General features: G+C 70.7%; 54 protein-coding genes (1 of these 54 cut by a window edge). 14 read left to right on the forward strand and 40 right to left on the reverse strand.

What is annotated here, in order from left to right; genetic code table 11:
- The first annotated feature begins 272 nt into the window (after positions 1 to 272).
- The 3 genes from ACZ67Q_RS09590 to ACZ67Q_RS09600 are packed head-to-tail and all read left to right on the forward strand — an operon-like array spanning position 273 to position 3813.
- A complete protein-coding gene (locus ACZ67Q_RS09590; RefSeq protein WP_361634454.1) occupies positions 273 to 800 on the forward strand; it encodes a PadR family transcriptional regulator in 528 nt (175 codons plus the stop codon).
- On the forward strand, positions 797 to 1486 hold the full coding sequence (locus tag ACZ67Q_RS09595) for an ABC transporter ATP-binding protein (protein WP_471178661.1): 690 nt from the start codon (positions 797 to 799) through the stop codon (positions 1484 to 1486). Before ACZ67Q_RS09590 ends, ACZ67Q_RS09595 begins: the two co-directional genes overlap by 4 nt.
- Positions 1483 to 3813 carry an ABC transporter permease gene (locus ACZ67Q_RS09600; protein WP_471178664.1) on the forward strand — a complete coding sequence of 777 codons (2331 nt, stop codon included), beginning with the start codon at positions 1483 to 1485 and terminating at the stop codon, positions 3811 to 3813. Before ACZ67Q_RS09595 ends, ACZ67Q_RS09600 begins: the two co-directional genes overlap by 4 nt.
- Positions 3814 to 4372: 559 nt before the next feature.
- Here ACZ67Q_RS09600 and ACZ67Q_RS09605 read toward each other — a convergent pair.
- The gene (locus ACZ67Q_RS09605) at positions 4373 to 5290 is read right to left on the reverse strand and encodes a LysR substrate-binding domain-containing protein (protein ID WP_471178667.1); all 918 of its coding nucleotides are present in this window, start codon (positions 5288 to 5290) and stop codon (positions 4373 to 4375) included.
- Between the two features lie 187 nt (positions 5291 to 5477).
- On the opposite strand from ACZ67Q_RS09605, the gene ACZ67Q_RS09610 reads away from it, so the two are divergent.
- Both ACZ67Q_RS09610 and ACZ67Q_RS09615 read left to right on the forward strand, forming a co-directional pair.
- On the forward strand, positions 5478 to 6032 hold the full coding sequence (locus tag ACZ67Q_RS09610; protein WP_471178670.1) for a peroxiredoxin: 555 nt from the start codon (positions 5478 to 5480) through the stop codon (positions 6030 to 6032).
- A 3-nt stretch (positions 6033 to 6035) separates the two neighbouring features.
- Positions 6036 to 6569, forward strand: a complete 534-nt coding sequence (locus tag ACZ67Q_RS09615; protein ID WP_469810294.1) for an alkyl hydroperoxide reductase — start codon at positions 6036 to 6038, stop codon at positions 6567 to 6569.
- A 135-nt stretch (positions 6570 to 6704) separates the two neighbouring features.
- On the opposite strand, the gene ACZ67Q_RS09620 is transcribed toward ACZ67Q_RS09615, so the two are convergent.
- From ACZ67Q_RS09620 to ACZ67Q_RS09645, 6 genes are all read right to left on the reverse strand, one after another.
- Entirely contained in the window at positions 6705 to 8048 is a 1344-nt protein-coding gene (locus ACZ67Q_RS09620; RefSeq protein ID WP_471178673.1) for an AI-2E family transporter, read from the reverse strand.
- Positions 8049 to 8189: 141 nt separating this feature from the next.
- Positions 8190 to 8885: an aggregation-promoting factor C-terminal-like domain-containing protein gene (locus ACZ67Q_RS09625; protein ID WP_471178676.1), complete on the reverse strand. Its 696-nt coding sequence runs from the start codon at positions 8883 to 8885 to the stop codon at positions 8190 to 8192.
- 401 nt (positions 8886 to 9286) lie between these two features.
- Entirely contained in the window at positions 9287 to 10612 is a 1326-nt protein-coding gene (locus ACZ67Q_RS09630; protein ID WP_471178679.1) for a PhoH family protein, read from the reverse strand.
- A gap of 342 nt (positions 10613 to 10954) precedes the next feature.
- On the reverse strand, positions 10955 to 11728 hold the full coding sequence (locus ACZ67Q_RS09635) for an isoprenyl transferase (RefSeq protein ID WP_361634430.1): 774 nt from the start codon (positions 11726 to 11728) through the stop codon (positions 10955 to 10957).
- Positions 11729 to 11856: 128 nt separating this feature from the next.
- On the reverse strand, positions 11857 to 12468 hold the full coding sequence (locus ACZ67Q_RS09640; protein ID WP_471178683.1) for a hypothetical protein: 612 nt from the start codon (positions 12466 to 12468) through the stop codon (positions 11857 to 11859).
- Between the two features lie 419 nt (positions 12469 to 12887).
- On the reverse strand, positions 12888 to 13679 hold the full coding sequence (locus tag ACZ67Q_RS09645; protein ID WP_471178686.1) for a class I SAM-dependent methyltransferase: 792 nt from the start codon (positions 13677 to 13679) through the stop codon (positions 12888 to 12890).
- 51 nt (positions 13680 to 13730) lie between these two features.
- Between ACZ67Q_RS09645 and ACZ67Q_RS09650 the strand changes: the two genes are divergently transcribed.
- On the forward strand, positions 13731 to 14258 hold the full coding sequence (locus tag ACZ67Q_RS09650; protein ID WP_471178688.1) for a DinB family protein: 528 nt from the start codon (positions 13731 to 13733) through the stop codon (positions 14256 to 14258).
- Between the two features lie 339 nt (positions 14259 to 14597).
- On the opposite strand, the gene ACZ67Q_RS09655 is transcribed toward ACZ67Q_RS09650, so the two are convergent.
- Both ACZ67Q_RS09655 and ACZ67Q_RS09660 read right to left on the reverse strand, forming a co-directional pair.
- Positions 14598 to 15473, reverse strand: coding sequence for an LLM class flavin-dependent oxidoreductase (locus ACZ67Q_RS09655; RefSeq protein WP_471178691.1), 876 nt, complete (start codon positions 15471 to 15473; stop codon positions 14598 to 14600).
- A 71-nt stretch (positions 15474 to 15544) separates the two neighbouring features.
- A complete protein-coding gene (locus ACZ67Q_RS09660; protein WP_471178694.1) occupies positions 15545 to 16312 on the reverse strand; it encodes a prepilin peptidase in 768 nt (255 codons plus the stop codon).
- A 74-nt stretch (positions 16313 to 16386) separates the two neighbouring features.
- Between ACZ67Q_RS09660 and ACZ67Q_RS09665 the strand changes: the two genes are divergently transcribed.
- Positions 16387 to 16746 (forward strand): DUF192 domain-containing protein, encoded by a 360-nt coding sequence (locus ACZ67Q_RS09665; protein WP_471178696.1) that lies wholly within the window; start codon positions 16387 to 16389, stop codon positions 16744 to 16746.
- A gap of 6 nt (positions 16747 to 16752) precedes the next feature.
- Here the strand turns inward: ACZ67Q_RS09665 and ACZ67Q_RS09670 are convergent, their stop codons facing one another.
- The 23 genes from ACZ67Q_RS09670 to ACZ67Q_RS09780 form a co-directional block, all read right to left on the reverse strand.
- Positions 16753 to 17289 (reverse strand): hypothetical protein, encoded by a 537-nt coding sequence (locus tag ACZ67Q_RS09670; protein WP_471178699.1) that lies wholly within the window; start codon positions 17287 to 17289, stop codon positions 16753 to 16755.
- On the reverse strand, positions 17286 to 18008 hold the full coding sequence (locus ACZ67Q_RS09675) for an Imm52 family immunity protein (protein WP_471178702.1): 723 nt from the start codon (positions 18006 to 18008) through the stop codon (positions 17286 to 17288). Before ACZ67Q_RS09675 ends, ACZ67Q_RS09670 begins: the two co-directional genes overlap by 4 nt.
- Positions 18009 to 18067: 59 nt before the next feature.
- Positions 18068 to 20437: a Tox-REase-5 domain-containing protein gene (locus ACZ67Q_RS09680; protein WP_471178704.1), complete on the reverse strand. Its 2370-nt coding sequence runs from the start codon at positions 20435 to 20437 to the stop codon at positions 18068 to 18070.
- A gap of 312 nt (positions 20438 to 20749) precedes the next feature.
- On the reverse strand, positions 20750 to 21517 hold the full coding sequence (locus tag ACZ67Q_RS09685; RefSeq protein WP_471178707.1) for a hypothetical protein: 768 nt from the start codon (positions 21515 to 21517) through the stop codon (positions 20750 to 20752).
- On the reverse strand, positions 21510 to 23960 hold the full coding sequence (locus tag ACZ67Q_RS09690; RefSeq protein ID WP_471178710.1) for a hypothetical protein: 2451 nt from the start codon (positions 23958 to 23960) through the stop codon (positions 21510 to 21512). Before ACZ67Q_RS09690 ends, ACZ67Q_RS09685 begins: the two co-directional genes overlap by 8 nt.
- 155 nt (positions 23961 to 24115) lie before the next feature.
- Entirely contained in the window at positions 24116 to 24760 is a 645-nt protein-coding gene (locus tag ACZ67Q_RS09695; RefSeq protein ID WP_471178713.1) for an OmpA family protein, read from the reverse strand.
- Positions 24760 to 25356, reverse strand: coding sequence for a hypothetical protein (locus ACZ67Q_RS09700; RefSeq protein ID WP_471178716.1), 597 nt, complete (start codon positions 25354 to 25356; stop codon positions 24760 to 24762). Before ACZ67Q_RS09700 ends, ACZ67Q_RS09695 begins: the two co-directional genes overlap by 1 nt.
- A 30-nt stretch (positions 25357 to 25386) precedes the next feature.
- Positions 25387 to 26055 carry a pilus assembly protein TadG-related protein gene (locus ACZ67Q_RS09705; RefSeq protein WP_471178719.1) on the reverse strand — a complete coding sequence of 223 codons (669 nt, stop codon included), beginning with the start codon at positions 26053 to 26055 and terminating at the stop codon, positions 25387 to 25389.
- Positions 26055 to 26291, reverse strand: coding sequence for a hypothetical protein (locus ACZ67Q_RS09710; protein ID WP_469930053.1), 237 nt, complete (start codon positions 26289 to 26291; stop codon positions 26055 to 26057). The genes ACZ67Q_RS09705 and ACZ67Q_RS09710 overlap by 1 nt, the downstream gene beginning before the upstream one ends.
- A gap of 248 nt (positions 26292 to 26539) precedes the next feature.
- The gene (locus ACZ67Q_RS09715) at positions 26540 to 27430 is read right to left on the reverse strand and encodes a response regulator (RefSeq protein ID WP_471178722.1); all 891 of its coding nucleotides are present in this window, start codon (positions 27428 to 27430) and stop codon (positions 26540 to 26542) included.
- A gap of 34 nt (positions 27431 to 27464) precedes the next feature.
- Positions 27465 to 28826 carry a sensor histidine kinase gene (locus tag ACZ67Q_RS09720; protein ID WP_471178725.1) on the reverse strand — a complete coding sequence of 454 codons (1362 nt, stop codon included), beginning with the start codon at positions 28824 to 28826 and terminating at the stop codon, positions 27465 to 27467.
- Position 28827: 1 nt separating this feature from the next.
- Complete coding sequence (locus tag ACZ67Q_RS09725; RefSeq protein WP_471178728.1) at positions 28828 to 29715, reverse strand: DUF5936 domain-containing protein; 888 nt, start codon at positions 29713 to 29715, stop codon at positions 28828 to 28830.
- Between the two features lie 29 nt (positions 29716 to 29744).
- Positions 29745 to 30683, reverse strand: a complete 939-nt coding sequence (locus ACZ67Q_RS09730; protein ID WP_471178731.1) for a type II secretion system F family protein — start codon at positions 30681 to 30683, stop codon at positions 29745 to 29747.
- A 56-nt stretch (positions 30684 to 30739) separates the two neighbouring features.
- Positions 30740 to 32083 (reverse strand): CpaF family protein, encoded by a 1344-nt coding sequence (locus ACZ67Q_RS09735; protein ID WP_471178734.1) that lies wholly within the window; start codon positions 32081 to 32083, stop codon positions 30740 to 30742.
- Between the two features lie 58 nt (positions 32084 to 32141).
- On the reverse strand, positions 32142 to 32549 hold the full coding sequence (locus tag ACZ67Q_RS09740; protein WP_471178737.1) for a TadE/TadG family type IV pilus assembly protein: 408 nt from the start codon (positions 32547 to 32549) through the stop codon (positions 32142 to 32144).
- A gap of 2 nt (positions 32550 to 32551) precedes the next feature.
- Complete coding sequence (locus ACZ67Q_RS09745) at positions 32552 to 32875, reverse strand: pilus assembly protein (protein ID WP_471178740.1); 324 nt, start codon at positions 32873 to 32875, stop codon at positions 32552 to 32554.
- Positions 32876 to 33107: 232 nt separating this feature from the next.
- Positions 33108 to 34391, reverse strand: coding sequence for an AAA family ATPase (locus ACZ67Q_RS09750; RefSeq protein WP_471178743.1), 1284 nt, complete (start codon positions 34389 to 34391; stop codon positions 33108 to 33110).
- Between the two features lie 6 nt (positions 34392 to 34397).
- Positions 34398 to 35102 carry a Flp pilus assembly protein CpaB gene (gene cpaB, locus ACZ67Q_RS09755; protein ID WP_471178746.1) on the reverse strand — a complete coding sequence of 235 codons (705 nt, stop codon included), beginning with the start codon at positions 35100 to 35102 and terminating at the stop codon, positions 34398 to 34400.
- A 353-nt stretch (positions 35103 to 35455) separates the two neighbouring features.
- Positions 35456 to 35869, reverse strand: a complete 414-nt coding sequence (locus ACZ67Q_RS09760; RefSeq protein WP_471178749.1) for a DUF3592 domain-containing protein — start codon at positions 35867 to 35869, stop codon at positions 35456 to 35458.
- Between the two features lie 11 nt (positions 35870 to 35880).
- Positions 35881 to 36456, reverse strand: a complete 576-nt coding sequence (locus tag ACZ67Q_RS09765; RefSeq protein ID WP_471178752.1) for a hypothetical protein — start codon at positions 36454 to 36456, stop codon at positions 35881 to 35883.
- 39 nt (positions 36457 to 36495) lie between these two features.
- Complete coding sequence (locus tag ACZ67Q_RS09770; protein ID WP_471178755.1) at positions 36496 to 38055, reverse strand: hypothetical protein; 1560 nt, start codon at positions 38053 to 38055, stop codon at positions 36496 to 36498.
- Complete coding sequence (locus ACZ67Q_RS09775) at positions 38055 to 38462, reverse strand: hypothetical protein (RefSeq protein WP_471178758.1); 408 nt, start codon at positions 38460 to 38462, stop codon at positions 38055 to 38057. Before ACZ67Q_RS09775 ends, ACZ67Q_RS09770 begins: the two co-directional genes overlap by 1 nt.
- 206 nt (positions 38463 to 38668) lie before the next feature.
- The gene (locus ACZ67Q_RS09780) at positions 38669 to 39517 is read right to left on the reverse strand and encodes a hypothetical protein (protein WP_471178760.1); all 849 of its coding nucleotides are present in this window, start codon (positions 39515 to 39517) and stop codon (positions 38669 to 38671) included.
- Positions 39518 to 39672: 155 nt separating this feature from the next.
- On the opposite strand from ACZ67Q_RS09780, the gene ACZ67Q_RS09785 reads away from it, so the two are divergent.
- Positions 39673 to 41367 carry a chitinase gene (locus ACZ67Q_RS09785; protein WP_471178763.1) on the forward strand — a complete coding sequence of 565 codons (1695 nt, stop codon included), beginning with the start codon at positions 39673 to 39675 and terminating at the stop codon, positions 41365 to 41367.
- Positions 41368 to 41425: 58 nt separating this feature from the next.
- Here the strand turns inward: ACZ67Q_RS09785 and ACZ67Q_RS09790 are convergent, their stop codons facing one another.
- Positions 41426 to 42097 (reverse strand): DUF4097 family beta strand repeat-containing protein, encoded by a 672-nt coding sequence (locus ACZ67Q_RS09790; RefSeq protein ID WP_471178765.1) that lies wholly within the window; start codon positions 42095 to 42097, stop codon positions 41426 to 41428.
- Positions 42098 to 42319: 222 nt separating this feature from the next.
- Between ACZ67Q_RS09790 and ACZ67Q_RS09795 the strand changes: the two genes are divergently transcribed.
- The 3 genes from ACZ67Q_RS09795 (at position 42320) to ACZ67Q_RS09805 (ending at position 45013) form a co-directional block, all read left to right on the forward strand.
- A complete protein-coding gene (locus ACZ67Q_RS09795) occupies positions 42320 to 43039 on the forward strand; it encodes a GbsR/MarR family transcriptional regulator (protein ID WP_471178768.1) in 720 nt (239 codons plus the stop codon).
- 90 nt (positions 43040 to 43129) lie between these two features.
- Positions 43130 to 43636, forward strand: a complete 507-nt coding sequence (locus ACZ67Q_RS09800; protein WP_471178770.1) for a SigE family RNA polymerase sigma factor — start codon at positions 43130 to 43132, stop codon at positions 43634 to 43636.
- 114 nt (positions 43637 to 43750) lie between these two features.
- Positions 43751 to 45013 carry a hypothetical protein gene (locus tag ACZ67Q_RS09805; protein WP_471178773.1) on the forward strand — a complete coding sequence of 421 codons (1263 nt, stop codon included), beginning with the start codon at positions 43751 to 43753 and terminating at the stop codon, positions 45011 to 45013.
- A 118-nt stretch (positions 45014 to 45131) separates the two neighbouring features.
- Here ACZ67Q_RS09805 and ACZ67Q_RS09810 read toward each other — a convergent pair whose 3' ends face one another.
- From ACZ67Q_RS09810 to ACZ67Q_RS09830, 5 genes are all read right to left on the reverse strand, one after another.
- Positions 45132 to 45779 (reverse strand): hypothetical protein, encoded by a 648-nt coding sequence (locus ACZ67Q_RS09810; protein ID WP_471178776.1) that lies wholly within the window; start codon positions 45777 to 45779, stop codon positions 45132 to 45134.
- 54 nt (positions 45780 to 45833) lie between these two features.
- A complete protein-coding gene (locus ACZ67Q_RS09815) occupies positions 45834 to 47354 on the reverse strand; it encodes a GntP family permease (RefSeq protein WP_471178779.1) in 1521 nt (506 codons plus the stop codon).
- Positions 47355 to 47602: 248 nt separating this feature from the next.
- Positions 47603 to 48013: a RidA family protein gene (locus ACZ67Q_RS09820; RefSeq protein ID WP_471178782.1), complete on the reverse strand. Its 411-nt coding sequence runs from the start codon at positions 48011 to 48013 to the stop codon at positions 47603 to 47605.
- A 16-nt stretch (positions 48014 to 48029) separates the two neighbouring features.
- A complete protein-coding gene (locus ACZ67Q_RS09825; protein ID WP_361634330.1) occupies positions 48030 to 48791 on the reverse strand; it encodes an IclR family transcriptional regulator in 762 nt (253 codons plus the stop codon).
- Positions 48788 to 49846, reverse strand: coding sequence for a sugar kinase (locus tag ACZ67Q_RS09830; protein ID WP_471178785.1), 1059 nt, complete (start codon positions 49844 to 49846; stop codon positions 48788 to 48790). Before ACZ67Q_RS09830 ends, ACZ67Q_RS09825 begins: the two co-directional genes overlap by 4 nt.
- 131 nt (positions 49847 to 49977) lie before the next feature.
- Between ACZ67Q_RS09830 and ACZ67Q_RS09835 the strand changes: the two genes are divergently transcribed.
- Together ACZ67Q_RS09835 and ACZ67Q_RS09840 are read left to right on the forward strand one after the other, a co-directional pair.
- Positions 49978 to 51243, forward strand: coding sequence for an amino acid deaminase (locus ACZ67Q_RS09835; protein ID WP_471178788.1), 1266 nt, complete (start codon positions 49978 to 49980; stop codon positions 51241 to 51243).
- Between the two features lie 10 nt (positions 51244 to 51253).
- The gene (locus ACZ67Q_RS09840) at positions 51254 to 52864 is read left to right on the forward strand and encodes an N-acyl-D-amino-acid deacylase family protein (protein WP_471178791.1); all 1611 of its coding nucleotides are present in this window, start codon (positions 51254 to 51256) and stop codon (positions 52862 to 52864) included.
- A gap of 22 nt (positions 52865 to 52886) precedes the next feature.
- Here the strand turns inward: ACZ67Q_RS09840 and ACZ67Q_RS09845 are convergent, their stop codons facing one another.
- Together ACZ67Q_RS09845 and ACZ67Q_RS09850 are read right to left on the reverse strand one after the other, a co-directional pair.
- Positions 52887 to 53732, reverse strand: a complete 846-nt coding sequence (locus tag ACZ67Q_RS09845; RefSeq protein WP_471178793.1) for a S1 family peptidase — start codon at positions 53730 to 53732, stop codon at positions 52887 to 52889.
- 268 nt (positions 53733 to 54000) lie between these two features.
- Entirely contained in the window at positions 54001 to 55035 is a 1035-nt protein-coding gene (locus ACZ67Q_RS09850) for a hypothetical protein (protein WP_471178796.1), read from the reverse strand.
- Positions 55036 to 55161: 126 nt separating this feature from the next.
- On the opposite strand from ACZ67Q_RS09850, the gene ACZ67Q_RS09855 reads away from it, so the two are divergent.
- On the forward strand, positions 55162 to 55859 hold the 5' portion of the coding sequence (locus ACZ67Q_RS09855) for a pyridoxal phosphate-dependent aminotransferase (RefSeq protein ID WP_471178798.1). The gene runs 514 nt beyond the window's last position; 698 of the gene's 1212 nt are visible here — the first part of the coding sequence; the start codon lies at positions 55162 to 55164; the stop codon falls past the right edge of the window.

Genomic DNA, 55859 nt, shown 5'->3' on the forward strand with positions numbered 1-55859 from the left:
GGGTGTCCGTCCTCGGTCCGGCCGCCCGTCCCCGACGAACGGCGCCGTTGCCCGGTGCCGGACGCTGCGGGCGGACACCCCCCACCCCGGCCCCTCACCGCCGTACGCGGGTGCACCGACATCGTGGCGCGCGCGGTGCGGTGCCGCCCGCACCGTTTCAGCCGTCACCGAACCGTGACAATCGCCTCCGACCTGCGTCGGCGTACTCGCTGCCATCGGGTCCGCACTCCGTGTATACACGGGGCGTATACACGGTGTGTAGAGTCGAGGGCATGTCCATCGGTCACACCCTTCTGGGGCTCCTGGAGTCCGGTCCGCGGCACGGATACGACCTCAAGCGGGCCTTCGACGAGAAGTTCGGTCACGACCGGCCGCTGCACTACGGCCAGGTCTACTCGACGATGTCCCGCCTGCTGAAGAACGGTCTCGTCGAGGTCGACGGCATCGAGGCCGGCGGCGGCCCCGAGCGCAAGCGGTACGCCATCACCGAGGCCGGTATCACCGACGTCGAGCGGTGGCTCGCGACGCCGGAGAAGCCCGAGCCGTATCTCCAGTCGACGCTGTACACCAAGGTCGTCCTCGCGCTGCTCACCCACCGCGACGCCGCCGACATCCTCGACACGCAACGCTCCGAGCACCTGCGCAGCATGCGCATCCTCACGGAGCGCAAGCGCAAGGGTGATCTGGCGGATCAGCTGATCTGCGACCACGCCCTGTTCCACCTGGAGGCCGACCTGCGCTGGCTCGAGCTGACCGCCGCCCGTCTGGACAAGCTGCGTCAGGCGGTGGTGGCCCAGTGAACGCCCCCGCCGGTTCCCTGCTCGCCGCCGACCAGCTGCGCAAGGTCTACGGCCCCACCGTCGCTCTGGACGGCGCCTCGTTCTCCATCCATCCCGGTGAGGTCGTCGCCGTCATGGGCCCCTCCGGCTCCGGTAAGTCGACGTTGCTGCACTGCCTCGCCGGTATCGTCCCGCCCGACGCCGGCACGATCACCTACGCCGGGCGCGAGCTGTCGGCGATGAGTGACGCCCAGCGCAGCGCGCTGCGCCGCAGTGAGTTCGGGTTCGTCTTCCAGTTCGGCCAGCTCGTGCCCGAGCTGACGTGCGTCGAGAACGTCGCCCTGCCGCTGCGGCTCAACGGCACCTCCCGCAAGGAGGCCGAGCAGGCCGCCCTCGGGTGGATGGAGCGGCTCGAGGTCGACGATCTGAGGAAGAAGCGGCCCGGCGAGGTGTCCGGTGGGCAGGGGCAGCGCGTCGCCGTCGCCCGTGCGCTGGTCACCAACCCCCGTGTCGTCTTCGCCGACGAACCCACCGGCGCCCTGGACTCCCTCAACGGCGAGCGCGTCATGGAGCTGCTGACCGACGCGGCCCGTTCGGCCAACGCCGCCGTCGTCCTCGTCACGCACGAGGCCCGGGTGGCCGCCTACTCCGACCGCGAGGTCGTCGTCCGCGACGGCAAGTCCCGCGACATGGAGCGCGCGGTATGAGCCTGCGGCAGTGGGCCAGGGATCTGGCCATGGGGGTGCGGTTCGCCTACAGCGGCGGGCGCGAGGGATGGATCCGGGCCGTGCTGACGGCCGTGGGCGTCGGACTGGGCGTGGCCCTGCTCCTGCTCACCACCGCCATCCCGAGCGCCCTGGCCGTACGTCACGAGCGCAGCGAGGCGCGTGCCAGCCTCTACACCGGTGAGGGCGTCAAGAAGTCGGACCGCTCCCTCGTGGTGGCGGACGCCGGGACGTCGTTCCGGGACAAGGACGTGCTGGGGCGCGCGGTGCAGCCGGAGGGCCCGCACGCGCCGCTGCCGCCCGGCGTGGACGCCTTCCCGGGCAAGGGCGAGATGGTGGTCTCCCCCGCGCTGAAGAGGCTGCTCGAGTCCGACGACGGCCGGCTGCTGCGGGAGCGGCTGCCGGAGCGGATCACCGGGACCATAGGCGAGAGCGGGCTGCTCGGACCGGCCGAACTGCTCTTCTACCGCGGCGCGGAGGGGCTCTCGTCCCAGGTCGACGGCGGCCGGGTGACGCGACTCGAACACTTCGGCAACCCCAACGCCACCGCCGAGCGGATGGACCCGGTCCTGCTGCTGCTCGTCCTCGTCATCTTCCTCATCCTGCTGATGCCGGTGGCCGTGTTCATCGCCGCGGCCGTGCGCTTCGGCGGCGAGCAGCGCGACCGGCGGCTGGCCGCGCTGCGGCTGGTCGGCTCCGACAGCGGCATGACCCGGCGCATCGCGGCCGGTGAGGCGCTCGGCGGCGCCCTGCTCGGACTGGTCCTCGGCAGCGGCTTCTTCGTACTCGGCAGGCAGTTGGCCGGGACCTTCGACGTGCTGGACATCAGCGTCTTCCCCAGCTCCCTCAACCCCACCCCGCTGCTCGCCGTGCTGGTGGCCGTCGCGGTGCCCGCGGCCGCGATCCTGGTCACGCTGTTCGCGCTGCGCGGGGTCGTCATCGAACCGCTGGGCGTGATCCGCACGGCGAAGCCCGCGCGGCGCAGGCTGTGGTGGCGGCTGCTGCTGCCGCTGGCCGGCCTCGCGATGCTCTACCCGATGGTCGGTCAGGGCCGTTCGAACGGGGACTTCAACCAGTACCTGGTCTCGGGCGGCGTGCTGCTGCTTCTGGTCGGCGTGACCGCACTGCTGCCGTGGGTGGTGGAGACGGTCGTCGCCCGCCTCGGCTCCGGTGGCATCGCCTGGCAACTGGCCGTCCGCCGCCTGCAGCTGAGCAGCGGCACCGCGGCCCGGATGGTCAACGGGATCGCCGTGGCAGTGGCCGGGGCGATCGCTCTGCAGATGCTGTTCGCGGGCGTCGAGGGTGACTACACCCGCTCCTCCGGCAAGGACGTGACGCGGGCTCAGATGCAGGTGACGCTGCCGGCCGGCGACGCGCTCGGGGATACGGCGCAGAAGTTCCGGCGGACCCGAGGAGTGAGCCAGGTGACCGCGCTGTCCCAGGTCTCCGTCGGCGACGGACGCAAGGAGCCCGGGCTGGGCAGCGAGCTGATGGTCGGCGACTGCGCGGCCCTGCGGGAGCTGGCCGCGCTGCCGTCCTGCCGCGACGGCGACGTCTTCGCCCTGCGGGGCGGCGAGTACGAGGACGGGCAGACGGCCAAGCTCGCCCACCCCGGCACCATGCTGTACATCGATCCGTCCTACCCCGACACACCCGGCCGGGAGGTCCCCTGGCACGTCCCGGCGAACCTGAAGCAGGCCGACTCGGTCAAGGACCCGAACGGCATCAAGCGCTCCGGCTTCCTGCTCACGCCGAGCGCCCTGCCCCGGCGGGCGGCACCGGCGCTGACCGGACAGCTCTTCCTCGGCCTCGACCATTCGGTGCCGGACGCCGTGGAGTACGCCCGCAACACCGCGGCCCGAGTCGACCCCAGGGCCGACGCGATGCTGTGGTCGGCGACCCTGCAGTCCCCGAAGTTCGCCGCCATCCGCACCGGCCTCTTCGTCGGCGCGACCTGTGTACTGGCCCTGATCGGGGCGAGCCTGCTGGTCTCCCAGCTGGAGCAGCTGCGCGAACGCCGCAAACTGCTGTCGTCCCTGGTCGCCTTCGGCACCCGGCGCCGCACCCTCGGCCTGTCGGTCCTGTGGCAGACGGCGATCCCGATCGCCCTCGGCCTCCTGCTGGCCGCGGCGGTGGGCATGACCCTGGGCGCGGTCCTGCTCCGCATGACGGCCACCCCGATCCACGTGGACTGGCCGAGCGTCCTGTCGATGACCGGCGTGGGCGCGGCCATCGTCCTCGCCGTGACCCTCCTCAGCCTCCCTCCCCTGCTGAAGCTGATGCGCCCGGAGGGCCTGCGCACGGAGTAGCCGCCAACGGCGGGAAGGGGACGGGGTGGGGGGTGTCCGCCCGCAGCGTCCGGCACCGGGCAACAGCACCGGTGTCGGAAACGGGCGGCCGGACCGAGGACGGACACCCCCGACCCCGGCCCCGCCCCACAACGCACCGCAGGCGCGACACCAGCCACTCACCGGTCCGCAACGGGCCGCCGCAGGCACAAAAAGGGGCGCGGGGAACGGCGCGACCAGCCACAACGAAACCCGCACAGGCCGCCGCAGGCAACCGCGACCGGCCACAACGAAACCCGCACACGACAACGCACCCAGCGCCGCAGGCACCCGCGGGGAACGGCGACCAGTCACAACGCACCCGCACAGGCCGCCGCAGGCAACCGCGACCGGCCACAACGAAACCCGCACACGACAACGCACCCAGCGCCGCAGGCACCCGCGGGGAACGGCGACCAGTCACAACGCACCCGCACAGGCCGCCGCAGGCAACGGCGACCAGCCACAACGCACCCGCACACGACAACGCACCCCGCGCCGCAGGCACAACGCACCCAGCGCCGCACGCACCCGCACACGCCTACCCCTCGCCGGAAACCACCCGCACCGGCAACGCCCCCAGAGCCTCCCGCAACGCCCCGGCCAACTCCCCGTACTCCGCGGAGCGAGCCGCTCCGACCCGCATCGCCAACGCGACGCGACGCGTGGGCGCCGGAGCCGCGAAGTACCCCGTGAGCAGCTGACTGCTCCGCGCCGTCTCCAGCTTCAACGCCGTCCGCGGCAGCAGCGTGCAGCCCAGCCCGCCGGCGACCAGCTGCACCAGCGTGGACAGCCCCGCCGCCGTGGTCGTCACCGGCGCGTCCTCGCGCCCCGCCTCGCGGCATATGTCGAGCGCCTGGTCCCGCAGACAGTGCCCCTCGTCCAGCAGCAGCAGGTTCAGCTCCTTCAGCGCCTCCCGGGGAATCCCCTCGCGCCCGCCGAGCCCGTGGTCCATGGGCGTGACCAGCACGAAGTCCTCGTCGAACAGGGGCAGTTCGACCACCCCGGGCACCCCGAGCGGCACGGCGAGCAGCAGCAGGTCCAGCCGCCCCGAGTTGAGCCCCTCCACCAGGGAAGCGGTCTGCTCCTCGTGGACGTGGAGGTCCAGCGCGGGGTACCGCTCGTGCACCAGCCGCAGCACCGTCGGCAGCAGATACGGTGCGACCGTCGGGATCACCCCGAGCCGCAGCACCCCGGTGAACGGTGCCCGCACCGCCTCGGCCTCCTCCAGCAGCGACCCGACCGCCTCGAGTACGGCCTTGGCGCGCACCGCGAGCCGTTCACCGGCCGGCGAGAGCAGTACCTTGCGCGTCGTACGCTCGAGGAGGGTGACACCAAGTGTCTCCTCCAACGCCGACACCGCACCGGAGAGCGCCGGCTGGCTCATCCCGATCGCCGCCGCGGCATCACGGAAGTGCAGATGCTCGGCGACCGCCGCGAACGCCCGCAGCTGCGCCAAGCTGGGCTGTTTCCGTTTGCCGCCGGTCCCGCCGGTCACACTCGCGACACCCACTGATAGCTCCCTCCGATCAACCCGACCGAGTGTAGCTATTTCCGTAATCAATGCACGGTGTGCCAACATCAACAGCGTCCAACCCATGGGAAACACCCTCAAAAGGGGTTTTTCTTCGCTGCAAGGAGAGCGTGTGCTCACTGTCGGTGACAAGTTCCCCGAGTTCGAACTGACCGCCTGCGTCTCGCTGGAGAAGGGCAAGGAGTTCGACACGATCAACCACAAGACCTACGAGGGCAAGTGGAAGGTCGTCTTTGCGTGGCCCAAGGACTTCACCTTCGTGTGCCCGACCGAGATCGCCGCGTTCGGCAAGCTGAACGACGAGTTCGCCGACCGCGACGCGCAGATCCTCGGCTTCTCCGGTGACTCCGAGTTCGTCCACCACGCCTGGCGCAAGGACCACCCGGACCTGACGGACCTGCCGTTCCCGATGATGGCCGACTCCAAGCACGAGCTGATGCGCGACCTCGGCATCGAGGGCGAGGACGGCTTCGCCCAGCGCGCCGTCTTCGTCGTCGACCCGAACAACGAGATCCAGTTCACCATGGTGACCGCGGGCTCCGTCGGCCGGAACCCGAAGGAGGTCCTGCGGGTACTGGACGCCCTGCAGACCGACGAGCTGTGCCCGTGCAACTGGAGCAAGGGCGACGAGACCCTGGACCCGGTCAAGCTGCTGGCTGGTGAGTGAGGCATGTCCCTCGACTCCCTGAAGTCCCGCGTCCCGGACTACGCCAAGGACCTGAAGCTCAACCTGGGCTCGGTCATCGGCAACTCGGACCTGCCCGCACAGCAGCTGTGGGGCACGGTGCTGGCGACCGCCATCGCCTCGCGCTCCCCGATCGTGCTGCGTGAGCTGGAGCCGGAGGCGAAGGCGAACCTGACGCCGGAGGCGTACCAGGCCGCGAAGGCGGCCGCCGCCGTCATGGCGATGAACAACGTCTTCTACCGCACCCGCCACCTGCTGTCGGACCACGAGTACGGCAACCTGCGCGCGGGCCTGCGGATGAACGTCATCGGCAACCCGGGTGTCGACAAGACCGACTTCGAGCTGTGGTCCTTCGCGGTCTCCGCGATCAACGGCTGCGGCATGTGCCTCGACTCGCACGAGCAGGTGCTGCGCAAGGCCGGTGTCGAGCGCGAGGTCGTCCAGGAGGCCTTCAAGATCGCCTCGGTCGTGCAGGCCGTCGGCGTGACGCTGGAGGCGGAGGCGGTCCTGGCCGAGTAGGGCCCGGGCTGCGCATGCCGAGAAGGCCCCGTCCACCGTGTGGTGGGCGGGGCCTTCGTCTGCGGGGGACCCATCGGGCGGGCGGCTCGGGCCGAGCACGGGGCTCAGGCCGAGCGCGCCACCGCGGGCTGCGGCTCAGGCCGACGGCGTCTCGCCCGCGGGTTCCGGCGTGGCGGCCGGCTCCGCAGCCGCCTTCGCCGCCGCCACGTCCGACGCCGTCGCTCCGCGCGGCCGCGGCGTGTGCCGGGTCGCCGCCTCGTGCGAGTACGCCCGCAGATAGCCCGCGACCGTGTTGGTCACCGCCACCAGCGGCACCGCCACCACCGCGCCGCCGATCCCGGCGATCATGCCGCCGGCCGCCACCGACAGCACCACCGCGAGCGGATGCACCCGCACGGCCCGCCCGAGGATGAACGGCTGCAGGATGTGCCCCTCGATCTGCTGCACGGCGAGCACGACGACCAGGACCATCACGGCCGTGAACACGCCCTGCGTGACGAGCGCCACCACGACCGCGAGCGCGCCCGAGACGACCGCGCCGACGAGCGGGATGAAGGCGAACAGGAAGATGAACACCGCGAGCGGCACGGCCATCGGCACGTTGAGGAAGTAGATGCCGAGGCCGATGAAGATCGCGTCGATGAGGGCGACGATCACCGTGCCGCGCACGTAGGCGGTGAGGGTGCGCCAGGCGCGCGGGCCGGCGCCGGCGACCCCCGGGCGCGCGGCGGCCGGGACCAGCTTCAGGGTCCACTCCCAGATGCGGCGGCCGTCGTAGAGCAGGAACAGCGTGGAGAAGACGGTCAGCAGGATGCCGGTGAGGGCCTCCACGACCACCTGCACACCCTCCAGTCCGGCCGAGGTGATCTGGTCGGTGTTGGCGCCGATCGCCTCACGCAGGTTCTTGGCGATCTGGTTGATCTGCTTGTCGGTGACGTGGAACGGGCTGTTGAGCAGCCATTTGCGCAGCTCGTCGATGCCGTCCTGGATCTGGCTGGAGAGGTTGTCGATGTTCTCCATGACCTGCCAGCTCACGAACCAGCCGATCAGCCCCATCACGACGAAGCCGAAGATCGCCGTCATCGCCGTGGCGAGGCCGCGCGGCACGCCCATGCGGGTCAGCCGCGCCACCGACGGCTGGAGCAGCGCGGTGATGAGCAGCGCGGTGACGAAGGCGAGGACGACGAGCTGGACGGCGCTGATGACCCGCATCAGCACCCAGAGCGTACCCGCCAGTATCAGCAGCCGCCAGCCGGCCTCGGCCGCGACGCGGACGCCCCAGGGGACGGCCTGCGCCGGGTCCGGGCGGGCCGGGACCGCGGGCGCGTAGTCGGGGGGCGGTGGTACGTGCTCGGGCGGTACGACGTCCTCGTGTTCGGCGTCTTCGCGCTCGAACTCGGCGCGGCGCTCGTCGAGCCGTTCACTTATCCCGGTCAGTCCGGCGCCGAGCCGACCGAGCCACCCTGGCACTCGCGACATGATCCGTCCTCTTCCCCCGTCTCTCCTCACCACTCCCCCCTGGAGCCGTCGCGTACGACCGTACAGGGCGAAAGCCCCTCCCCCTAGGACGGGGAGGGGCTGCGCGAGGTTGAGCGAGAGCGCCGGTGGGCCGGGGTGGGCCTAATACCAGTGGTTGGCCTGCCAGAACGACCACGCGTCGCACGGGCTGCCGTACCGGCTGTTCATGTAGTTCAGGCCCCACTTGATCTGGGTGGCCGGGTTGGTCTGCCAGTCGGCGCCGACGGACGACATCTTGGAGCCGGGAAGAGCCTGGAAGAGACCGTAGGCACCGGAGGAGGCGTTGACGGCACGGTAGTTCCAGCTGGACTCGTGGTCCACGATGTTGCTGAAGCACTGGAACTGGCCGCCGCCGACCATCTGACGCGCCATCGCCTGGATCTGCGCGACGGTGTAGGAGCTCTGGACGGCGAAGCTGGAGGCGTCCCGGGTGGCGCTGCGGCTGGCGGCCTTCTTGGCCTCCTCGCGCTCCTTGGCTTCCTTCGCCGCCTTCTCGGCGGCTTCCTTCTTCGCGATCGCGGTCTCGGCGGCTGCCTTGCGGGCCGCCTCTTCGGCGGTCTTCTTGGCGCTCGCGTCCGCGGCGATGGCCTGTGCGTCGGCCTGCTGCGCGAGGGACGCGGTCTGCACCTGGGCCTGCTGACCCGCGGGTATGTCCGCGAGAAGCGTGACGTCGGATGCCGTCGCCTCGGCGTCGTTGGGCTGCGCGGTGCTGCCCGAGGCAACGCCGACGACGCTTCCGACAGCGGTGACCGCGGTGGCAGAGGCCACTGCGAATCCCCGGACCGAAATCCGGCTCACACGGTTTCCTTCCAGCATCGCCCGCTTCGGTGACCCTGGCGGACGCAATCGTGCCCCTGAACACTGGCCTCCCCAACTGCGGGGTCACGGGAGGCGCGGGCCCGGTGGGCAACTCCCTGCTCGGGAGCGCCGCGTGGTGCTCGGGCGGCATACGACGGCTGCTATGGAGTTGGTGTTCCTGCTGTGGTGCCATACCGCTGGGGGTACAGGTGTGTCGTATGCGGGGCCTGACAGGAGTGAGACTCTGCCGTAACCCGGCGCCGCACCGCAATTCCGAGTTGCGTGTGAAAGCTCACATCCCGTTTGAGCCCGGGGATTTCATCGAACGCCCACATACGGCGGCGCCGCCCCGCTAGGCTCTTCACCTTTGCGGGACGGCGCCAACGTCCGGGAATTCCGGATCAGATGCTGCTGTCCTCCAGCATTTCGGTCACAAGCGCCGCGATCTGGGACCTCTCGGACCGGTTCAGCGTGACGTGCGCGAAGAGCGGATGCCCCTTCAGCTTTTCCACGACGGCGACGACACCGTCGTAGCGCCCGACCCGCAGATTGTCCCGCTGTGCGACGTCATGGGTCAGAACGACCCGGGAATTCGCCCCGATCCGGGACAACACGGTCAGCAGGACGTTCCGTTCGAGCGACTGGGCCTCGTCGACGATGACGAACGCGTCGTGCAGCGAGCGGCCGCGGATGTGGGTGAGCGGCAGGACCTCCAGCATCCCGCGCGCGGTGACCTCCTCGATGACCTCGCGCGAGGTGACCGCCGAGAGCGTGTCGAAGACCGCCTGCGCCCACGGGCTCATCTTCTCCGCCTCGGAGCCGGGCAGATAGCCCAGTTCCTGGCCGCCGACCGCGTACAGCGGGCGGAAGACCATCACCTTCTGGTGCTGGCGGCGTTCCAGGACCGCCTCCAGGCCGGCGCACAGCGCGAGCGCCGACTTGCCGGTACCGGCCCGGCCGCCCATGGACACGATCCCGACGTCCGGGTCGAGCAGCAGGTCCAGCGCGATGCGCTGCTCGGCGCTGCGGCCCTTGATGCCGAACGCCTCCCGGTCGCCGCGCACCAGGCGGACGTTGCCCTCCGGCGTGACGCGGCCGAGGGCCTTGCCGCGCTCGGAGTGGATGGTCAGCCCCGTGTGCACGGGCAGGTCGGTCGCCTGCGGGACGTACAGGTGCCCTTCCTCGAAGAGGATGTCCACCTGTTCGGCCGGAAGGGTGAGTTCGCTCATCCCGGTCCAGCCGGAGTTCTCCGTGATGGCCAGTTCGGCCCGGTACTCCTCGGCGAGCAGGCCCACCGAGGACGCCTTGATCCGCAGCGGGAGGTCCTTCGAGACGACGGTGACGTCGAACCCCTCGGCCTGGAGGTTGCGTGCGACCGCGAGGATGCGGGAGTCGTTGTCCCCCAGGCGGTAGCCACTGGGCAGCACGCTGGGGTCCGAGTGGTTGAGCTCGACCCGTACGGTCCCGCCGAGATCCCCGGTCGGAATGGGGGCATCGAGGCGGCCGTGCCGTACCCGGAGGTCGTCGAGCAGGCGCAGCGCCTGCCGGGCGAAATACCCGAGTTCGGGATGGTGCCGCTTGGCCTCCAGCTCCGTGACCACGACGATGGGGAGCACGACCTCGTGCTCGTCGAAGCGGCTCAAGGCGTTCGGGTCGGCCAGCAGGACGCTGGTGTCGAGAACGTAGGTGCGCCGGTCTGGCTTGGGGCGCTTTGTGCTGGTCACCACGGAAGGACGTACCCCCTCGGATGAGGTCGGGGAGCGACGAAGTGGAGCTGGGCCGGTGGCTCGCCCTCGCATGCGGCGGGCCGTGAACCGGCCCTCCGCGGCTGCTTCCGCGCGGTGGCCGCACGGTCGGGCTGGTGCAAAGGGCCTCCCGGGCGGACGGCCCCGTGCCGTCCGCTGAGATCCGACGCCCGTGGTTCGGGTGTCGACCTGCTTGCCTTATGCCCTCGAAAATGCGCCGCCATGCCACAAGGCAGGGCGGCGCAGCGGTGAACTCCGTGTTACTTCCGCGTGGAACGGGGTACACGGGGAGTTTCCCCGGGGGGTCGGCGGCGTGTTGCCGTGTCAGCCGCCGTAACGGCGGTGGCGGGCCGCGTAGTCGCGCAGGGCGCGCAGGAAGTCGACCTTGCGGAAGGCCGGCCAGAAGACCTCGCAGAAGTAGTACTCGGAGTGCGCGGTCTGCCACAGCATGAAACCGGACAGCCTCTGCTCTCCGCTGGTGCGGATGACGAGGTCGGGGTCGGGCTGGGCGCTGGTGTACAGATGACGGCCGATCATGTCGACGTCGACCTGCTCGGCGAGGTCGTCCATCGCCACGCCCCGCTCGTGGGCGTCGAACAGCATGGAGCGGACGGCGTCGGCGATCTCCTGGCGGCCGCCGTAGCCGATGGCGACGTTGACCACTATTCCCTCGACGTGCGCGGTGGTCTCCTCGGCCTCCTTCAGGGTGCGCTGCATGCCGGCCGGGAGGATGTCGGGCGTGCCGACGTGGTGCACGCGCCAGCGGCCGTCGGCGGCGAGGGTGCGCACGACGCCCTCGATGATGCCGAGCAGCGGGCGGAGCTCGTCCTCCGGGCGGGTGAGGTTGTCCGTCGACAGCAGCCAGAGGGTGACCACCTCGACGTCGGTCTCGCTGCACCAGCCGAGGAACTCCTCGATCTTGTCCGCCCCGGCCTGGTGGCCCTGCGCGGTGGTGGAGCCCGCGGCCTTCGCCCAGCGCCGGTTGCCGTCCATGATGACGCCGATGTGCTTGGGCACCTGAGCGTGGTCCAGGTGGCCTTCCACCCGCCGCGCGTACAGCTTGACGAGCAGGCCGCGCAGCTTGTCGCGCAGGTTCACGTGATTGTCAGCCCCTCCGGTGCGGATCGGACATGCGCGCCGGGCTCGGCCGGGCGCGGCACCTGTCCGTATGGCGGTCCCCGATGGCGAAGCCTACCCCCGTCGGCGTGGGGGACCGCCAACGGGTGTCAGGCGTACGGCGGCTGCGGAGGCACCGCGGGGGTGCGCGGCCGCCCGAACCACTGGCTCGCGGAACGCCGGCCGAGCAGCACGATGACGGCGATGGCGCCGCCGAACGGGACGACGGCGCCGGGCGTGCCGTTCGCCGTGGCGCCGAGGGCGATCACGATCTGCACGCCGGCCAGCACGATGGAAGTGATCCGCACGCCGTTGCCGGCCTTCGGATAGAGGAACGCCAGCACGAACAGCACGCAGGCGGGAAGGAACGGCGCGAAGACCCGCCCCGCCGCGTAGGCGCTGACGAGGGCACCGGCGAGGACGGCGAAGAGGACACCGAGGCCGCCCATGACGAAGTTCAGCACCTGTGCGCCCCGGACGGCATGGGGCATGGCGTACGGCACAGGCGGGCCGTAGGGATGGCCATACGGCATGCCCGGGCCGCCGTAGGGGCCGGGCGCGGGGGTGGGGCCGACGTACGGGCCGGGCGCCTGGGCGGGGCCGCCGTAGGGGCCGGGGGTGACGGGCGCACCGTAGGGGCCGGGCTGGGGCGGGTGGCCGTAGGAGCCCGGCGGGGCGGGGTGGCCGTACGGGCCGGGCGGTGTCGGATGATCGTTCGACATGGGCCGGACTCTAGCCAGCCGGCGACGAAGGGGAAAAGAAGAACGGGCCGGTCCGTGGGGGGGAGACGGACCGGCCCGAGGGGGGGGTTTCCACCATAACCCTTCGTAAGGGCAGGTGTGTGCATCGGCGTGCCACAACTACTCTCCGGATCCGCCCGGCAACAGCCCGCTGGCGGAAGAAGGCGTGGTGGGCGCGGTTTCGGGGCGATGGGGAACATCCCTGCGGCCGTCCCTCCGATGGGCGACCCGACGCGTCCGCGCCCTTGACGGCGCCGGTACCGCGCAGCCCCCTCCACTGCGCGGTACCGCCCGCGCAGCTTTGCTCACGCGAATCGCCTTGGTCTGAACCTATGTGAGGCAGCCGGGTGAATGCGAGCCGATCGCGATAACGATGTGGAAACCGTGTGAGGGAAGTGACGTCAGTGACTCGGTTTGCGTGCGTCGAAGAGGTGCCGGCTGCTGTGCGCGACGAAAGGCCCCTCGGCCTGGATCCGCGCGTGCAGGGCGCGCAACTGCGGCTCGTACGCCTCCACGGTGAAACCGGGGACCATCCAGACCACCTTGCGCAGGAAGTGCACGACGGCCCCGATGTCGTGGAACTCCATCCGCAGCCGCTCGGCGCGCAGGTCCACGATCTCCAGCCCCGCGGCTTCCGCGTCGGCGCGCTCGCGCTCCGGGTCCCGGCCGCGGCGCGTCCGCTCCGGCTGCGGACCGAGGAAGTACTCGACGAGTTCGAAGACGCTGCTCGGACCGACGTGCTGCGCGAAGTACGTGCCGCCGGGTTCCAGGACGCGCGCGATCTCCGCCCAGTGCGGCCGCACCGGATGCCGGCTGACGACGAGGTCGAAGGCCGCGTCGGCGAACGGCAGCGGCGCCTCGTCCGGTGAGGCGACCACCGCGACGCCGCGCGGGCGCAGCAGCGCGGTCGCCTTGGCGACGTTCGGCGGCCAGCCCTCGGTGGCGACGACGAGGGACGGGGCGGTGACCGCGCGTCCGAGGGCGAAGTCGAGCACTTCCCCTCCCCCGGTCTGCAGGTCGAGGACGGCGGTGGCCGAGCCGAGCCGCCCGGCCATCGACGTGGCGTACCCCCAGGACGGCCGTGCCTCGGTGGCCCGCCCCTCGAACCAGGAGAAGTCCCAGCCCTCGGTGGGTGCGGCGACCGCCTCGGCGACGAGGTCTTCGAAGGTACGGCCGGGCGGGTGAGCGTTCATGCGGACCATGATCGCAGGGCGTTGTCAGTGACCGCTGTTAATTTCGGCGGTATGGCGAACGACGAGACGAGTGACGCGAGCGCGGGAATGCCCTACGCGGGCGGCGAGAAGGAGACACTCCGGGCGAGCCTGGACCGGCACCGGGACGCGGTGCTGTGGAAACTGCGGGGGCTGGACGAGGAGCGGCTGCGCCGCCCCATGACACCCACCGGCACCAACCTGCTCGGGCTGGTCAAACACCTGGCCTCGGTGGAGTACGGCTGGTTCGTCGGCACGTTCGGCCGAGAGGTGGAACCGCTGTGGTTCGACCCGTACTCGGACGAGGACATGCACGCGTCCGACGACGAGACGGCGGAACAGATCGTCGCCTTCTACGGTCGTGCCCGCACCGCCGCCGACCGCACGATCACCGAACTCCCGCTGGACGCGGTGGGACACCCGGCGTGGCACAAGGACCGCGAGGTGTCCCTGCGCTGGGTGCTGGTCCACATGATCGAGGAGACGGCACGGCACGCGGGCCACATGGACATCGTGCGGGAGCTGATCGACGGGGCGACGGGCGACCATCCGACGGGGTGACGGGCCACCGGCCGGCGGGGTGACGGGCCACCGGCTGGTGGGGGGGACGGGCCACCGGATGGTGGCGGAACGGCCGTCGGCCGGCGGCGTGACGGGTGACCGGTCGGCGAGGTGACGGGTGACCGGTCGGCGGCGTGACGGATGACAAGCGGCCAGTGTGCCGGTGACCGGCCGGCGGCGTGCGTGCGACCGGTGGTGGGCGGCACGAGTGCGACCGATGGGCCGCGTGCGTGCGACCGGTGGTGGGCGGCACGAGTGCGACCGATGGGCGGCGTGCCTGCGACCGGTAGGCGGCGTGACTGCGACCGGTGGGCGGCGTGACGGTGGCCGCGGCCGCCGTCACGCCAGCAGGGGCCGCACCTGTTCGGCGGCGAACCGGACGAACCCCTCCGGGTCGGGCTCGTCCGCCGTCGGCTGCAGTACGACGGTGTCGGCGCCGGCCGCGGCGAACTCCTGGACGGCCTTGGCGACGGCCTCGGCGTCCCCGGCGACCCCGAGGCCGGGGACGTCCGTGAGGCCCTCGGCGGCGAGTTCGGCGCGCAGCCGGGCCTGGGCGTCGGGCCCGGTGGCGGCGAGGAGATAGACGACGATCCGGTGCGGGTCGCCGAGCCGCCCGGCCGCCTCGCGTCCCTCGTCGACGATGCGGCGCGCCCGCCGCACGGCGTCGGCCGAGTTGTTCATCGTCAGCAGCGTGCCGTCGGCGGCCTCGCCGGACAGCCGCAGGGAGCGCGGTCCGGTGACGCCGGCGAGCACCGGCACCGGGGCCGGCGGCGGCCAGTCGAGCGCGACGTCGTCGAGGCGGACGTAGCGGCCCTCGGTGCTGAGCCGCTCACCCGCCAGCAGGGCGCGCAGGGCGAGCAGATACTCACGCAGCAGCGTCAGGGGCGACGCGGCGCGCGCCCCGACCTGCCCCATCCAGTCCTGCACGCCGTGCCCGACGGTGAGGATCGAGCGGCCGGGGAACATGCGCTCCAGCGAGGCGGCCTCCATGGCCGTGACGGCGACGTTGCGCAGCGGGACGGGCAGCAGCCCGATCCCGACCCGCACCCGCTCGGTCCAGGCCAGCGCGGCGGCGGCCGTGGACACCCCGCCCTCCAGGAAGCAGTCCTCCCACAACCACAACTCCTCCAGCCCCGCCGCATCCGCTCCCCGGGCAACGGCACGCAGCCGCTCGGGCGGAAGCTGAGGACGGAAGACGACGCCGAGTGCAGTCATGGGGGGTTCTTATCCTGGGGTGGGCGGGGGAGCAACTGCTTTACGGGAGCGAGCCGTTGGGTCGGTGACGGTCAGGCCGCAGCCGCCGCCCCGAGCAGCAGACCGGCCATCGCGCCGACGATCATGAACGGGCCGAACGGTATGGCGCTCTTGCGGTTCGCCCGCCTCAGCAGGAGGAGCCCTAGCCCGTACACGGCGCCGAGAAGGAAGCCCGCGAAGGCGCCCAGGAACAGGACGTCCCACCCGTACCAGCCGAGTGCCACGCCGAGGGGCACGGCCAGCTTCACGTCCCCGAAGCCCATCCCGTTCGGGTTGATCAGGAACAGCACGAAGTACACGCAGCCCAGCATCAGGCCGCCCAGCAGCGCGCGCGGCCAGGACCCGGTGCTGCCGGGCAGCAGCGCCACCAACCCGAGCAGCACCGGCACCCCTGCGGCCAGGGGCAGGGTCAGCCGGTCGGGAAGGCGGTGCACCCGCGCGTCCACCAGCGCCAGAAGCACCAGCGGTGGGGTCAGCAGCAGCCACACGGCGAGTTCCGGCCGGGTGCCTCCGGCCCGGGCGAGCGCGGCGCAGCAGAGGCCGGTGACCACGGCGGCCGGCCAGCCCGGCCGCTCTGCCGGCACGCAGGTCGCGCAGGACGTGGTGCCCACCCAGCCACGAGGTCCGGGGGCGAAGACATGCCCCTCCTGGCAGTTGAGGCGCCAGGCCTGTTCCGGCTCGACGGAGAACCGGTAGGCGGCGCGCAGGACGAACAGTCCGGCGACGGCTCCCCACAGGAGGCAGGCGGTCGACAAGGCGTACACGCGGCAGACGCTACGGCACGCCGGACGGGGGGTCATGGGCCCGTGGGCCCAGCGCGGAAGCGACCGGGCCCAGAGTCGGCCGGCGGTGTGCCGCGTCCTAGAGTGCGGCCATGACGACACGACCGAAGTGGCGGAACGGTACCGGGATCCTCGTCACCCCCGAGGCACCGGAGGTCCCCCTGGAGATCGTCACCACCTATCGGAAACGCGCCCGGGGCCTGCTCGGCCGTGACGGTGTCGACGGGGCGTTCCTCATCACTCCGTGCGCGAGCGTGCACACCTTCCGGATGCGCTTCGCCATCGATGTTGCCTACCTGGACCGGGACTTGAGGGTCGTGGCCGTGCACACCATGAAGCCGGGCCGCCTGAGCCTGCCCCGGCTCCGCGCACGCTCCGTTCTGGAGGCGGAGGCGGGTGCGATGGAGCGGTGGGGGGTGCGGCCGGGGACGCGACTGACCGTGCGCGTCTGAGGCGGCTCAGCGCGGCTCGCCGGCCACCTCGACGATCTCCCGGTCGCTGATCGCGGCCATGAGCACCAGCGGTGCGTCGCCATCGCTGTGGCCCACGGAGATGCCCACCCACCGGTCCGCACCGCCGGGCCCCTCCCGAACGGGGCCCCACACGGTCAGATCGCCGTAGTCGTCCGCGTCGCACAGGGCCTGGTGCAGTGGCGGCAACGGCTCGCCGGCCTGGTAGCGGAACAGCGCGCCGTGCATGGCGACGCGGCGGGGCGGTCCCCACCGGCGGGTGAGTTCCTCCGCCACCTCCCCGGTCCTGCGATCGGCGCCCCGCACGACGGCGTTCCAGTCCTCTCCGTGTACGCCGGTGAGGTGCCCGCTCTGCCAGAGGGGCACGAGCACAAATCCCTCACCGGTTTCCTTGGTCCGTTCCCCGGTGAGCGGGTCCTCCTCCACCACGCTCGGGCCCTGCGCCGGCAGGGGCTCCGCGAGCAGCGCCAGGATGGCCGCCACGGCCCTGGTGACGTCGAACCTGTCCGCGAACTGACGAGTCACCACACACTCCGGTCCATCGGCCTGGGCAGCGGCTGCAGCGCTCCCGCCTCACGCAGCCGCACGTTCACCTGGACCACCTTGTCCGTCTCCGTGGCGGGCGGAGCGACGGCGAGCAGCAGGCCGCCGGTAGGCAGCTCCGTACGGGTGACGTTGGGGAGGTCGGCGGGCACCAGCACCGCACGGCCCGGGGAGAGGTAGCCCAACCGGCCGACGGACGGGTCGCCGACACCGAAGCCCGCCTCGTCCTCCAGGGCGTCGAGGATGTCGTCGTCGGTCACGTCACCGAAGTCGGGCTCCCAGCTCTGCGCCACCAGGGAGAGCAGTTCCGCCTCGGGAATCGCGGCACCGTCGGGCGCCTCGATCTCGAGGATCAGGTTCTGCAGCACAAACTCGGGCGCTCCTCCGGCCGCGCCCCGGACGTCGGCTCGCCAGCCGGATCCGCCCCCGATGACCAGCGAGAGCCCGTAGCCCGTGCTCCCTGACCAGCCGTCCTCGGCCTGGGCCGACCGCAGCGCCGCGAGGATCGACTCCTCGTCGGCACGCAGAGCGGTGGCCGGCCCGGACTCGTGGATCTGCTGCCAGGTCCACGCCTCGCCCGACTCTGACGCGAGTGCCGGCAGCAGGGACGCCAGTCGGTCCAGCGTCCGCTTCCAGCGATCGGCCAATGCCTCGGCCGACTCCTCGCGAGGACCCCAGAAACCTCGCACCACGCGGCTCATGCTGTGCCTCCGCCCCTTCTCGTACGCCACTTCCGGCAGCTCACTTCGTCTTCGCCACGCTAGTCGAACTGGGCCGGGTTCCTGGGACCCGGGCCCTTCGCGGGGGTGTGGACGACCTTGATGGGCAGGCCCTCCTTGCGGAACGCCGCACGGGCCGCCTTGGCCACCTCGGGGTCCGAGAAGTGCCACTCGACGGCGCGGCCACCGGACGCCTCCACCTGCCGTCGTGCTTCCTTGAGGAACGTCTCCTTCCCTGACTTGGTGAGAGACCCGTCCTTCGACAGGAAGCTCTTGTAGCCGTTCTTGGCCTCCAGGAACGTCTGCCGGGCGGAGTCCCAGCCGTCGAACTCCACGTCCGGGACACCCTCCTTGGGGTGCGGAACGACGTACTCCTTGCCCCGCTTCACCCCGGTGACCTGTTCCTGGTAGCGAAGCCAGGACTCGTTCTTCCAGTTGGGTGGAGGGTTGCGGTCCCGGCTGGCCCAGAAGCCGTCCGCCTTGTCGGCGTCGCCCAGCTTGGGGTCCTTCAGGTTCTTGGCCCAGTCCGGCGGGAGGTAGTTGCGCGGGTCGGAGGTGTCGTTGCGCCTGGCGTCGGGCCACTTCTTCATCTTCTTCGCGGCGTCGACGGCCCGCTGCGGCTCCTCGGCCCGCTTCTTGGCCAGGTACGCGTCGCGCTCCTGCTTCCGGGCCTCCTTGGCCTTGGCCTCCGCGTCCTTGTCGCAGCCCTCGTCGGCGAGGACGACGCGGCCCGGGGCACCGGCCGCGAGGACGAGCGTGCCGGAGCCGGTGATGCCGGGGCTGTCCGGTGCGCCGCCGGGCAAGGAACGCCTCAGTGCGATGACGCAGCCGGTCTTGCGCGCCTGTTCCTCCGCGGCGTCGGCCGCCTCGTCGGCCTCCTTCGCCGCCCGGCCGGCCTCGGCCGCGTCTCCCGCCTCGGCGGCCTTGCGCGCCCGCTTCGCCGCGTCCCCCGCCTTCTCGGCGGCCTCCGCCACCTTCGCGGCGACCTTGCCGAGCTTGCCGAGTTTGCCGACCTTCCCGACGACCTTCGCAACGTCGTAACCCGGGATGAAGAAGGACCCGACGTTCCAGACGACATCGGTGACCGCGCGGGTCTTCTGCCCGTTGTTCCAGCGCTCGCGGACCTCGTCGCCGACGAAGATGTCGTCGCCGACCTTGACGACGGTGTTGACCGACGCGCCGCCCCAGTCCCACAGCGCGCCCAGGTAGTCGCCCTTGTCCCACTTGTCGCCGGCGCCCTTGGAGTCCTCCACCCACTGGTGGCCGAGCTGCTTGCCGTATTCGGCCATGCCGGACCAGGTGTCGCCGTCGAAGAGCGAGACGATGCCGGTGACGTCTCCCCAGACTCCGTCGACGAAGAGGCCCTTGCCGACCTGGGAGACCTTGTCCCAGGCGCAGCCGAAGAAGCCGCCGCAGTCTTCGTCATCCTTGCCGCCGTTGTCCTCGTCGGTGGCGGTGGGCTGGACGTCGTAGGCCTCCTCCGGCTCGGGGTTCGTCTCGGGGTAGGTGGCTTGGGTACTGCCGTCGGGGCCACCGTCCGTGCCGCCGGTACCGCCCGATGCGCCTGCAGAACCAGTGCCGCCCGCACCACCGGACGCACCCGCGGACCCCGTGCCGCCCGCACCACCGGACGCACCCGCGGACCCCGTGCCGCCCGCACCACCGGACGCACCCGCGGACCCCGTGCCGCCCGCACCACCGGTCCCGGAGGTGCCCTCCGTGCCGCCGGGCTTGTCACCGTCCGGGTTGCCGCCGGCTTCGTTCTGCGTGCCGTCGGAACCTCCGCAGTCCCCGTCGCTCACGACGCGGCACACCTGCTGGCTCATCTTGGCCGCGATGTCCTGACCGACGCCGGAGGCGAGGAGCCCCAGAATAATCGCGGCGACGAGGACGATGAGGCCGACATACTCGAGGGTCGACTGACCCCGGTCGCGGCGCCGGCGGAACACCTGGGGCGGGGTGAACGGCGGTTTGCCCTCCCGGTCCCGCTCCGCGAGACGGAACCACGCCCGGCTCTCCTCCCGGGTGAGGAACCAGATCACCAGCACCGGCAGGAACAACTGCCCGAAGCCCCGCATCGAACCGTCGGCGATGTTGCCCACACCGCCGAGCAGGAACCATGCCTGGACTGCGATCAGCCCCCACCACAGGGACCTCCCACCCGTCCATGTCCGGCGCGAGAGAAGCCATCCGGTCACGCCCGGCGCGGCGCCGTAGACAGTGAGCCCGATGAGCGTTCCGTTCACCGCGTCCGCGGCGAGCGCCGAACCGAACAGACCGAGGCCGCCCATGACGGTGGCCGCGAACAGGACGTGGATCAGCAGCCGGGCCATCCGGAGAGCGCGCGGCAACGGCCGGCGTTCCCGGTCCTGCGCCCAGCCGGCGTTGCCATACGCAGATATGCCACTCAACGCGAAGTCTCCGTCCCCCGAGCCGTACAGGCAGTTGAGTAGCCGTCAGCTTAGGAGGGATCACCGGAGACGTCGTGGGCCCCAGGGCCCACGACGGGCCCAAATGCGAGGCCGTCAGTCTTCGTCCAGTCCGTTCGCGGCCAGTTCCCGCAGGTACTTGGGCAGGCTGCCGTCGGCGGCGAGACGGGCGAGCGCCTCACGGCTGTGAGGCGCTCGCGGGCGCGGCGGGAAAGGGCCGGATCAGCGCTTTCATTTCGAACCCGCTGATGTCACGTTCCCCCGGACGTCTTGGACCCGCGTGGCGGCGACACGTCAGCTGTCCATGCCTTCCGTCCCCAGTTCGAAGAGCATGCTCTGTGCCGCTTCAGCGTTGTCCCACGTGGCCGGTCCGTCCGGCTTCACAGCCAAGCGTTCCAGTGCCGCCCTCGACTCCGCACCGCCCATCGCGCCGAGCAGCTCGATGGCGGAGTCGGCCCCCACGTCCTCGGTCACGCAACGCTCAGCCAAGCTCACCGCCCAGTCCGCGAAGCGACCTGGAGCCGTGTCGAGCAGCAGCCAGTGGAACACCGAGTCGGCCACGTCGTCCCGCAGACGGGGGATCAAGGCGAGCATCGCCACGTCGACATGTCTGCCCACGTGCCTCTGGAGCGGGTAGGCCCGCGCCGGGTCCCGCCATTCGCTCGCCAACGCATCCACGTCGGCCCACGTCACGTGGCTCATACGCGGCACGCGCTGGGCAAGGGCCTCATGGAACTGCTCCCACACTTGCCACAGCAGGCCGGGGGACGGCGGCTGGGGGACGCGCGGCGCCGGCTCCCAGTCGTCCAGCAGCGTGCTCAGTACCCTTCGGGCCTGCGCCACGCGCTCATCCGTATGCGGCAGGCCGGAAATCCGCGTCCAGTCGAACTCGCCCCACGGCTGCGGGAGACACCGCAGGGTGGGCGGCAGGACAAAGTCGCCATCCGGATAGCGCCAGCGCTCGACCTGCGGATCCCATTCCTCCTCGTCCTCCGGCCCCATGCCCGACTCAGTCATCGCCGCCGCCCTGTCAACGTCTCGTTCCGCCTTGTCGTCAGTCAATGCCCAGATACGCCTTCGCGCTCTCTGGGTCCTTCATCTTCGCCCAGTCCATCGTCCCATTCGCGGTTCGCTCGTTGATGGCACGCTGCATCCTTTCGAGCTGGTCAGCGGACAGGTTCTGCCCCGCCACCTTCGCGTCCACGCCGTTCTTGGCCATCTCACCGGCCGCCGTCCGTGTGTCCTTCGCGGGCTTGCCGTTCCGGGCAGGCTTGAACTCACTGAAAATCGAAGTCCAGCGATCCATCGTCTCGATCTCGACGGTCGCCTTGCGCCCCGGCTCCTTGTCCGCCCACTTCTTGAGCCGCTCCACCTGATTGGCGAAGTCCGCCTTCCGTGTGGCAGAGCCGGCGTTCTTGACCTCCTTCACCTGAACCGTGCCGTTCCTGTCCTTGTAGACGACATCGGCGTCGGGGATTTCGTCGAGGTTCACCTTTTCCCCGTTGCCCAGGTCGGCCTCCTTGCGGTTCATGCTCTGACCGACACCGGCGTCCACCTGAGTCCCGGGGGCCGCCTCGTCAGCGGCACGCCGCACGGCGTTCACCTCGGCGCGTGCTTCAGCGAGCTTGTTGGCGTCGGACGCGTTGACGACCTTCCCTTCCAAGGCTGCCGCCGCATCGCCGTTGACGTTCTTGCGACCCGCGAGATCGGCGATCTCGTCCAGTGCGTCAGCCGCCTCCTGCGTGCCGATCTCGGTCTTCGCCGGGTCGGGGTCGTCCTTGGCCCGGGCCACGAGACCGTCGATCTGGTCATCGGGCACCGAGGAGCCTCGCTCTCGCAAGGCAGCCTTGGCCCTCTCGGCGCGAGCTTCGAGCGTCTGCCGCTCTGCCTCGTCCGCCTTCTTACGGGCATCCTGCGCCTGCTGCTTGGCGTCCTCGTCGCACTTCCCCTCGGCAAGCACCTCGTAGGGTTCCGACCGGCCGGCGGCGAGGACAGTGGTGCCCGTACCGGAGCCGCCGCCGAGCCCAGAGCCACCGCCCCCGTAGAGCGTCTCGCTGCTGGCCGCGGCGATGGTGCAACCCGACTCGCGAGCTCGCTTCTCGGCCTCGTCCGCGGCTTCGTCGGCCTCCTTCGCCGCCTTCTCGGCGCCCTTGACGTCACCGGCCTTGGCTGCCTTCTTCGCATCCTCCACCGCTTTTGCGACCCGCTCCGTGGCCTTGACCGCCTTGTTCAGCTTGTTGAGCTTGTTCAGCCTGTTGAGCCACTTCACCTCGCCCACGCCCGGGATGAACATCGACCCGATGTTCCACACGGTGTTGCCGAAGCCGTCGCCCCAGTTGCCCTTCTTGAACGAGTCGACATCCACGAAGGAGTCCACGAGGAAGTCGGCGCTGAATTCGGCCGGAGTGGCGACCCATTCCAGCGGCACTCCCAGATAGTTCCACCCGCCCTTGTCCCACCGGTCGCCGAGTTCGTCGGACTTGGCGGACCACCAGTCACCGGTGTACGTGGACAGGCCGTCCCACATCTGTTTGGCCGAGTCGACAGGGTGCCTGATCATGTGGGCGGTGTCCTTGGCATCACCCCACGCGGCCTTGAACGGCGAGGTGAACAGGTCACCGACCTGGTCGAGGGTGCTCTTGCCGCCTCCCCCGTCCCCTTCTGAACTCTTCGACGTCGTATCCGACGCGTTGCTTACGGTGCCGCCACCACTCTCGTCGGAATCACCTCCTGAACCGGAGGAACCGCCGTTCGCGCCGCCGCCCGAACCGGCATCAGCCCCGCCCGAGCCGGACGCAGCCCCGCCGGCGCCACCGCCCTGCGTGGTGCCTGCGCTGTCGCCCTTGCCGCCTTCTGCCTTGACGGGCCCGTCTCCGCCGCCCTGCGCGGCACACCCGCTGCCCGTCACGGAACACACCGCCGACCGGAAACCATCGGCCATCTGCCCGCCCACACCCGACAGCAAGAGCGCCACGACGATCGCGACCACCAGGGTCACCATGCCGACGTACTCGAGCGTGGACTGACCCTCGTCGCTGTGCCGCCACTTGAGCATCCGCGCCAGGCTGAACCCGGGCGTCTCCTCACGCTCCAGCTCGGGAAGCAGGAACCACTCCCGCACCGGGCGCAGCGACAGCAGCACGATCACAGCGATCGGCACCGTCACCTGTGCCAGACCTCGCGGGTCACCGCGTCCTATGGACGCCGTCGCCTGCAGTATCAGCAGTGCCTGGACACCTATCAGCGACCAGCGCACATACCGGCCCCCGGTCCAGGCGCGGCGTGCCAGTACCAGCCCGGCCACACCGGGCGCCGCCGCGTACACCAGCATCCCGGCGATCTGGCCGGTCACGTGCAGCACCATGAGCACGCCCAGCACGCCCAGCACGGTGAGACCGAACATGACGAAAAGCAGGACCCGGGCGGTCACGAGAGCACGTGGCATCCGCACTCGTGAGGAGAGGTAGGGCGCGTACGGCGCTCCGTAACCGGCAGAGAACGACATGCTGCCGATCGTATGGAGACCCACCGGCGCCCCGCCTGGGTCCCAGGGCCCAACTGCGGGCCCAACAAGGCAGGTCAGGACCCCGACGACGGAGCCCGCCCCCGCCTGTCATGGCGTGGTGCGGGCCCCGTATGCGCTGTGCTGCCCCGGCTGTGTCAGTTGCCGCTCTCCCCGCGCGGGAAGGAGATCTCCACGCGTCGGTTCTTCTTGCGGCCCTCTTCCGTCGAGTTGTCGGCGATCGGGTACTGCTCGGCGTAACCGCGGATCTCGTACGTGATCGACGAGTCGTTCAGCTCTTCGGTGAGCACCTTCTGGACGGCGTCCGCCCGCTGCTTGGACAGCACCATGCCGTGAGCGTGGGTTCCGAGGTTGTCCGTGAAGCCGAAGACGCGGACGTGCTTCGCGCCCTGCTTCTTGATCTCCGCGGCGATCTCCGCGATGCGGGACTTCGCCGCGGCGTTGAGCTGCGCGCTGTCCTTGTCGAACAGCACCTCCGCCTGGAGCGCGAACTTCACGTCCGCGTTGGTGTCCTCCCGGCGCTCGTCGCCGTCGAGGTCCTCGACCACGGACTTGATGTCGAGCACCTTGGGCGGCGCGAGCTTCGCTCCGTCGGGGAGCTTCAGATCGGGATCCGACTCGTCGACCTTGACCGGGGCGGACGCCGACGGGGTCGGATACGGGTCGTCGTCCGCGACAGCGTGCGGGACGCCGTAGACGCCGAGCGCGAGGGTTCCGGCGAGCACGATCGCCGCCGAACGCATACGCGCGCGTGGGGAGCGGGATGCGGTGGCGGTGCTCATCAGGAGATCTCAATCGGGCCGTTGGGGAAGCCGGGGAACTGGAGGTCGACCGTGGTGGTGGACTCCGGCGGGGCGGGGAACTGGGCGAAGAACGACAGCGTCTCGCCGGCTCGGATGCTGGACGCGTACTTCGTCGTCGTCAGCGGACGGTTCTCCGTGTCCCGAAGCACGAAGTACCGCTTCCTTCCCTTGGAGTCCACGAGCGTCATGGCAGCCAGAGAAGAACCCGTCTTTCGGATGGCGGATTCATCACCACTCCACTGCACTGGCGTGGTGAAGGACTTGCCACTGGTGTTCTTGAACTCACCACTGATGGTGAGGAAACCACCGCTGTCACGCTTGGCCTCGTGCACGACCATGGCGATGCCTTGCTCGCCATTGAGCGTCGCGAGGACCTTGCTCGTGTCCGGCAGCGTCTTCCCGCCGTCGTTCTGGCCGCCCTTGTCACTCTCCCCGTTGGCGCTGCTGGAAGCCGTCTTCGAAGGTTTGGCGGCGTCGCCTTGACTGTTGCAGGCGGTCACCGAGACGGCCAGTGCCGCCGCCAGTACGGCTGCCGCACCGGCCCGTCGCAGCTGTCCTACGTGCCGAATCATCATGAATCGCTAGTCCTTCGTGTTCGCTCGCGGTCAGTCGTCGGCAAGCCGGACCCTGAAGAGGTCCGACATGTCGGGCAGGAGGTCCAGGTGGGCCGGATCGATGATCCAGTCCTTGCCGTCGTCGCACTCGATCTTCCCGGGTGACGGCTTGCCCTCTTCGCCGCCGGGCTTGTCGTCACCCGGGGGCTTGGGCGAAGCCGGGGGCGTCTCCGTCACCTCGTCGGGGTCGAAGCTGCAGAGGGGCTCGACCACAGCCGTGGCGCTGACCCTGGCGCGTTGGTTCTCCGTCCCGGGAAGGGCACTCTTGCCCACCGTCTTTCCGCTCTCGAGATCGACGGTGAAGCCCCAGCGGCCGTCCGTGAGGCGCCGGCAGCGGAAAGAGTCGTCCATGCGGGCGCCGTTCACCTCGGCGAAGCGGAGAGCCTCGTTGCAGCCGTCGACCGTGCCCGGCGGATCGCCCCGAAGGAGATCTCTCAAGTAGTCGCCGTCGAGGATGTGGTCGAGGAAAGCGATCTTGAGGCCGTCCCTGGAGTCCATCGCCGCCGCCAGTGCCGCCGAGTCGGCCGCGGTCTGCGCCTCGTTGCGGCGGACGTCCGCCTTGCCGAACACGAAGTAGAGCAACGCGAGAAAGAGCAGGCCGACCACCGCTGTGATGTACAGCGGTGCGGCCTGCCCTTCATCCCGACGCATTCGGGACATCAGCTGTCGAGAACCTCGTTGATCTTGTCCTTGAACTTGTTCGCGATCGTCTCGCCCATGTCCGTGTTCAGCAGCGCCACGATGATCGCCACGACGAGGATCGTGACGCCGACGTACTCGATCGCGCCCTGACCCTTGTCGCGGGCGGTCTTCATCTTCTCGACGCGGGTGTTGGCCCAGCTGCCGATGTAGACCTTGGTGGTGGTGGCGGCCTTGAGCGCGGCGTCCTTCATCATGGTGGGTCCCTCCAGGTTCGGCCGGCCGTGTGGCGGCCGACTCTGAGACGTACGGAGTCCGGGTGCCGCTCGCGCTTCCGGCTTCCTCCTGGCCGGTCTCGCTGGCGACAACGGAAACGTACGCCCGGCAGTCACCCGCCCACATGGGCCCCAGGACCCAATGCCGGGCCCAACCTTGCTCGTAGGCCCCGATATCGGGCCGGTGGGACCGCGGGCCCACGGCGGCACACCGGCCCCGCGACGCGTGGTCAGGCATGGCCGCGCCCCCCTCGCCGCGCACCGTTCCAGATGGCGATGGCCTCGCCACGGCTCTGGGCGTTCAGCTTGGCGAAGATGCGGTTGATGTGGTTCTTGACCGTCTTCTGACTGATGAAGCAGGTGGCCGCGATCTCCTGATTGGTCATACCGGACGCGATCAGGTCCATCACCTCCACCTCACGCTGGCTCAGCTCCGCGAGCACTCCCCCGGCTCCCGCTGTCGCCATGGAGCCCGGGGAAGAGACTGCCACATCTGGTTGCTGTTGCGAAGGAAAAAAGGCGGATTGCTGTCCGGGCAACTCCGAAGCAGGCGTACCGATCGGGGCCTGCGAGGCCGCACTCTCGGTAGCCGTGTGTGCAGATGCAGAGAATGCCGTACCCAGTCCGTCCGGGAGCGGGCCCCCGCCTGCCGGGGATCCGACACGGAAGCCCTGGAGCAGCGCACTGGAGGCGGTGGGCGTGAAGTGGGCCCGGCCGGCCTTGATGTCGCGCACCGCGGCGACCAGTTGGTCCGCGGTGAACTCGCCGTGCACCAGGTAGCCGCCCGCGCCCAGGCGCAGGGCCTCGTGCACGATCTCCGCCTCCCTGCTGTACGTCATCATCAGCACGGGGGCGATGCCCACGAGGTGCGGCAGTGCGGAGATGCCGTCCACGCCGGGCATGCGGACGTCGAGCAGGACGACGTCTGGGCGATACCGGACGGCGAACTCGTAGGCCTGCCGGCCGTCGGCGGCCTCGGCGACGACCTCCAGATCGTCGCGCCCGGACAGCAGCGCGGTCAGGCCGGCGCGTACCACGGGGTTGTCGTCGGCGACGACCACCCGCAGCGGCGGGGCGGGCGGGGCCTCGGCGAATGCCGGGAAGGCGGGTGTGTCCGGCATGTGCGACCTCCTCTCGGAAGGGTGCGGCAGAACGTCAGGTGGGCGGCAGCGGGGCGCTGCCCCTCTCGGTGTGGCGGAACTGCGGCGGGATGGCGGGCAACCGGGCGCGCGGCCGGGCGCCGAGCGCGGCCAGCGGCAGGTCCAGCCGGACCTCGGTGCCCCGGGTCGCCCTGCCCCGTCCGATGCGGATGCGGGCGCCGATGCCCGCCGCCCGCTCGACCATGCCGACGAGGCCGAAGTGACCGGCCCTCCGGAGGTCGTCCAGGGTGAGGTCCACGGGCAGGCCTCGGCCGTCGTCGAGGACGCTGACGCGCAGCATGTCCCCGACGACCCCGGCCGAGACGTGCACCTGGGTCGGCTCGCCATGCCGGTGGGCGTTCTCCATCGCCTCGGAGGCGATCGTGAGCAGGTGGCGGGCGGCTGCGTGCGGCACCGCGGGCGGTGTGCCACCGATGGAGCCGTACGTGGCCCGCAGTCCGGTGCGCCGCTGGAAGTCGGCGGTGCGTGCCTCCAGCTCGGTGATCACGTCCACGCCTCCTTCCAGGTCGGACTCACGGCGCAGGTCGGCCAGGAGCTCACGGGACTCGGCGGCGGCACGGCGGGCCGAGCGGGCGACCAGTTCGGCCTGGCGTTTGACGGCGTCGGCGTCCAGCCGGTCCGCGGAGTGGGCCAGTCCGTCGGCCGCGAGAGCGACGCCGTGCAGGGTCTTGGCGACCGAGTCGTGCATCTCCCGGGCGAGGCGGGCCCGTTCCTCCTCCACGGCCTCGCTGACGGCGAGCCGTGCCCGGGTCTCGGTGAGGGCGTGGGTGGCCGCGCCGAAGCGGAGCAGGAGGCGGCGCAGGCTGCTGCCGACCGCACCGGCCAGCACACACAGTCCGACGACGAGCAGCGTGGAGGCGTTCATGTCCACCTGCTGGTCCATCGCGTACGCCAGGCCCACGAGGAGGGACTGGAGCGGCGCGAACACCGTGGCGCCGCGCCAGTCGTAGACCAGCCCCGCCAGCAGCGGGGTGCAGATGGTGACGTAGGCGAGGGTGGAGTTGGGTGATGCGGCGAAGAGCAGCAGCGAACCGAACACCATGTCGACGCCGAGCAGCGCCGGGTGGCGCAGCAGCACCGGGCCGAACCGCTCCCAGTCGCGTAACAGGGCGTAGGACCCCATGACGGTGACCAGGACGGCGGAGCCGACGAGCCAGCCGGACACGTCGCTGCGCGTCCCGGTCAGCGCGAACGGGGCCGCCAGCGCGGTCATCGCCAGCCGGAAGCCGTACAGCTGACGGCACAGCGCGGACAGGGCGTTGACCTGGATCGGCAGCGCGGGCGTGCCCGCTTCGGGCAGCGGGTCCGCGACCGCGCCGCCGGCGAGTGAGCGGAGGCTCCTGCCGCGGGACGTCACGTCAGCCTCCGAGCAGGTCGTTGAAGTTGATGTCGGACGCGTAGTAGAAGCCGACGGCGATGAGGATCATCGTGCCCGGCAGCATGAAGCTCGTGACGATCAGTGTCGCCTTGGGGACCGCCTTGGCCGCCCTGCGCCTGGCGTTCTGGGCGTCGGTGCGGCGCATGTCGTTGGCGATCTGCATGAGCGTGTCCACGATGGGAGCGCCGAGTTCCTCGCCCTGCTGGAGGGCGGAGACGAACATCGACACCTGCTCGGAGGCGTTGCGCTTGCGCAGCTGCTCGAAGGCGTCACGGCGGCTGACGCCCATGTCCATCTGACGGAGCGTGATGCGCAGTTCGTCGGCCCAGGGGCCTTCGTACTTCTCGGCCACACGCTCCAGTGCCTGACGGAAGCCGAGGCCGGCGGAGACGACGACGGCGAGGACGTCCAGGAAGTCGGGCAGGGTGCGTTCGATGTCGTCCTTGCGGCGGCCGGTGGCGGACCTGATGGTGACGTCCGTCCAGAAGAGGCCGTAGACGAGGAACAGGACGGCCAGCACGATCTGGCCGTTCATCAGCATGGCGAGGCTGGTGAGGGCGCCGAGGCCGCCGTAGACGGCGAGGCGGGCGGCGTAACGGTCGACCGTCATACCGCCGGGGTTGCCGGCCATGTCGAGTTTGCGCCGCACCTTGTCGACACGCTTCGGTCCCATCATGCGCAGCACACGCGGGGCGTACCGCATGCCGAGTCGGTCGATGGCGGAACCGGTGGCGGTGGTGCGGGTCGAGCCGACTTCCAGGGCGACGGCGAGGTCGGCGGGCAGCTTGGCGTCGCTCCGGTAGAGGCGTATGCCGTAGAGGGCGCCGTAGACGGCGGCTGCGATGACGGTGGCCAGCAGCAGGTCCATGGGGGGCTCCTCCTTTCGTGGGGGCGGCGTCAGACGCGGATGCGGGTCATCCGGTTGATGAGGAAGAACCCGAGGCCGTAGAGACCCGAGGCGACGATGACGGCGATCTTTCCGACGGTGGCACCGGTCATGTCGTCGAGCGCTCCGTCGCGCATGCCGTTCAGGATCAGCAGGAAGCCGAAGCCGAGCAGGGGAACAGCGATCGCGGTGACCTTCACCTGGGACAGCTGGGTGGCGACCTCGCGGCGGGTTTCCTTGCGTTCCTCCAGCGTCTGGGTGAGGTTGCGCAGCGAGGAGACGATGGTGCCGCCGGCCCGGTTGGACAGGACGAGTGTGGAGACGAGGACCTTCAGCTCGCGCGACGGAAGACGGTCGGCGAGGTCGGCCAGGGCGTCTTCGAGGCTGCGGCCCACGGCGAGCTGGTCGGCGACTTTGCGGAACTCCTCACCGGCCGGGTCGTCGAGTTCGTCGGCGGCCATGGCGATGGCCGTGCGCAGCGCGAGGCCGGCCTGGGTGGCGTTGGCGAGGACTCGGGTGAGTTCGGGCAACTGGCCGATGAACGCCTCAGTACGCTTGGCGATCTGGTAGTTGAGGAAGGCGTTGCCGCCCCACAGTCCGAGCAGCGCCGCGAGCAGTCCGAAGAACGGCGCGAAGATGGTGCCGACCACGAAGTACAGGACGACGACGGCCGCGAGGACGTAGACGACGTACTCGCCGACCGTGAGGTCGAGGCCGGTCGTGCCGAGCTTGCGTTCCACGCGCTTGCCGAGCCGGGTACGGCGGAACCGCCGGTCGATGCCCCTGAATCTGCGTCGTCGGCCGGGCAGCGGGATCTCACCGGTCTGCGCCATCCGCTCGTACAGCACGTGCTGCTGTTCCTTGCCGGCGGAGTAGGTGTGCACACCGATGACGGCGAGCACACAGGCGATCAGTGTGACGCCGACGGTCAGCAGTGGGAGGTTGTCCATGGCGAGCGGTGCCTTCTCGGGGAACGCGGGGCGGGGTGGGAACGGTGGGCGGCGAGTCAGCCGGCGGTTTTGCGGAGGGCCAGCTGCTCCTCCGTCTGGGCGACGCCGAAGGCCGCCGGGATCGGCTCGCCGCGCATGTAGAGCCGTTCGGCGACCCTCCGGGGCAGGGGGTGGTAGGTGAAGTGGCCGTGTACGAGGCCGTCGGACGACAGGGGCTGGGCGTCGAAGCGGCAGACGGAGACGATGCGGTAGTCCTCCCGGCCGTGGGAGTCGACGATGGCGATCTCGGTGATCTTGCGGGAACCGTCGGCGTGCCGCGTGAGCTGCACGATGACGTCCACCGCGCTGTTGATCTGGTCCTTGATCGCGACGAAGGGGATCTCCACCTCGGACATCGACGCCAGGGTCTGCAGGCGCATCAGCGCGTCCTCGGCGGAGTTGGCGTGGACGGTGGCGAGGGAACCGTCGTGGCCGGTGGACATGGCCTGGAGCATGTCGAGGGTCTCACCGCCGCGGACCTCACCGACGATGATGCGGTCGGGGCGCATACGCAGGGAGTTGCGCACCAGGTCGCGGATGGTGATCCGTCCCTTGCCCTCGACGTTCGGGGGGCGGCTCTCCAGGGTGATGACGTGGGACTGCTGGAGCTGGAGCTCGGCTGAGTCCTCGATGGTGACGATGCGCTCGCCGTCGGGGATGAGCCCGGACAGCGCGTTGAGCAGCGTGGTCTTACCGGTGCCGGTGGCACCGGAGACGATGACGTTGAACTTGGCGCGCACCAGGCCGGCCAGCAGCAGCGTCATCTGTTCGTCCAGTGAGCCGAGACCGATCATCTCCTGGAGGGTGAACGCGCGCGGGAAGCGCCGGATGGTCAGGACGGGCCCGCTGAGGGAGAGCGGCGGGATGATGACGTTGACGCGCTCGCCGGACGGCAGTCGGGCGTCGACCATGGGATTGGCCTCGTCCACGCGGCGGTTGACCGTGGACACGATGCGTTCGATGGTCTGCATCAGCTGTTCGTTGGAGGCGAAGCGCAGCGGCAGCAGCTCCAGCCGTCCGCCGCGCTCCACGAAGACCTGGTCGGGGCCGTTGACCATGATCTCGCTGATGGAGGCGTCCTCCAGCAGCGGTTCGAGGATGCCGAGGCCGAGGGCCTCGTCCACGACGCGCCGGATCAGCTGGGCGCGTTCGGTCGTGGACAGGACCGGGCCCTCACGACTGATGATGTGGCCGAGCACCCGCTCGAGGCGTATGCGCCGCTCGGAGGCCTGCAGCGCGGACATCTCCGCGAGGTCGATCTCCTCGAGCAGCTTGGCGCGGTAGGCGGAGACGAGACGGCTCTCTTCGGTCAGCCCGTTGGAGGGCTGCTCGGAACCGTTGAGACGCGCCCGCAGGCTCATGTCGTCATCTCCCTGTACGGCTGGCGGTTCGGGTGGTGGGGGGCGGCGGTGTGCGGAGTCAGTGATCGTCGACCGGCATGGTGGCGCTGCGTCGGGCCGTGACTCCGTCCAGCAGGCCGGGGATCAGCGAGGGGACCGGCACCTTGGCGGTGACGGTGACCTCGTCGTCTCGGAAGTCGGGCTCGAAGTCGGCGTCCCCGGCGAGCCAGTCGCTCATCGCGTCCCGCCCCGCCTGCTCGTACGACCGGTCGAAGTGGTCGTACGACGCCGCGCGGGCGGCGGCGCGGGAGGCCGTGCCGGCCTGCTGGACGGCGAAGACGGCGAGGCCGAGCTGGACGACGAGCAGGCCGATGAGGAGCAGCACCGGCAGCAGACCGACGTACTCGATGGCGGTCTGGCCGGAGTCCCGGCGCTTTCTGCGGCCGGCGCGGGTGGTGCGGAGGGCGGCGAAGGCGGCGGTGGGCACAGTCAGCTCTCCTTCGCTGCGGCGGCCTTGCTGGTGATCGTCAGGGGGAGGTTCATTCCGCCCGGGAAGAGCACCGGCACGTCGACGTGGGCTTCGACCAGGAACATGTCACCGTCCGGGCGGCAGTCGATGCGCGCGGTCCAGCCGCCCGGGAGATCCTCGCGGCCGGCCCGCTGGCAGGCCTGGTCACGGCTCTCCCGGAGGGTGTCGGCGGTCGCGCCGGCCCGGGCCGCCTTGTCCGCGGCGTTGCCGGCCAGGACGAAGGCGTAACCGGTCAGCGCGGCCTGCCAGAGCAGGGCGATCGTGATCAGGATGATCGGGGCCATGCTCGTGAACTCGAGGGCCACCTGGCCTCGGTCGTCCACGGCCCCACGTCGGCGGTGCCGGCTGCCGTCTGCCGGGGCCGTTCCTCCTGCCCGGCGACGGCGGTCATCCATCCGAACTCTCATGACACACTTCGCCCCCTACTCCGTGTTCGCGCTCGCTCCTGGCCGTCGGTCGTGTACGTGCTCCTGCGGCCGCTCGTCTGTTCGTGCGCCTCGCTGATGGTCCCGTCGTCTACCCGTGTCCGCTCTGCGGGCCTTGCGTGTCCTCGCCGCGAGCGCGCCGTCGCAGGCCGATCGAGCCACGGTCCCCGCGGTTCCGGCGGTGGCCCTTGCCCGCCATGGCGTCGGCCGACACGAGGCCCAGTTCACCGGCGAGACCCCACAGCGCCTGTTTCACCGTGGACTTGGCCTCGAGGTCGTGCAGCCGGCCGGCGTCGACGGCACCCTGCAGCTCCTTGAAGGCGGCCGGCACGGTGGTGCCGGCGACACGAGTGCCGGTGATCTTCTGGATGAGCGGCGGCTGGATCTCGGTGGCGCGGCTGTAACGGTTGACGACGACGATCGTCTCCTCCGCCTTGCGGATCTGGAGCCTGGTCCACATCCGCACCAGTCGCTTGGCGGCCCGTACGCACACCACGTCCGGCGTGGTGAGCAGGAGCGCGGTGTCGGCCATCTCGACGGCGGCGGCGTTGGCGGTGTTCATCTGGGCGCCGCAGTCGATGACGACGACGGCGTGCCGCGAGCGCAGGGAGCTGATGACCTGCCGCACGGAGCGGTCGGTGACCTCCTCGCCCCGTTCTCCGTCCTTCGGCGCGAGCAGCAGCGACAGACCGGACTCGTGACCGAAGACGGCGTCCTGCAGCACCCTGGGCGTGATGTCCTGGATGCCCGCGAGGTCCACGATCGAGCGGCGGAACTGCACATCCAGGTAGGAGCCGACGTCTCCCGTCTGCAGGTCCAGGTCCACGAGGGCGGCGCTCTGCCCGGACGCCTGGGCGGCGAGCGCCAGCTGGACGGCGGCGAGTGTGGTGCCGACGCCGCCCTTGGCGCCGGAGACGGTGACGACGACGCCACCGGGGCCGGCCATGACCTCGCCGCCTGAGCCGAGGTGGCGGCGGACCCCGGCGGCCCACTGGGACGCCGACTGGACGCGGTTGGCGAGCTCCTCGTAACTGAGGGGCAGCGTCACCAGTCCCCGGGCTCCGGAGTCCATGGCCGCGGAGAGCAGGCCAGGGCCGGCGTCCGCCGTGACGAGCACCACTCCGATGGCCGGGAAACGAAGGGCGACCTCGCGGATCAGCTCCAGCGCGGGAACCGGACCGATGCGTTCATGGACGAGAACCACTTCGGGCAGCTCGTCCAGCGCCTCGCCGGCGAGGCGGGCCAGCGTGTCGATCAGCTGGGTGGAATCCGGCACCGGGGCGGCCGGCTCGGCATCGGGAAGCTGGCTGAGCAGGGTGGTGACAGCCCGGGCCGCGTCGATGTCACCGACGGCGGGCAGGATCCTCGTGGTCATCCGGCCTCACTTGTCCTTGGACAGCTCATAGGTGCGCTCCCCCGGCTTGAGCGAGGCGTCGCTGCCGGGAGCGATCAGTGCGAGGCGGACGTGCTGGGCGAAGGACTCGGCGTACGCGACGCGCTGGGCGTCGAGCGTGTTGAGTGCGAAGGTGATCGGCACCGCCTCCTTCACGCTCGTCCTCTTGTCGTCGTTGCCGTCCAGCGCGGTGAGCCGGCCCACGTCGATGACCTTGGCGTTGGAGACGATGATCTTGGACTGGGCAGGAGTGGAACGGTCGTCGCCGGCGAACGTGGCGAAGATGTTGACCTTCGATCCGGGCCTGATCTTGCCGGCCACACCCGTCGCCGCGTCGATCATGATCGCGATCTCCTGCTCACCCGGCGCCAGGGCCGGACGCTTGACGATCATGTCGCTCTGCAGCAGCGACCCTTTGCGCAGACTGGTGACCGCGATCTTTCCGTCGATTTCCGACAGATCGGTGACGGCGTTCTCCGACAGCCACCGCTTGGGCATCCGCACCTTCTCGAACTGCGCCGCGGAGAGCTGGGTGTAGGGCGCTATGTCCGTCTTCACCTGATAGGCGGAAACCTCCGGCCCCACTTTGGAGTTGGCATCGCTGATGACGGAGAACACGCCGGCGAAGGCGACGAAGGCGAGGAGGACGGAGAGGAGCAGCAGGATGACGCCGCGGCGCTGGCGGGAGTTCATGGACCGGACAACCTCGGAAGGGGACGTGGAAGCGGACACGGGCGGGGGCGCGCACACCCTGTAGGCCACCGAACACGGGGGGCCACGGTGGACATGACACCGCTGAGCGACGTGTGGTTCCCGCGCGGGATCGATAAAGGAGCGCAGCAGCGCGCAGCACTGGTCAACGCGATCGCTGTCACCACGTCAGAATCCCCGTTTCATTCTCCGGCCCGCCCTCCCCGAGCGGGCCGCAGATCGTCAACTGTCAGCTCAGTCGCATCAGCACCTTATCCATGTCCTAGGCCGGGCGACACCCGCAAAGTGCTGCGGATGCAGGGACTCCTGGCTTTCCGGGCATGTTCCGAGGAGCGTCAGCCGAACGCGAGCGCCAGCAGAGCCACCGACGAGAACAACGCCAGCGGTAGGCACAACAGGAGCCGGACATACACCGGCCCCCAGGTGTCCGGACCGGCGATGGTCGCCCGCCGCTCGGGACGGTCCGGGTCGTAGCAGACCCGCACGGTGGCGCCTTCCTCGAACCCGAACAGGCCGGGCCGGTCGGTGAATTCGACGGTCCGGCCGTCGGCTGTGCGGAAGGCGAAGGTGAACTGGGGATGGCTGTAACTCATGCGGTCCCGGATGAAGGCGCGCCGTACGCACCAGCCTTCGGTCCGCTCACCGCGCCGCACGAGGCGCACCACCAGGGCCACCCGGTGGAACAGCAGGGCGACGCCCGTCAGGCACATCAGGCCCACGACCAGGAAGACCAGTTCCACCACAGGCATCCGATCGTCACTTACTTCTTGCTGCTCTTCAGCCGGACGCTGTGGACGATGTCCGACACATCGCGGCTGGAGAGAACGCCCTCCTTGGAGTTGACCGTGATGAGCCAGGGACGCTGTTCGGAGTCGACGCCGGTGAGCATCACGCCGGCCAGCTTGGTTCCCTTGGGCGGTGCGCCCGGCTTGCCGCGAGAGGTGAAGGTGTAGGTGATCTGCCTGGCCTCTTCGCGCCCGTCGGGCCCCCCCGCCACCTCGATCTTCGTCGTCCTGGCCGGAGTGGCTCCGAGCTGGACCCGCGCCTCCGCCCCGACGGCCGCCATGTCCGCGGTGTTCATACCGGATCCGAAGTCGAACTCCACTGTCATGGAGGCCACCAGGACACCGGCGTCCTCGCGCGTGGCGCGGGCCACCTCGTACGGGTCGGACTTGTCCGTCGCGACCTGCCCGAAGCCCTTGGGACAGGCCACGGAGAGCCGTTCGGTCGACAAGGTGCTCCAGCCTTCGGGTGTCGTGGCCTCGTTACCGCCCCCACCGCAGCCGGCGAGCAGCAGACCGGCGACGGAGGCCGCCGCCGTACGAACGACTCGCATGAGCTTCCCGTTCATCCGCGTTGTCCTGATTCTTCCGCTCTACTGCGCGCAGTAGCTGTACGGCACGTAGTCACGCCTGCCGTTGTGGGGAGCCCCCAGGAACTGGGCGTTGTTCAGCGTCTCGGACTTGTTCTCCAGCGAGACGGAGGCACCGATGGACAGCCCCAGGTTCAGCTCGAAACCGTACTCGTGCGCGTCGGTGAGGCCATCGTACGTGGTCTTGCTGGACTTCCCCTGGTCGAAGAGGAGCCGGCCGAAAGGGTCGTCGGCACCCGGACGAGCGGTGGGCGCGTGGTTGTTCAGCAGGTACGAGAACACCGCGCTGCCGTCGCCGTTGCCGTCCAGCCACTTCTGGGCGACAGCCCGGTCGGCGTCGCCTTCCCTGCCCTTGGGGAAGGTCACGGTGTTGGTGTAGACGTCGATCTTGCTGGAGCCGGAGTTGTCGACGGTACTGCCCTTGCCGCTCTTGCCGTCCTTCCCGCTCTTGCCGTTGTGGCCGCCGACGCTGTCGGAGGTGCCGCTCGCCCCGGTCTCGGTGGTCTGCGTGAAGTCGATGCGGACGAGTTCACCCGTCTTCTGATCACGGGTGACGGTGACCGTGGCGGTGCGTTCGGTCTGCTGGTGGTCGCCTTTCTCGAACCCGCCGGCCGCGGCCTTGCTGCCCCACTTCCCGGAGCCCTTCACGGTGTAGGTGTACGACTTGTTGCCGCTGTAGTCGTCCTTGGTGAAGACGACATCGCCACTGATCTTGGCGTTGCCGTTGATTCCGGCCGACACGACCCGGTCGTCGCCCGCGTTCAGCGACAGCCCGCCGTCGACGCTGCCGTAGGCGCCGATGGACCCGTAGCTGATGTGACGGTTCTTGAGCTTGCTCTCGATACGGTCGCGGAGCTTGTCCTCCTCGACGAGCGGGCCCTTGCCGAACAGGGCGAGGATGCCGTCGCCGATGCTGGCCTCGCCACCGCCGGCTGAGGTGCGGCGCATCTCGTACATCTTGAGCTTCTCGAGGTCGTCACGGAAGGACTTGGCCTCGTCCTTGCTCTTGAACACCCAGGTGTCGCCGTTGTTCACCTTGATGCCGGCGCCCAGGTCGACCGAGCCCTTGCCGAGCTTGCCGATCTTTCCGCCGAAGCCTCCGGTCGCGCCGAGCGACGCCGAGTCGGTGAACGTGGTGTAGATGAGCTGGTCGTTGCCGTCGACCTTGCCGTCGCCGTTGACGTCGAAATTGGCCTGGTGGACCTTGTCCTGGAATCCGTACTCGTTGCCCCACTTGAGGAAGCCGAGCTTGACCTCACTGCCCGCCTTGTCCGTGACGGTGGAGATGTTGCACAGCGGCGGCTCGAAGTCGGAGTCGCTCGCCGTGCTGTCGGGACCACCGCCACCGGAGGCACATCCGCCGCCCCCGCCCCAGATCGAGGAGATGGAGCAGCGGAAGCGTTCGCCGAGCGAGCCGGCCACACCGGTCGCGATCAGAGCGAGGACGATGGCCACCGCGACGATCACCGCGCCCACGTACTCCAGCGCGGTCGCGCCCCGGTCCCCCGCGCACAGCGGGCCATGCCGCGCCCCGGTGGTTGTTCTCGCCTGGCGCGCTCTCATCATTCCCCCTCCTGCAACCGGTCCACTGCGCAACCGCTCACCGCGCCGACCACGACGACCACGCAGGACATCAGCAGTCCCATGGTCGAGGCCCGGCCCCAGTGCATGACGATGTTGACGATCTCCGCGAACAGCGGCACCACGAACAGCGCGGCGAGATGCCGCGGCAGGGATGCCCGGAAGGGATCCCGGTGCACCCGGCCGGCCGCCCAGACGGCCAGCGCGACACACACGGCGTTCGGGAGGTGGACGAACAGCAGCCGACCGCCGAAGGACACCAGAAGCTCGTCCGTGGCGAACGGCTTGTAGAAATACGTCACTTGGAGGTACTCCGTGACGAACAGCACGACGAGGCCGGCCGCCCAGGCCCGTATGAGTGCGAAGAAGCCCCCACTCGCCGTACGCACCGCCCTGTCATGCCACGGCGGCTCACCTGTCCCACGCATGCCTGATGCCCCTCTGATCCCTCTGCGGATGCGGCGGGCACACCTTAGGGCGGTCGATCAGAGGGCTTCATGGGCCCGTAGGCCCACGCGCGGGCCCAAACCGGCCAGGTTGTCGCGGGGACGAGCGCGGACGGGCGCGTCGTCGCGGCGATCCGGTCCGCCCCGGGTCAGGACACCGGGGCGGAGTCCCTGCCGTCGCCGACCGGCGGGGTCAGCGAACAGAAGACGCAACGGTCGCCGATGAGTTCCAGCCCGCACCAGCGGCAGCGGTCCTGCCGTACCGAGGTCACGAGCTGGTACAGCACCGGGAGATCGGGCAGAAACGTGGCGAACTCCACCAGCTTCCCGGTCCCCCACCACCGTGCCGACTCGGCGGGCAGTTGCGCCTCCCGCAGACCCTGGACCTGCCAGGCCTCGGCCAGCGTGGAGTTGACCCAGTCCGTCTGGAGCTGGCCCTTGGCGACGAGAAGCCAGGTCCCGAACTCCGGGCCGGTCAGACTCGCCTGAGGTCCGATCTTCACGAGCTGCGGGGCGGGGTGGGCGACCACGCCGAACTGGCTGCCGGGCACCCAGGACTTCGCGTGTGACTTGAGACTGACCGGCACCCTGTCGAGCTTCGCCACGGAGCCCAGCACCGCGCCGGCGTGGATGTAGTGGGTGAGCAGGCGACCGGCAGAGGCCACCACACCGGCGCTGAGGTCGGTGACCGACAGCTGTCGCAGCTGACGGATCAACACGGCCAGGCCCAGCGGCGGAAGGTCGGACTTGAACAGGGCGATGCGGTCGCTCTCCATGATGGAGCGCATGGCGTGCAGCCGCTGCTCCGTCGCCACCGGCGTCGCCGACGAGTAGACGATGATCACGTAGCCGTGCTGTTCCAGCAGGACCTGCAGGTCCGCCAGGGCCTGTTCCAGCGGTTGCTCATCCGGTGCTCTCAGAGTGACCGCGGGCGGCGTCTGCTGGTCGTGCGGCGGCAGGACCATGTCGGCACTGGTCACTGCGATCGCGGTCGGCATGTCGAGTTCCCCGTTCCTCAAGCTGCGACGGCTTGTCAGCCGTGGAGCCTCGCAGCCCTGCACGGCTACCGCAGCACCCTAACCGCGCATCAGGGGTCGGAGAAATCCCCGTCGGACCCCTTGACGACCTCATTGGTCTGGACCAACTTATGCCCATGTCCCCACACAACCGATCGGCCCGGCTCTGCTCCGGTGCCGTCACCGCCGCCCTCGCCCTCTGTCTCGCCGGCGCGGGCCAGGCGTCCGCAGCGGACGTCAACAACGTCAGGAACGCCGGCTTCGAGGCCGGGCTCGGCAACTGGAGTTGTTCCGCGAACAGCGGGACGACCGTCTCCTCGCCCGTGCACGGGGGTGCGGCCGCGTTGAAGGCCACGCCCGCCGGGCAGGACAACGCGCAGTGCGCCCAGACCGTCGCCGTCAAGCCCAACTCGACGTACAGCCTGAGCGCCTGGGTCCAGGGCGGGTACGCCTACCTGGGCGTGACGGGCACGGGTACGACCGACGTCTCGACCTGGACGCCGGACTCGCCGACGTGGAAGCAGCTGACGACGACGTTCACCACGGGGTCGTCGACGACCTCGGTGACGCTCTACCTGCACGGCTGGTACGGCCAGGCGGCTTACTACGCCGACGACGTCCAGGTGTACGGCCCCGACGGCGGCGGAGGCACCGACCCCGCTCCGACCGTCCCCGCCGCTCCGGGCGGCCTGGCCGTCTCCGGTACGACGTCGTCCTCCGTCTCCCTGTCCTGGAACGCGGTGTCGGGCGCGACGGGATACACCGTCTACCGCGACGGCGCGAAGGCGGCGTCGGTGACGGGCACTTCGGCCACGGTCTCCGGACTCGCGGCCGCCACCTCGTACTCCTTCCAGGTCACGGCGTCCAACGCGGCCGGTGAGTCGGCGAAGTCGGCGGGGGTGTCGGCGACGACCGCCGGCACCGGTGGCGGCGGTGGCGGCACGGGGCTGCCGAAGCACGCGGTGACGGGCTACTGGCAAAACTTCAACAACGGCGCGACGGTGCAGAAGCTGTCGGACGTGCCCGCCGCCTACGACATCATCGCCGTCGCCTTCGCGGACGCGACGACCACACCGGGCGCCGTGAGCTTCACGCTGGACTCGGCGGGCCTGGGCGGCTACACGGTGGACCAGTTCAAGGCGGACATCCGGGCCAAGCAGGCGGCCGGCAAGAAGGTCATCGTCTCGGTGGGCGGCCAGAACGGCACGGTGTCCATCAGCGACTCGGCGTCCGCGACGAACTTCGCCAACTCCGTGTACACGCTGATGCAGACGTACGGCTTCGACGGCGTGGACATCGACCTGGAGAACGGGCTGAACCCCACCTACATGACGCAGGCGCTGCGGGCGCTCGCGGCGAAGGCGGGGCCGTCCCTGATCCTCACCATGGCCCCGCAGACGATCGACATGCAGTCGGCGTCCGCGGGCTACTTCCAGACGGCGCTGAACGTGAAGGACATCCTCACGGTCGTCAACATGCAGTACTACAACAGCGGTTCGATGCTGGGCTGCGACGGCAAGGTCTACAGCCAGGGCACGGTCGACTTCCTCACGGCCCTGGCCTGCATCCAGCTCGAGGGCGGCCTGTCGCCGTCCCAGGTGGGCCTCGGCCTCCCGGCCTCCACCCGCGCGGCGGGCAGCGGCTACGTCTCCCCCACCGTGGTGAACAACGCCCTGGACTGCCTGACGAAGCTGACCAACTGCGGCACCTTCAAGCCGTCGAGGACGTACCCCGACCTGCGGGGTGCGATGACCTGGTCGACCAACTGGGACGCGGCTGCGGGCAACACGTGGTCGTCCTCCGTGGGCGCGCACGTGCACGGCCTGCCGTAGGCGGTACGCGCACAAGCCCCGCCCGCGTCGTCGCGGGCGGGGCTTGTGCGTCCCTGTGTCACAGGCTGCGTGCCGTGATGTCGCCGTAGGCGGTGGTCGCCTGGATGTCGAGGGCGGCCTCGGTGCCGTCGGCGTTCTTCAGGGCGTTGCTGATCCGGCCGTATCCGGTGCCGGCGTCCAGGGTGGCGGAGACTCCGCGGGCGGCGTCGATCGCGATGTCGCCGGACTCGGTGCGCAGGATGACGCTGCCGCGTACCGCCTCGGCGATGCGGATGTCGCCCTTCTGGACGCTGATCTCCGCCGGGCCGCCCAGGCGGCCGACCGAGACGTCGCCGGCCGCGACGGTGAGGCGGGCGCTCGCGGCCTCGTCGAGCTTCACCGGGCCCTGGGCGCCTTCGAAGACGACCTCGCCGAGCCGTCCGACGCCCCGGAACTCGGCGGCGGCGGCCTTGGCCTCGACGCGGGAGCCGGCCGGCAGCTGGACCGTCACCTCCACACTCCCGGACGGGCCGAGGATCCGGTTCTGCGCCGGGGAGGCCGCGATCCGCAGGACGCCGTCGCCGTATTCGACGGTGGTCTCCTCCGCCGCCTTCACGTCGCGGCTCTTCGCGGCGTTCGCGGGGAGCACCTCGACCACCGTGTCGCTCCGGTCGGCGGCGATGAACTGGATGCGTCCGGCGGGGATGTCGAGGACGACCGAGACCGGGGTGGTGGTGTCGAACTTCTGCATCGTGCTCTCCTTCGACTCGCTGTTTCCGATGTGGGAAACGCTACGTTGCGTTCATGAGTTCGGCAATGTACTCGTTGCGCGCTGATGGCATTTATGCAGGTCACATGGATCATTTCGTTGCATCGACCCTAGGGGCAACGCAACGGACCGTCAGATTCCGTTGCAATGAGATGGCCGTGAACGCTACGGTGGGGTCCTCACCGGAGCACGAAGGAGGGCGCGATGCCGGGAGGCAGACTCACCCAGCGGGAACGGCAGCAGATCGCGCTGGGACTGGCCGACGGCCTCGCCTACGCGGAGATCGCCCGCCGCCTCGGCCGTCCGACCTCGACGGTCACACGCGAGGTGATGCGCAACGGCGGGCCCACCGCCTACCGCGCCGACCTGGCCCACCGCGCCAGCGAGCAGCGCGCGCACCGGCGCAGGCAGGCGCCGCCCCGCGCGCCGCAGACGCCTCCTCAGGACCACGGTCGCGACGCCGAGGCCGTGCGCGCGTACGAGGAGATGTTCACGACCCTGCTCATGTCCCAGGGCCTGCCCCGGATGATGGCCCGGGTGCTGACCCGTCTCTACACCACCGACGCGGGCAGCCTCACGGCCTCCGAGCTCGCCCGGCACCTCCAGGTCAGTCCGGCGTCCGTGTCGAAGGCGATCGCGTTCCTCGAGAGCCAGGGCCTCGTCCGCCGCGAGCGTGAGGAAGGCCGCCGTGAGCGTTACGTCGTCGACGACGACGTCTGGTACCAGTCGATGATGGCCAGCGCCCGCGGCACCGCCCAGCTCGCCGACACCGCGCGGCAGGGCGTCGGCATCCTCGGCCAGGGCACACCGGCGGCCACGCGTCTGGAGAACATCGCCCGTTTCGTCGACTTCGTCTCCGAGGCCATCGCCCGCGCCGCGGAGCAGGCCCGCGAGGTTCTCCACACGAAACCGGAAACGGGGTGAAACATTTCCGCTCCCTGCCGCATCGATGAGGTGGAGGCACCCGCACGGCACACGCCTCGCCATGAGTGACGCCAGGACCAGGGGGAGCAGATGAGACAGGCCCGCGCTGAGGAGTACGCGGAGTTCGCGGCGGTGCGGGCCGGTCATCTGTACCGGTCGGCGTGTCTGTTCACCGCCGGGGACACGCACCTCGCGGAGGACCTGGTCCAGGAGACGCTCGGGCGGATCTACGTCCGCTGGGGACGCGTCAGTCGCGCCGACAACCCGGCCGCTTACGCCCAGACCGTGCTCACCCGGGCCTTCCTCGCCCATCAACGGCGCCGCAGCAGCGGGGAACGGGTGACCGCACTGGTGCCGGAGACGCCGTACACCGCGGGCGACACGCCGTTGCGGCTGACGCTGCTCGACGCGCTCGCCCGGCTGCCCGCCAAGGACCGGGCGGTCGTCGTCCTGCGCTACTGGGAGGACCGGTCCGTCCAGGAGACCGCCGCGGCGCTGGGCGCCAGTTCGGCGTCGGTGCGGACCCGGTGTGTGCGGGCGCTGGCCCGGCTGCGGGAGCTGCTGGGCGAGGACATCGGCGCGTACGCCCGGCCCTGAGCCCTCCCTCCGGCCCGGCCTTCGTCCCTCTACCTCCCGCCCCCCCTGCTTCCTGCCTCCCACCTCCCACCTCCTACCTCCTACCTCCTACCTCGCGGAAACGGTGGTTCTGCCATGCCCTTCGACCAGCACAGCGATCCGCACAGCGACCCCTTCGAGGACCAGCTCTCCGCCGCCCTGCACCAGGCCGGCGGCACCTTCGAGACCGACCGGACCGCCCTCACCGCGGGCGGCGCTCGGCGGGGCCGGCGGCTGCGGCTGCGGCGCCGGGCGGCCGTCGCCGGCGGTGTGGCCGGCGTGGCGCTCGCCGGGGTGGGCGGGGTGCTCCTCGTGCCGTGGGGGCAGAACTCCCCCGCGGCCCCCGAGCTGTCCGGCGTAGCGACCAGACCGCAGCCGGCCAAGACCACGACGGCCACGGGCGTCACCAAGCAGCAGATGATCCGGACCGTCGAACGGCTGCTGCCCAAGGGCGAGTTCAGCGAGGAGACGGGCCGCGGGTCCGAGGAGGGGGCCGCGGTCTTCCCCTACGCCTCGGTCGTCTACGACGACGGCAAGGGTGCCGCCGCCGTGTCCGTCAGCATCAACAAGGTGGAGCCGGGCGGGCTGGACGCGCGGCAGGCGGTCCAGTGCCCGGACAAGGTCTACATCCCCTACGACTCCTGCGTGACGAACCACCTCGCGGACGGCTCGGTGATCAGGATCTTCCAGGGGTACGAGTATCCCGACAAGCGTGTGGACACCAAGAACTGGACCGCCGACCTGGTCACGCCGACCGGGCAGCACGTCTCGGTGATGGAGTGGAACGCTCCCGCCGAGAAGGACGCGGCCGTCAGCCGGGACGAGCCCCCGCTGGACCCGGCCGCGTTGACCCGGCTCGCGTCGGCGAAGGACTGGCGGCCGCTCGTCGACGCCCTCCCGCGCGATCCCCGCCGTCCCTCCGCCGACCCCACGGATCCGGGGGCCGAGCTGCACGCCCGCGCCAAGCTGCTCGCCCTGCTGCCCAAGAAGCTGAAGGTCGTCGGCAAGAGCAGTGAGGACGGGGAATTCGCCTACGCCGTCGTCGACGACGGCAAGGGCAGGAGCCTGGTGCAGGTCAACGTGCAGCCGAACATGAACGACGTGCGCGGTGACCTCTTCGGCTCCGGGGACGAGACGCTGCCCGACGGCACCCGGGTCGCCGTGCACCAGGGGCCCGGCGAGAAGGGTGGCGAGGGCGTCGTCATGTGGACCGTCGACACCCTGCGCAAGGACGGCTTCCGGGTGGTCATCAGCGCCTTCAACTCCGGCTCCCAGCACGACGCCGCCACCCGCGCCACCCCGGCGCTGACCGTCCGGCAGCTGAGGGAGATCGCCCTCAGCCCGAGCTGGCGCGGCTAGCCCGCGACCAGGAACCGCAGCCCCGCCACGGCCGGCATCGCGTTGCTCAGCAGGCCGCTGCGCGCCGGTGGCGGGGCGTGCGGGAGGACTTCAGCCGGGCGGCCGGCGCCCGGCCGGGCTAGTCGTCGCCGTCCGCCGTCGCCCCGGCCCCGGTTACGGCTTCATCGGCTTCGGCCCCGGCTTCATCGGCTTCGGCTTCGGTGCCCTCTTCGAAGTACGCGTCGAGGACCGCGTCCAGTTCCGCCTCCCATGTCGCGAAGTCGGCGCGGGACTTGGCCTCGATCTCGATCGGGTACCAGCGGCGCTCGGGCGTGTGCACGGTGACCGTGAACCGCTTGCCGAAGCGGGCCGTCTCCGTCTCCACGGCGCCGATCTCGTCCCAGCGGAACTCGCACGCCTGGTCGTCGAGGGACAGCCGTACGCCCTGGTGGTCGGCGACGATCCGCGCGCGGCGGTCGGCCGCCTCGAAGACGGGGCCGTCAGCGGGGGGTTCGGAGCCGGGGGCCTCGGCGTCCTCCCCGGCGGTGTCCCCGGAGGGGTCCGTTGAGACGTCCCCGGGGACCTCGGCGGAAGCCTCACCGGAAGGCGTCTCCTCCTCCGGCTCGGGGGTCTCGTCCACGGCGTCCTGCGCCTTTTCGGCGTTCACGGACACCGGCGACGTGAGGCCGGGGACGAAGGCCGGGTCGAACCCGGCGCCCGTCACGGGTTCGGCCTTCAGGGCCTCGGCCTTCAGGGGCCGGCTGCTGTCACCTATGCGCTGCTCCACAGCGCAGCAGTATGGTCGACGTTCCTGTGTGGCACACAGTCAGCCCCTGCATCGTTATACGAAGACGCTCACGCCCGCGGCCACCGCGAACCCGGCCAGCGACAGCACCGATTCGAGCACCGTCCACGACTTGAGCGTGTCCCGCTCGCTGATGCCGAAGTACTTCGCGACCATCCAGAAGCCGCCGTCGTTGACGTGCGAGGCGAAGATGGACCCGGCCGAGATCGCCATGATGACGAGGGCCACGAACGCCTGGCTGTGGTGGCCGGTGGACAGCAGCGGGGCGACGATGCCCGCCGTGGTCACGATCGCGACCGTCGCCGAGCCCTGGGCGACCCGCAGCACGAGCGAGATCAGGTACGACAGGACGATCACCGGCAGGCCCACGCCGTGGAAGGTGTCCGACAACGCCTGGGCGACCCCGCTGGCCTTCAGCACGGCGCCGAAGACACCGCCGGCGCCGACGACGAGCAGGATGTTGCCGACCGGCTTCAGCGAGGCCGTCGAGACCGTCTCCAGGGACTTGGGGGACCAGCCGCGGCGGACGCCGAGCAGGTAGTACGCCAGCAGCAGGGCGATGGTGAGGGCGACGAAGGGGTGGCCGAAGAACTCGATCACCGAGCGGAGGGTGGAGGGGTCCAGGGCGATCGAGGAGAACGTGGCGGCGAGGATGAGCACCAGCGGCGTACCGATGATGCCGAGGACCGTGCCGAGCGGGACAGGCTCCTCACGCGGCTCGACGCCCTGTCCGCGCGGCTCGACGCCCTGTCCGCGCTGTACGGCGCCGTGCCCGCGCTGTTCGGCCAGGACGGCCGCCTTGCCCTCCTCGGCCGCCTCCAGCATGTCCTGCGGCACGGGGACGAAGAGGCGGTGGCCGATCCACGCGGCGTACGCCCACGCGGCGAGGACCGCCGGTATGCCGCAGACGACGCCCATGAGGATGATCCAGCCGAGGTCGACGTGCAGCAGTCCGGCCGCGGCCACCGGGCCGGGGTGCGGCGGCAGGAAGGCGTGGGTCATCGACAGGCCGGCGAGCAGCGGCAGGCAGTACAGCAGGATCGACTTGCCGGACCGTTTCGCGGCCGCGTAGACGATCGGCGCGAGGACGAAGATGCCGACGTCGAAGAAGACCGGGATGCCGAAGATCAGGCCGGTCAGGCCCATCGCGAGCGGGGCGCGGCGTTCGCCGAACAGGCCCAGCAGGCGTGAGGCGAGGACCTCCGCGCCGCCGCTGACCTCGAGGACGGCGCCCAGCATGGTGCCCAGGCCGATGATGATCGCGACATGGCCGAGGATGCCGCCCATGCCGGACTCGATGGTGGAGACGGCGTCGGAGCGCTGGACCGTGCCGAAGAGTTCGGTGACGGACAGACCGGCGAGCAGGCCGACGGCTATGGACACGGCGAGCAGGGCGACGAACGGCTGGAGTCTGACCTTGATGATCAGGAAGAGCAGCAGGGCGATGCCCACGGCGGCGACCGTGAGCAGCCCGGTGGTGCCGCCGATCAGGAGGAGGAGGCCGCCCGTGTGGGGTGGCGGCGCGGCGGGGGCGGAGGCGGCGAGGGAGAGGGACATGCGGGCTGGTCCTCTACGGGGGCGGGGGCGGGGAACGGGGTAAGTGCATGGTGCTTTCGGGCAGGGGGCATCGCGGCGCGGCGCCCGTGGGGGCGCCGTACCGTGTGCGGACGTGCGGGTGCGGGGGGAGGGGGCGTCAACGCCCCTTAGGACGACGGATCGGCCGAGGGCGGTGCCTCACCGGGGACGGTGCCGCAGCCGGGAGAGGCGGCTCAGCCGGGAACGGCGGCTCAGCCCAGGACGGCGGCTCAGCCGAGGACGGCGAGCGCGTCGATCTCGATGAGGAGCCCGGCGGGCAGGCCGACGTACACCGTGGTGCGCGCGGCGGGCGGCTGCGTGAGGCCCTGCTCCTCGAAGTAGGCGTTGTAGATCTCGTTCATCTCGGCGAAGTGGTCCACGTCGGTGAGGTAGACGCGGATCATCATCACGTCGTCCCAGCTCGCGCCGCCCTCTTCGAGGATCGCCTTGACGTTGGCGAGGGTCTGCAGGGTCTGCTCGCGCAGGGTCGGGCCGGCCGGTGTGGGGGGCTTGCCCTCCTCGGCGGGGAGGAAGCCCACCTGCCCGGCGACCTGGAGGATGTTGCCCTTCCTCACGCCGTGCGAGAACTTCGCCGGCGGGGTGGTGTGGGTCTTGGGCATGAGGGCGATCTTGTCGGTCACGTGCGGTCCTTTTCCGTCATTCGGGGTCACCTACGGGCGTTCTTCCGGAGTACTCGCCGCTGATGGCGTCGGCGGTACGGCGCACCAGCGGGAGCAGGGTGAGGAGTTCGTCGGCGGTGACGACGACGTTCGGCGCGGACACCGACATCGCGGCGACCACCCGGCCGTCGGCGCCGCGGATGGGCGCGGCGACGCAGTTGATGGACTCCTCGTGGCCACCGAGGTCGGTGGCCCAGCCCTGTTCGCGTACCTTGGCCAGCTCCTTGAGGTAGGCGTCGGCGTTCGGTGTCGAACGGGCCGTGTACAGGGGGTAGTCGAGCTTCTCCGCGACCGCGCGGCGCTCGTGCTCGGGCAGGTCGGCGAGGAGCAGTTTCGCGACGGCGGCGACGGTGATGGCGACGGGCTTGCCGATGCGCGAGTACATGCGCACCGGGTAGCGGCTGTCCACCTTGTCGATGTAGAGGACGTCTCCCTCCTCGTACACGGCGAGGTGGACGGTGTGTCCGCAGCTCTCGTTCAGGCGGGCGAGATGGGGGTGCGCGATCTCGCGGATGTCGAGGTTCTCCATCGCCTCCTGGGCGAGGGCGAAGAGGCGGGCGCCGAGCCGGTAGCGCTGGTCGGACTGGCGGTAGACCAGGCCGTGCTCGTGCAGGGTGCGCAGCAGGCGCAGGGCGGTCGACTTGTGGACGCCGAGGCGGTCGGCGACCTGTCCGAGATCGGCGGGGCCCTCGGCGAGCAGCGGGAGGATGCTCAGGGCGCGGTCGACGGTCTGGCTCATGGGGCGGGTACCTCCTCTTCGGCCTGCTCGGCTTGCGTCCAGCCGGGGCCGAGTCGAAGTGTCCCCCATGTCCCGTCGTCGACGGCGGCGAGCCGGTCGGCGTGTGCGCGGGCGGGGGGTGCGGTGAGGTCGCCGGGGGTGGTGAGGGCGGCGGCGGCCCAGAGGTGGGCGTGGCGCAGGCGGGTGGTGAGGGGCAGGTCGCGGAGGGTGGCGTGCAGGAAGCCGGCGGCGAAGGCGTCGCCGGCGCCGGTGGTCGCGATGACGTCCACGCGGAGGGCCGGGACCCAGGTGAGCGGCGCCGCTGCCGGGAAGGCCGTGGCGCCCCGCTCGCCCCGCTTCACCACCAGCGTCGCCGGCTCGGGCAGCAGCGCGCGGATCGCCTCGGGACCGCCCGTGACACCCCAGGCCGCCTCCGCCTCGTCCTCCCCCACGAACACCACGTCCGCCCTGCGGGCCAGTCCCAGCAGCACGTCAGGGCTGTCGGAGGTGCTCCACAGCCCGGGCCGGTGGTTGACGTCGAACGACACCAGGGGCCGGCCGGCGGCCGGAGCGGTCAGTTCACGCATCAGCTCCCGGCAGCCGTCCGACAGCGCCGCCGTGATCCCCGACAGGTGCAGGACCCGGCACGAGCGGGCCGCCGCCGGGTCGACCGTGGACACGGACATCGCCGATGCCGCCGACCCCGCCCGGTAGTACGCCACCTCGTGCGCGTCGGTGCCGCGCTCCCCGGCGGTGCGGAAGTACACGCCGGTGGGGCGGTCCGGGTCCCGCCGGACGGAGGTGACGTCGACACCGTAGGAGCCGATCGTCCCGACCAGGTGGTCGCCGAAGCCGTCCGCGCCCACCCGGCTGATCCACCGCACGGAGTGCCCCGCGGCGGCCAGCATGCAGGCGACGTTGGACTCCGCGCCGCCGATGGCGCGGTCGAAGGACGGGACGTCGGCGAGGCGGCCGGGCCGGGTGGGCAGGAACGTGACCATGGACTCGCCGAGCGCGGCCACGTCGACGACGTCGGTGTCGACGTCGGGGGCATGGCGGGGTGCGGTCCTGGTCACGATGGTCGTAGCTCCTCCGTCGGGGGGTTCGCCGTCGTTGACCCCGCGTTGGCCGAGATGTTAGACAGCGGTAAGCGACATACGCAATGAGCGTTGCAATAAGTGCAACGCACCTGATCAGGGAGGCTCTCATGAGCAGCGACGCTCTCGCTCGCCTGGCCGACGACCGGGTCGACCACCGCTTCAAGGGCCTCCCGCCGGACGCGGACGGCCTGACCGTGGGCGAGCTGGCCGCCCAGCGCCGCAACCTGTTCACCGGCGGTTTCGCCACACCCGTGCTCGCGCTGTCCGCCGAGCGCCTCGAGCACAACCTGAAGCTGATGGAGACGTACGCGGCCCGGCACGGTCTCGCGTTCGCGCCGCACGGCAAGACCTCCATGGCGCCGCAGCTGTTCCAGCGGCAGATCGAGCACGGCGCGTGGGGCATCACGCTCGCCGTGCCGCACCAGGTGCGGGTGGCGCGGGCCTTCGGGACCGGGCGGGTGTTCCTCGCCAACGAGCTGGTCGACCCGGCGGCCCTGCGCTGGATCGCCGCACAGCAGGACGCCGACCCGGATTTCCGGGTCGTCTGCTACGTCGACTCCGTGCGCGGCGTCGGGCTGATGGACGCGGCACTCACGGGCGCCGCCCGCCCCCTGGACGTCGTCGTGGAGCTGGCCGCCGGGGACGGTGCCCGCACCGGCGTGCGCACGGAGGCCGAGTGCGCGGCCGTCGCGGACGCGGTGGCGGCCGTACGCACGCTGCGGCTCGTCGGGGTCGCCGGGTACGAGGGCGAGGTGCCGCAGGCGAGCCATGAGCGGGTGACGGCGTGGCTGCGGCGGCTGGTGGCGCTCGCCGTCGACTTCGACAAGGCGGGGCGGTTCGCGGGACTGGACGAGATCGTGGTCAGCGCGGGCGGCAGCGCCTGGTTCGACGCGGTCGCCGAGGTGTTCGCCGAGATCCCCGGCCTGTCCGCGCCGGTGCTGAAGCTGCTGCGCTCCGGCGCGTACGTCTCGCACGACGACGGCCACTACCGCCGCCTCACCCCGTTCAACCGGGTCCCCGAGGAGGGTGCGCTGGAGCCTGCGTTCCGGCTGTGGACGCAGGTCGTCTCCCGCCCCTCGCCCGAGCAGGCCTTCGTCAACGCGGGCAAGCGGGACGCGGCGTACGACCTGGACCTGCCCGTGGCGCAGGTGGTACGCCGGAACGGTGACGAACGCCCGGCGACCGGGATCGAGGTGACGGGCCTGTCCGACCAGCACGCCTGGCTGCGTACCGCCCCCGGGGCGGAGCTGGAGGTCGGCGACTGGGTGGGCCTGGGCCTCTCGCACCCGTGCACGTCGTTCGACAAGTGGCCGCTGATCCCGGTGGCCGAGGCGGACGGCACGGTCGTCGACTACATCCGCACGTTCTTCTAGGGAGGCCGGCGTGGAAGACCTCGTCATCCGGGACGCGGACGTCGTCGACGGTTCCGGCGCCGACTCCTACCGCGCCGACGTCGTGATCGACGACGGCCGGATCGTGTCCATCGTCAAGGAGGCGGCCGCCGCCGGGTGCCAGCGTCCGCAGGCCATGCGCGAGCTGGACGCGGAGGGGCTGGTCCTGGCCCCCGGCTTCATCGACATGCACGCCCACAGCGACCTGGCGCTGCTGCGCGACCCCGACCACAGCGCGAAGGCCGCCCAGGGCGTGACGCTGGAGGTCCTCGGGCAGGACGGCCTGTCGTACGCGCCGGTCGACGACCGCACCCTCGGCGAGGTCCGCCGGGCCATCGCCGGCTGGAACGGCCCCGGCGACGACATCGACTTCGACTGGCGTTCGGTCGGCGAGTACCTGGACCGCCTCGACCGCGGCATCGCCGTCAACGCCGCCTATCTGATCCCGCAGGGAACCGTGCGGGCGCTGGTCGTCGGCTGGGAGGACCGCGAGGCGACGCCGCGGGAACTGGACCGCATGCGGCAGCTGGTCGCGGAGGGGCTGGAGCAGGGCGCGGTCGGGCTGTCGTCGGGTCTGACGTACACCCCGGGCATGTACGCCGAGGATGCCGAACTGACCGAGCTGTGCCGGGTGGTGGCCCGCTACGGCGGCTACTACTGCCCGCACCACCGTTCCTACGGCGCGGGCGCGCTCGAGGCGTACGCGGAGATGGTGGAGCTGACCCGTCAGGCGGGCTGCGCGCTGCATCTCGCGCACGCCACCATGAACTTCGGCGTGAACGAGGGGCGCGCGCCGCAGCTGCTGGCGCTGCTGGACGACGCGCTGGCCGCGGGCGCGGACATCACGCTGGACACCTACCCCTACACCCCCGGCTCGACCACGCTGGCCGCGCTGCTGCCGAGCTGGGCGAGCGAGGGCGGCCCGGAGGCGGTCCTGAAGCGGCTCGCGGACGACGACACGGCCGAGCGGATCCGCCGCCATCTGGAGGTGGAGGGCTCGGACGGCTGCCACGGGGTGCCGGTGGAGTGGGAGACGATCGAGATCTCCGGGGCGGGCGACCCGTCGCTCGCCCCGTACGTCGGCCACACGGTCCGCGCGGCGGCCGCCCGGCGCGGCGAGGAGCCGTGGACGGTGGCCCGCCGGCTGCTGACGGCCGACCGGCTCGCCACGACGATCCTGCAGCACGTCGGCCACGAGGAGAACGTGCGGGCGATCATGCGGCACCGCGTCCACACCGGCGGCTCGGACGGCATCCTCCAGGGCACCAAGCCGCATCCCCGGGCCTACGGCACCTTCCCGCACTATCTCGGCCACTACGTGCGGGAGTTGGGCGTGCTGTCACTGGAGGAGTGCGTCGCGCATCTCACGGGCCGCCCGGCGGCCCGGCTGCGTCTGCCGGACCGGGGTCTGGTCCGCGAGGGTCACCGGGCCGACCTGGTCCTCTTCGACCCGGCGACCGTGGCGGCGGGCGCGACCTACGGCGAGCCGCGCCGGCTGCCGACGGGCATCCCGTACGTGCTGGTCGACGGCCGGTTCGTGATCGAGGACGGGCGCCGTACGGACGTGCTGGCGGGGCGGGCGGTGCGCAGGACAGCCCTCTGAGCGCACCGGCCCGCCCGTGCGACTACGGCTTGGGCAGGACGCAGCCGCTGCGGCTGAGGTCGAGCTTGTTGCCGATCCCGAAGCAGGCGGGGATCTGGTAGGTCTCCTCGGCGTAGTTGATGCCCTGATGGACGGTGACGTTGCCGTTCTGGTCGACCTCGCACGGGTTGTTCTCCGTGCACCGCTCGCCGTCCTCGTTGCCGGTGTTGTTGACGGCGACGACCTTGCCGGTGGCGGTGTCGATCACGGGCGAGCCGGAGGTACCGCCGATGGTGTTGCAGGTGGAGGTGTAACGGACCGAGTCCTTCCAGGTCCAGTCGCCCTCCTTCAGCCGGTACACGAACCCGTCGATGTTGCAGGAGTACGTCCGCTTCCAGTAACCGGAGACGACCTTGATGGCGGTGCCGGCGACCGGGTGGGTGTCCTGGACGGTGAGCGCGTTGATGCCGTAGGTGCTCTTGATCTGCGCGTAGGTGCGGGTCAGCTGATAGATCGTCACGTCCGTGTCGGTCATCGTGGAGTACGCGACCTTGCTCGCGCGCAGCGTGCCGACGCCCCGGCCGGAGGAGTTCAGCAGGGTGAAGGAGCGGGACGAGGGCTGGTCGACGATGACCTCGCCGGGCGCCGGGAAGCCGGTCTCCAGGCAGTGACCGTTGCTCAGCACGAGCGCCGGGTCGGTGTCCTGGGAGGCCGGGAAGCGGATGACGGAGCCGGAGCAGTTGCTGAGCGCGACGGTACCGGCGAAGTCGACGGCCTTGAGCGTGGGCGTGGGTGCGGGGGCGCTCCGCTCGGGAGCGGCGATCGCGGGTGCCGCGCCGGCTGCGGTGACGGCCAGCGCGAACAGCGCGGCGACGAGAGGCTTCTTCATGTGGGGGTCCCCTCTTACGACGGGGGCGACCGGAGTTCTTCCGGTCGCCCACTCAATTGTCATGCGCATTGTGATCGCCGTGGTGCGGGGGGAACAAGGTGCGGGTTTGAGCCATAGGGGTTTCCCTGCGTGACCCCACCGGGGGCTGCGGGGGGGTGGCGTGGGAGCAGGGTCTGCCGTGTGCCGGGTGCCGGGGGGTGGGTGGCTGGTCGCGCAGTTCCCCGCGTCCCTGCGGGAGTTGCCGTGGGCGTCGGCGCGCAGGGCTCGGCTACCTCGGGTGTTTGGGGCCGCCGGGGCCGTGGCCGGGCTTGCCTGAGGGGGTGCCGGAAGGCGACGCCGTGGGGACCGGGGACGTCGACGTGGGGGTGGGTGTGGGCGTCGGGGACTGCGACTGCGTCGGTGAGCCGGTCCTGCCCACACCGGTCGCCGGTGTCTTCGAGGTCGGCGAGGCGGCCGTCGGGGTGCTCGTGGTGCCGGGCGCCGGAGCCTGGGGGGCCGCGTCCGTCGCCTCGGCCGACGCCGCCGGAGTGGCCTCACCGGTGCCGTCCGAGTCGTCCGAGTCGCCCGCCGCGCCCGGAGAGTCATCGGTCGCGGTCGGGGCGGGATCCTGGCGGCTCTCGGTGCCGTCGGAGGGCGAGCCGGAGAAGGAGAACGCGGCGAGCAGCGCAGCGGCGGACACGGCGGTGAGCGCGCCGACGGCTATCGCCGCCCGGCGCCGGCCGCCGCCCCGCTCGCGCTCCGCCCGCCGGGCTGCGGCACGGCTGCCCGCGCGACCGGAGGGGGTGCCGGCCTCCGGACCGTCACCGGCGTCACCGGCCCACGCGGGGTTCTGGCCCCCGTCGGCGGCACCCTCCCAGGCAGGGTTCTGGTCCCCCTCGGCGGCAGCCTCCCACCCGGCCGCCGGAGCGGCGCCGGTCGTGGTCGGCCAGCCGGCGCCGTCGTCGCCGTAGGCCCCGGCGTTCACGGCCACGCCGGTGACGCCCTGCCATCCCGGCGCGCCGCTGTCGTAGGTGCCGTAAGTGCCGCCGTCGCCATAGGCCCCGCCGGCGCCGTAGGTGCCGCTTTCGTCGTACGGCCCGCCGTCGCCGCAGGCGCCGTCGGGGCGGGATCCGGCTGTGGGGACGGGGCCCGGGACCTGCGGCAGGGGGGCCGTCGCGTCGTACTCGTTCTGCCAGCCATGGGCGATGGCCGGGTCCGCGTACTGGTCGTACGCGGGGGCGGGGGCGGCGTTCGGGTGATACACGTTCGGCGGTCCCTGCGGCGCGTCGTGCGCCCCGCTTCCGTACTGACCCTGGCTGGACATGGGCGCGAATTGTAGGGACGCAAGAGGCCTGTGGGACAGTCGGCGGCGATATCCGGTCAAACCGCCTCGTCTCACGTGGCGGAAAACACCACCCATGGCGCGTTATGCGGCCGTAAGCTCCTTGACATGCAGGTGATCCAGTCGACCAAGCTCGCCAACGTCTGTTACGAGATCCGGGGCCCGGTTCTCGAGGAGGCCATGCGGCTTGAGGCGGCGGGTCACCGCATCCTCAAGCTGAACACCGGCAACCCGGCCGCCTTCGGCTTCGAGTGCCCGCCCGAGATCCTGGAGGACATCCTCCGCAACGTCTCCACCGCGCACGGCTACGGGGACGCCAAGGGGCTGCTGGCGGCCCGCCGCGCCGTCGTCATGCACAACCAGACCCTCGGCATCGAGACCGACGTCGAGCACGTCTTCATCGGCAACGGCGTCTCCGAGCTGATCGTGATGGCGATGCAGGGACTGCTCGACGACGGCGACGAGGTGCTCGTCCCCGCGCCGGACTACCCGCTGTGGACGGCGGCCGTGTCCCTGTCCGGCGGCACCGCCGTGCACTACCGCTGCGACGAGCAGTCCGACTGGATGCCGGACCTCGCCGACGTCGAGCGCAAGGTCACCGACCGCACCAAGGCGATCGTCATCATCAACCCCAACAACCCCACGGGCGCCGTCTACGACGAGGCCGTGATCAAGGGGCTCACGGACATCGCCCGCCGGCACAACCTGCTGGTCTGCTCCGACGAGATCTACGACAAGATCCTCTACGACGGCGCCACGCACACCCCGACCGCCGCGGTCGCCCCCGACCTGCTGACCCTCACCTT

The organism is Streptomyces sp. NPDC036813, from assembly GCF_055609245.1.

Excerpts from the sequence above, each read along its gene's own strand:
- ACZ67Q_RS09590 (WP_361634454.1), top strand. The coding sequence starts at position 273 with ATGTCCATCGGTCACACCCTTCTGGGGCTCCTGGAGTCCGGTCCGCGG.
- ACZ67Q_RS09600 (WP_471178664.1), top strand. The coding sequence starts at position 1,483 with ATGAGCCTGCGGCAGTGGGCCAGGGATCTGGCCATGGGGGTGCGGTTC.
- ACZ67Q_RS09615 (WP_469810294.1), top strand. The coding sequence starts at position 6,036 with ATGTCCCTCGACTCCCTGAAGTCCCGCGTCCCGGACTACGCCAAGGAC.
- ACZ67Q_RS09620 (WP_471178673.1), bottom strand. The coding sequence starts at position 8,048 with ATGTCGCGAGTGCCAGGGTGGCTCGGTCGGCTCGGCGCCGGACTGACC.
- ACZ67Q_RS09640 (WP_471178683.1), bottom strand. The coding sequence starts at position 12,468 with ATGTCGAACGATCATCCGACACCGCCCGGCCCGTACGGCCACCCCGCC.
- ACZ67Q_RS09645 (WP_471178686.1), bottom strand. The coding sequence starts at position 13,679 with ATGAACGCTCACCCGCCCGGCCGTACCTTCGAAGACCTCGTCGCCGAG.
- ACZ67Q_RS09650 (WP_471178688.1), top strand. The coding sequence starts at position 13,731 with ATGGCGAACGACGAGACGAGTGACGCGAGCGCGGGAATGCCCTACGCG.
- ACZ67Q_RS09655 (WP_471178691.1), bottom strand. The coding sequence starts at position 15,473 with ATGACTGCACTCGGCGTCGTCTTCCGTCCTCAGCTTCCGCCCGAGCGG.
- ACZ67Q_RS09660 (WP_471178694.1), bottom strand. The coding sequence starts at position 16,312 with ATGACCCCCCGTCCGGCGTGCCGTAGCGTCTGCCGCGTGTACGCCTTG.
- ACZ67Q_RS09665 (WP_471178696.1), top strand. The coding sequence starts at position 16,387 with ATGACGACACGACCGAAGTGGCGGAACGGTACCGGGATCCTCGTCACC.
- ACZ67Q_RS09675 (WP_471178702.1), bottom strand. The coding sequence starts at position 18,008 with ATGAGCCGCGTGGTGCGAGGTTTCTGGGGTCCTCGCGAGGAGTCGGCC.
- ACZ67Q_RS09690 (WP_471178710.1), bottom strand. The coding sequence starts at position 23,960 with ATGTCGTTCTCTGCCGGTTACGGAGCGCCGTACGCGCCCTACCTCTCC.
- ACZ67Q_RS09695 (WP_471178713.1), bottom strand. The coding sequence starts at position 24,760 with ATGAGCACCGCCACCGCATCCCGCTCCCCACGCGCGCGTATGCGTTCG.
- ACZ67Q_RS09700 (WP_471178716.1), bottom strand. The coding sequence starts at position 25,356 with ATGATGATTCGGCACGTAGGACAGCTGCGACGGGCCGGTGCGGCAGCC.
- ACZ67Q_RS09705 (WP_471178719.1), bottom strand. The coding sequence starts at position 26,055 with ATGTCCCGAATGCGTCGGGATGAAGGGCAGGCCGCACCGCTGTACATC.
- ACZ67Q_RS09710 (WP_469930053.1), bottom strand. The coding sequence starts at position 26,291 with ATGATGAAGGACGCCGCGCTCAAGGCCGCCACCACCACCAAGGTCTAC.
- ACZ67Q_RS09715 (WP_471178722.1), bottom strand. The coding sequence starts at position 27,430 with ATGCCGGACACACCCGCCTTCCCGGCATTCGCCGAGGCCCCGCCCGCC.
- ACZ67Q_RS09725 (WP_471178728.1), bottom strand. The coding sequence starts at position 29,715 with ATGGACCTGCTGCTGGCCACCGTCATCGCAGCCGCCGTCTACGGCGCC.
- ACZ67Q_RS09730 (WP_471178731.1), bottom strand. The coding sequence starts at position 30,683 with ATGGACAACCTCCCACTGCTGACCGTCGGCGTCACACTGATCGCCTGT.
- ACZ67Q_RS09735 (WP_471178734.1), bottom strand. The coding sequence starts at position 32,083 with ATGAGCCTGCGGGCGCGTCTCAACGGTTCCGAGCAGCCCTCCAACGGG.
- ACZ67Q_RS09745 (WP_471178740.1), bottom strand. The coding sequence starts at position 32,875 with ATGGCCCCGATCATCCTGATCACGATCGCCCTGCTCTGGCAGGCCGCG.
- ACZ67Q_RS09750 (WP_471178743.1), bottom strand. The coding sequence starts at position 34,391 with ATGACCACGAGGATCCTGCCCGCCGTCGGTGACATCGACGCGGCCCGG.
- cpaB (WP_471178746.1), bottom strand. The coding sequence starts at position 35,102 with ATGAACTCCCGCCAGCGCCGCGGCGTCATCCTGCTGCTCCTCTCCGTC.
- ACZ67Q_RS09760 (WP_471178749.1), bottom strand. The coding sequence starts at position 35,869 with ATGCCTGTGGTGGAACTGGTCTTCCTGGTCGTGGGCCTGATGTGCCTG.
- ACZ67Q_RS09765 (WP_471178752.1), bottom strand. The coding sequence starts at position 36,456 with ATGCGAGTCGTTCGTACGGCGGCGGCCTCCGTCGCCGGTCTGCTGCTC.
- ACZ67Q_RS09770 (WP_471178755.1), bottom strand. The coding sequence starts at position 38,055 with ATGAGAGCGCGCCAGGCGAGAACAACCACCGGGGCGCGGCATGGCCCG.
- ACZ67Q_RS09780 (WP_471178760.1), bottom strand. The coding sequence starts at position 39,517 with ATGCCGACCGCGATCGCAGTGACCAGTGCCGACATGGTCCTGCCGCCG.
- ACZ67Q_RS09785 (WP_471178763.1), top strand. The coding sequence starts at position 39,673 with ATGTCCCCACACAACCGATCGGCCCGGCTCTGCTCCGGTGCCGTCACC.
- ACZ67Q_RS09790 (WP_471178765.1), bottom strand. The coding sequence starts at position 42,097 with ATGCAGAAGTTCGACACCACCACCCCGGTCTCGGTCGTCCTCGACATC.
- ACZ67Q_RS09795 (WP_471178768.1), top strand. The coding sequence starts at position 42,320 with ATGCCGGGAGGCAGACTCACCCAGCGGGAACGGCAGCAGATCGCGCTG.
- ACZ67Q_RS09800 (WP_471178770.1), top strand. The coding sequence starts at position 43,130 with ATGAGACAGGCCCGCGCTGAGGAGTACGCGGAGTTCGCGGCGGTGCGG.
- ACZ67Q_RS09805 (WP_471178773.1), top strand. The coding sequence starts at position 43,751 with ATGCCCTTCGACCAGCACAGCGATCCGCACAGCGACCCCTTCGAGGAC.
- ACZ67Q_RS09815 (WP_471178779.1), bottom strand. The coding sequence starts at position 47,354 with ATGTCCCTCTCCCTCGCCGCCTCCGCCCCCGCCGCGCCGCCACCCCAC.
- ACZ67Q_RS09825 (WP_361634330.1), bottom strand. The coding sequence starts at position 48,791 with ATGAGCCAGACCGTCGACCGCGCCCTGAGCATCCTCCCGCTGCTCGCC.
- ACZ67Q_RS09835 (WP_471178788.1), top strand. The coding sequence starts at position 49,978 with ATGAGCAGCGACGCTCTCGCTCGCCTGGCCGACGACCGGGTCGACCAC.
- ACZ67Q_RS09845 (WP_471178793.1), bottom strand. The coding sequence starts at position 53,732 with ATGAAGAAGCCTCTCGTCGCCGCGCTGTTCGCGCTGGCCGTCACCGCA.
- ACZ67Q_RS09850 (WP_471178796.1), bottom strand. The coding sequence starts at position 55,035 with ATGTCCAGCCAGGGTCAGTACGGAAGCGGGGCGCACGACGCGCCGCAG.